The 57,671-nt window shown below is 48.2% G+C and carries 36 protein-coding genes (1 of these 36 running past the window's edge); 18 read left to right on the top strand and 18 right to left on the bottom strand.

Annotated features, from left to right (window positions below):
- Window positions 1–125: 125 nt before the first annotated feature.
- Both ACLHR0_RS30680 and ACLHR0_RS30685 read right to left on the bottom strand, forming a co-directional pair.
- On the bottom strand, window positions 126–1,223 hold the full coding sequence (locus ACLHR0_RS30680) for an alkene reductase (RefSeq protein ID WP_436491595.1): 1,098 nt from the start codon (window positions 1,221–1,223) through the stop codon (window positions 126–128).
- The gene (locus tag ACLHR0_RS30685) at window positions 1,210–2,331 is read right to left on the bottom strand and encodes an alkene reductase (RefSeq protein ID WP_436491596.1); all 1,122 of its coding nucleotides are present in this window, start codon (window positions 2,329–2,331) and stop codon (window positions 1,210–1,212) included. The genes ACLHR0_RS30680 and ACLHR0_RS30685 overlap by 14 nt, the downstream gene beginning before the upstream one ends.
- Before the next feature lie 93 nt (window positions 2,332–2,424).
- On the opposite strand from ACLHR0_RS30685, the gene ACLHR0_RS30690 reads away from it, so the two are divergent.
- Window positions 2,425–3,363, top strand: coding sequence for a LysR family transcriptional regulator (locus ACLHR0_RS30690; RefSeq protein ID WP_429050661.1), 939 nt, complete (start codon window positions 2,425–2,427; stop codon window positions 3,361–3,363).
- Here ACLHR0_RS30690 and ACLHR0_RS30695 read toward each other — a convergent pair.
- Both ACLHR0_RS30695 and ACLHR0_RS30700 read right to left on the bottom strand, forming a co-directional pair.
- On the bottom strand, window positions 3,328–4,437 hold the full coding sequence (locus tag ACLHR0_RS30695) for a helix-turn-helix domain-containing protein (protein ID WP_429050660.1): 1,110 nt from the start codon (window positions 4,435–4,437) through the stop codon (window positions 3,328–3,330). The genes ACLHR0_RS30690 and ACLHR0_RS30695 overlap by 36 nt on opposite strands.
- 45 nt (window positions 4,438–4,482) lie before the next feature.
- A complete protein-coding gene (locus tag ACLHR0_RS30700) occupies window positions 4,483–4,644 on the bottom strand; it encodes a hypothetical protein (RefSeq protein ID WP_436491597.1) in 162 nt (53 codons plus the stop codon).
- Between the two features lie 22 nt (window positions 4,645–4,666).
- On the opposite strand from ACLHR0_RS30700, the gene ACLHR0_RS30705 reads away from it, so the two are divergent.
- On the top strand, window positions 4,667–7,543 hold the full coding sequence (locus tag ACLHR0_RS30705; protein ID WP_436491598.1) for a TonB-dependent receptor: 2,877 nt from the start codon (window positions 4,667–4,669) through the stop codon (window positions 7,541–7,543).
- 32 nt (window positions 7,544–7,575) lie between these two features.
- Window positions 7,576–8,385, top strand: coding sequence for a tyrosine-protein phosphatase (locus ACLHR0_RS30710; protein ID WP_436491599.1), 810 nt, complete (start codon window positions 7,576–7,578; stop codon window positions 8,383–8,385).
- Between the two features lie 34 nt (window positions 8,386–8,419).
- Here the strand turns inward: ACLHR0_RS30710 and ACLHR0_RS30715 are convergent, their stop codons facing one another.
- From ACLHR0_RS30715 to ACLHR0_RS30725, 3 genes are all read right to left on the bottom strand, one after another.
- A complete protein-coding gene (locus ACLHR0_RS30715) occupies window positions 8,420–9,574 on the bottom strand; it encodes an MFS transporter (protein ID WP_370908234.1) in 1,155 nt (384 codons plus the stop codon).
- A 93-nt stretch (window positions 9,575–9,667) separates the two neighbouring features.
- Entirely contained in the window at window positions 9,668–11,104 is a 1,437-nt protein-coding gene (locus ACLHR0_RS30720; protein ID WP_436491600.1) for an AAA family ATPase, read from the bottom strand.
- A gap of 252 nt (window positions 11,105–11,356) precedes the next feature.
- A complete protein-coding gene (locus ACLHR0_RS30725) occupies window positions 11,357–12,085 on the bottom strand; it encodes a porin family protein (RefSeq protein ID WP_436491601.1) in 729 nt (242 codons plus the stop codon).
- Between the two features lie 519 nt (window positions 12,086–12,604).
- On the opposite strand from ACLHR0_RS30725, the gene ACLHR0_RS30730 reads away from it, so the two are divergent.
- The 5 genes from ACLHR0_RS30730 (at window position 12,605) to ACLHR0_RS30750 (ending at window position 21,826) form a co-directional block, all read left to right on the top strand.
- Entirely contained in the window at window positions 12,605–15,694 is a 3,090-nt protein-coding gene (locus ACLHR0_RS30730) for a SusC/RagA family TonB-linked outer membrane protein (protein ID WP_436491602.1), read from the top strand.
- A 21-nt stretch (window positions 15,695–15,715) separates the two neighbouring features.
- The gene (locus ACLHR0_RS30735) at window positions 15,716–17,344 is read left to right on the top strand and encodes a RagB/SusD family nutrient uptake outer membrane protein (RefSeq protein ID WP_436491603.1); all 1,629 of its coding nucleotides are present in this window, start codon (window positions 15,716–15,718) and stop codon (window positions 17,342–17,344) included.
- Window positions 17,345–17,353: 9 nt separating this feature from the next.
- Window positions 17,354–18,538 (top strand): glycoside hydrolase family 130 protein, encoded by a 1,185-nt coding sequence (locus ACLHR0_RS30740; protein ID WP_436491604.1) that lies wholly within the window; start codon window positions 17,354–17,356, stop codon window positions 18,536–18,538.
- Window positions 18,539–18,554: 16 nt separating this feature from the next.
- The gene (locus ACLHR0_RS30745; RefSeq protein WP_436491605.1) at window positions 18,555–19,652 is read left to right on the top strand and encodes a glycoside hydrolase family 26 protein; all 1,098 of its coding nucleotides are present in this window, start codon (window positions 18,555–18,557) and stop codon (window positions 19,650–19,652) included.
- Between the two features lie 98 nt (window positions 19,653–19,750).
- Window positions 19,751–21,826 (top strand): hypothetical protein, encoded by a 2,076-nt coding sequence (locus tag ACLHR0_RS30750; protein WP_436491606.1) that lies wholly within the window; start codon window positions 19,751–19,753, stop codon window positions 21,824–21,826.
- On the opposite strand, the gene ACLHR0_RS30755 is transcribed toward ACLHR0_RS30750, so the two are convergent.
- From ACLHR0_RS30755 to nirB, 6 genes are all read right to left on the bottom strand, one after another.
- A complete protein-coding gene (locus ACLHR0_RS30755) occupies window positions 21,801–23,273 on the bottom strand; it encodes a rubredoxin (protein WP_429063160.1) in 1,473 nt (490 codons plus the stop codon). The two genes, ACLHR0_RS30750 and ACLHR0_RS30755, sit on opposite strands and share 26 nt — an antisense overlap.
- 2 nt (window positions 23,274–23,275) lie before the next feature.
- The gene (locus tag ACLHR0_RS30760) at window positions 23,276–26,773 is read right to left on the bottom strand and encodes a molybdopterin-dependent oxidoreductase (protein WP_436491607.1); all 3,498 of its coding nucleotides are present in this window, start codon (window positions 26,771–26,773) and stop codon (window positions 23,276–23,278) included.
- Between the two features lie 21 nt (window positions 26,774–26,794).
- Window positions 26,795–28,084 carry an MFS transporter gene (locus tag ACLHR0_RS30765; protein WP_429050648.1) on the bottom strand — a complete coding sequence of 430 codons (1,290 nt, stop codon included), beginning with the start codon at window positions 28,082–28,084 and terminating at the stop codon, window positions 26,795–26,797.
- An 18-nt stretch (window positions 28,085–28,102) separates the two neighbouring features.
- Window positions 28,103–29,425 (bottom strand): alginate export family protein, encoded by a 1,323-nt coding sequence (locus ACLHR0_RS30770; RefSeq protein WP_436491608.1) that lies wholly within the window; start codon window positions 29,423–29,425, stop codon window positions 28,103–28,105.
- Window positions 29,426–29,510: 85 nt separating this feature from the next.
- Window positions 29,511–29,888: a nitrite reductase small subunit NirD gene (nirD, locus tag ACLHR0_RS30775; RefSeq protein WP_370908222.1), complete on the bottom strand. Its 378-nt coding sequence runs from the start codon at window positions 29,886–29,888 to the stop codon at window positions 29,511–29,513.
- A 26-nt stretch (window positions 29,889–29,914) separates the two neighbouring features.
- On the bottom strand, window positions 29,915–32,413 hold the full coding sequence (gene nirB, locus ACLHR0_RS30780) for a nitrite reductase large subunit NirB (protein WP_436491609.1): 2,499 nt from the start codon (window positions 32,411–32,413) through the stop codon (window positions 29,915–29,917).
- 185 nt (window positions 32,414–32,598) lie between these two features.
- Here nirB and cobA point away from each other — a divergent pair, with 185 nt between their 5' ends.
- Window positions 32,599–33,384, top strand: a complete 786-nt coding sequence (cobA, locus tag ACLHR0_RS30785; protein ID WP_436491610.1) for a uroporphyrinogen-III C-methyltransferase — start codon at window positions 32,599–32,601, stop codon at window positions 33,382–33,384.
- Window positions 33,371–34,066, top strand: a complete 696-nt coding sequence (locus ACLHR0_RS30790) for a Crp/Fnr family transcriptional regulator (RefSeq protein WP_370908219.1) — start codon at window positions 33,371–33,373, stop codon at window positions 34,064–34,066. The genes cobA and ACLHR0_RS30790 overlap by 14 nt, the downstream gene beginning before the upstream one ends.
- 67 nt (window positions 34,067–34,133) lie before the next feature.
- Here the strand turns inward: ACLHR0_RS30790 and ACLHR0_RS30795 are convergent, their stop codons facing one another.
- Window positions 34,134–34,802 (bottom strand): Crp/Fnr family transcriptional regulator, encoded by a 669-nt coding sequence (locus tag ACLHR0_RS30795; protein ID WP_370908218.1) that lies wholly within the window; start codon window positions 34,800–34,802, stop codon window positions 34,134–34,136.
- 110 nt (window positions 34,803–34,912) lie between these two features.
- Between ACLHR0_RS30795 and ACLHR0_RS30800 the strand changes: the two genes are divergently transcribed.
- Window positions 34,913–36,712: a chloride channel protein gene (locus tag ACLHR0_RS30800; protein ID WP_436491611.1), complete on the top strand. Its 1,800-nt coding sequence runs from the start codon at window positions 34,913–34,915 to the stop codon at window positions 36,710–36,712.
- A 119-nt stretch (window positions 36,713–36,831) separates the two neighbouring features.
- A complete protein-coding gene (locus tag ACLHR0_RS30805; protein ID WP_429050643.1) occupies window positions 36,832–37,842 on the top strand; it encodes an MBL fold metallo-hydrolase in 1,011 nt (336 codons plus the stop codon).
- A 3-nt stretch (window positions 37,843–37,845) separates the two neighbouring features.
- On the opposite strand, the gene ACLHR0_RS30810 is transcribed toward ACLHR0_RS30805, so the two are convergent.
- Window positions 37,846–38,682 (bottom strand): class I SAM-dependent methyltransferase, encoded by an 837-nt coding sequence (locus tag ACLHR0_RS30810; protein ID WP_429050642.1) that lies wholly within the window; start codon window positions 38,680–38,682, stop codon window positions 37,846–37,848.
- Between the two features lie 157 nt (window positions 38,683–38,839).
- On the opposite strand from ACLHR0_RS30810, the gene acnA reads away from it, so the two are divergent.
- Window positions 38,840–41,566, top strand: a complete 2,727-nt coding sequence (gene acnA, locus ACLHR0_RS30815) for an aconitate hydratase AcnA (RefSeq protein ID WP_436491612.1) — start codon at window positions 38,840–38,842, stop codon at window positions 41,564–41,566.
- Between the two features lie 218 nt (window positions 41,567–41,784).
- Here the strand turns inward: acnA and ACLHR0_RS30820 are convergent, their stop codons facing one another.
- The 3 genes from ACLHR0_RS30820 to ACLHR0_RS30830 all read right to left on the bottom strand — a co-directional run bounded on the left by ACLHR0_RS30820 (window position 41,785) and on the right by ACLHR0_RS30830 (window position 48,099).
- The gene (locus tag ACLHR0_RS30820; protein WP_429050640.1) at window positions 41,785–44,025 is read right to left on the bottom strand and encodes a cation:proton antiporter domain-containing protein; all 2,241 of its coding nucleotides are present in this window, start codon (window positions 44,023–44,025) and stop codon (window positions 41,785–41,787) included.
- A gap of 145 nt (window positions 44,026–44,170) precedes the next feature.
- Window positions 44,171–44,950, bottom strand: coding sequence for a response regulator (locus ACLHR0_RS30825; protein ID WP_429050639.1), 780 nt, complete (start codon window positions 44,948–44,950; stop codon window positions 44,171–44,173).
- On the bottom strand, window positions 44,932–48,099 hold the full coding sequence (locus ACLHR0_RS30830; RefSeq protein WP_436491613.1) for a ligand-binding sensor domain-containing protein: 3,168 nt from the start codon (window positions 48,097–48,099) through the stop codon (window positions 44,932–44,934). Before ACLHR0_RS30830 ends, ACLHR0_RS30825 begins: the two co-directional genes overlap by 19 nt.
- A 199-nt stretch (window positions 48,100–48,298) precedes the next feature.
- Between ACLHR0_RS30830 and ACLHR0_RS30835 the strand changes: the two genes are divergently transcribed.
- The 5 genes from ACLHR0_RS30835 to ACLHR0_RS30855 all read left to right on the top strand — a co-directional run.
- Window positions 48,299–49,324, top strand: a complete 1,026-nt coding sequence (locus tag ACLHR0_RS30835; protein WP_436491614.1) for a glycoside hydrolase family 43 protein — start codon at window positions 48,299–48,301, stop codon at window positions 49,322–49,324.
- A 19-nt stretch (window positions 49,325–49,343) separates the two neighbouring features.
- Window positions 49,344–51,191 carry a glycoside hydrolase family 2 protein gene (locus ACLHR0_RS30840; protein WP_436491615.1) on the top strand — a complete coding sequence of 616 codons (1,848 nt, stop codon included), beginning with the start codon at window positions 49,344–49,346 and terminating at the stop codon, window positions 51,189–51,191.
- 2 nt (window positions 51,192–51,193) lie between these two features.
- Complete coding sequence (locus ACLHR0_RS30845) at window positions 51,194–53,248, top strand: beta-L-arabinofuranosidase domain-containing protein (protein WP_436491616.1); 2,055 nt, start codon at window positions 51,194–51,196, stop codon at window positions 53,246–53,248.
- A 77-nt stretch (window positions 53,249–53,325) separates the two neighbouring features.
- On the top strand, window positions 53,326–56,487 hold the full coding sequence (locus ACLHR0_RS30850; RefSeq protein ID WP_429063172.1) for a SusC/RagA family TonB-linked outer membrane protein: 3,162 nt from the start codon (window positions 53,326–53,328) through the stop codon (window positions 56,485–56,487).
- A gap of 19 nt (window positions 56,488–56,506) precedes the next feature.
- Window positions 56,507–57,671 carry the 5' portion of a RagB/SusD family nutrient uptake outer membrane protein gene (locus ACLHR0_RS30855; protein ID WP_436491617.1) on the top strand. It continues 788 nt past the right edge of the window, so 1,165 of the gene's 1,953 nt are visible here — the first part of the coding sequence; the start codon lies at window positions 56,507–56,509; its stop codon lies beyond the right edge, outside the window.

Raw genomic sequence — 57,671 nt, forward strand, 5'->3', positions numbered from 1 at the left:
AATAACTTCTGGTGCGTAAACACTTACAACTTCCCTTTTTTTCAACTGCAAATTGTGGATAAAACCATCCTTAAAGCCTAAAATGAAAAAGCTGCCTCATTTATTTATGAGACAGCTTCTTCTTTTTATCGTGTTGCTTCGTACACCGGGTAATCTGTATACCCATGTGCGGCCCCTCCATAGTGTAAATTCCGTTCGGGTTTATTTAATGGCCAGTCGTTTTTTAGTCGGTCAGCGAGATCAGGGTTGGCAATAAAAGGTTCTCCCCATGCAGCCAGGTCGATGATGCCGTCAGTTAAGTACTGCTCCGCCTTTTCCCGGTTCATGCCACCTGCCAGTATGATCACGCCGTTGTATTGTTGTCTGAAACGTTCCAGGAAGCCGTCGGGTAAAGCAAAGCTGCCTCTCGATTGCTGGTCCATGATATGGATATAGGCGATGTTCCGCTTGCCGAGTTCAGTGGCCAGGTAGCTGTAAGTAGCCTCCAATTCATCATAGTGCGGCATTTCATGCAGGCCACCATACGGCGTAAGACGGATCGCTACTTTCCCCGCACCAATATTCGCAATGCACGCATCGATGGCTTCCAGTAAAAAGCGGCTGCGGTTAACGATGCTGCCGCCATATTCGTCGGTGCGGTTATTCACAAAAGGATTCAGGAACTGTTCAATCAGGTAACCATTGGCGCCGTGGAGTTCTACTCCGTCGAAGCCGGCTTTTACTGCATTGGCAGCGGCATTGGCAAAATCCTGTACCACTGCTTTTACACCTTCGGTAGTTAAGGCTACCGGAACAGCGCAGGGAACAAAAGCTTCCTGGCCGTTTTCATTGTAGGCCCATGCATGCGAGTTGGCAGCCTGGATGTTGGAAGCGCCTACAGGTGCAGCACCGCCAGGTTGATTGGTGGTATGCGACACGCGGCCCACATGCCACAACTGCGTGAATATTTTACTGCCTGCTGCGTGAACAGTGCTGGTAACCAGTTTCCAGCCTTCCACCTGCGCCGGTGTAAACAAACCGGGAATATGCAATACGCCCGATGCTGTAGGGGAGATGGAAGTGCCCTCCGTGATGATGAGTCCTGCGTTGGTACGTTGCCGGTAGTACAACGCATTCATTTCATTGGGTATTCCGTTAGGATTCCGTGCGCGTGTCATGGGCGCCATCACGATCCTGTTCTTTAATGTCAGGCCTTTGCCGGTATATGGTTCAAATAATAGCATGGGTTGTTTTTTTAATAATCGGATAATCGGTATAACCTGCCGCACTGCCACCAAAAAATTTCGACCTGTCAGGCTCATTCAGCGGCAACTGGTGTTGCAGGCGGTAAGGGAGATCGGGATTGGCAATAAAAGGGCGGCCAAAAGCGATGAGGTCTGCCCATCCTTTCTGCAGCGCTTCTTCCGCCCTGGCAACGGTATACTTGCCGGCGTAAATAAGGGTACCGGAGAAGGCTTCCCTGTAAGCTTCCTTAAAAGCCACCGGCATCACGGGTGCATTGTCCCAGTCGGCTTCCGCGATGTGGATATAGGCAATGCCTATGTCGTTCAATACCTTGGCTGCCGCGATATAAGTTTCTTCCGGATGATCGTCCATAGCGCCCATCAACGTGGTCAACGGGGCCTGGCGCACGCCTACACGGTGCTTTCCGATGGCATCTGCTACTGCGGTTACCACTTCTTTCAGGAAGCGCAAGCGGTTTTCCAGCGAACCGCCGTATTCATCTGTTCTGTGATTGGTTTGTGAATCGATGAACTGCTCAATCAGGTAGCCATTGGCGCCATGCAATTCCACCCCGTCGAAGCCAGCTGCCACCGCATTTTTGGCGGCTTGCGCAAAATCACTGATAATAGCCTGTATTTCGGCTTTGGTAAGCTCGCGGGGCATAGAGTGCTGGAGCATTTCCCCGGCGCCGTTTTCGGCTCCTTTTCCTGTGGGATCGGCAAATACTTTCACGCCTTCTGCCAGGATAGGGGAAGGCGCTACCGGCGCGGCGCCGTTTTCCTGTATGGAGATATGTGAAACCCGCCCCACATGCCACAACTGGGCGAAGATGAGGCCATTATTGGCATGCACGGCGTCTGTTACCTGTTTCCAGCCCGCTATTTGCTCCGGGCTGTAAATACCCGGGGTCCAGGCGTAGCCCTGGCCCTGGCGGCTGATTTGTGTGCCTTCTGATATCAGCAGGCCCGCCCCGGTACGCTGACTGTAATATTCTGCCATCAATGCGGTGGCTACATCGCCGCGGGCCGCTCTGGATCTGGTCATTGGCGGCATTACAATCCTGTTTTTCAGGTGAAGTCCGCCTAGCGTATATTCTGTAAAAAGCATCGTCTTCGTATTTTGATAAGGCAAAATTCTTCCAAAATTTATTATTATCATAATTATTTAACTTATACCTTTGTATCAGAAAAATGATATTATATGGGACTCAACCTGGAATGGCTCCGTACCTTCAAATCCATCTATGAACAGGGCACCCTCACCGGGGCGGCACAGGAGCTTTTTATTTCGCAACCAGGCGTAAGCCTGCACCTCAATTCCCTCGAGGCATATACCGGCTATAAATTATTTGATCGCTCGGCCAAAAAACTGGTGCCTACCGAAAGGGGAAAAGTGATCTATAATTTTATCGAGGAACCTTTACTCAAACTGGAAAATGCAGAACAGCTTTTTCATAAAAGTACCAGGGCCGACAGAGCCACCATCAGCATTGGTATGTGCTTTGAAACATTTCAATATACACTGGAGAAATATATTGCCACCCTGCCCTTTAACGTCATCATCAAATTCGGCGACTACCCGCAAATGATCAACGACCTCGATAAAGGATTGCTGGATCTTATTATCACACCGCAAAAAGGGGATCAGAAAAACCTGGAGTTTAAACCTTTTTCAAAAGAAAGAATTGTACTGGTGGCCGGTGGCAAAACAGATATCAAACCACTGAACGCTTTACTGAAGAAGAAAGATCTCAAAGCAGCGGAGAACTGGCTGAAAGAACAGCTGTGGTACAGCACCGCGGCGGACATGGAGCACCTGAAACGATTCTGGCAGTTCAACTTCCATCATCAAATGGATTTTAAACCCAACTACATTGTTCCGAATATCTGCTCTATTGTGCGCTGTCTCAGTGGAGAAACCGGTTTTTCAGTAGTACCCGACTTTTTGTGCGCCCGCGAAATTGAAACAGGCAGCATGAAACTGGCGTGGGAAGGAGAATCGATCATGGAAAATACCCTGTATTTCGGTACACGGAAGAAAACAATGTATGCGGCGGAAATAGATAAAGTACAACGGATATTTTCTACAGAACTATATAGTCCTTCAGTCGTGAATAGTTACGCTGGCAGCCACCAGTGATTTAATATATTCAGTAGGTGTAAGGCCGGTTATCTTTTTAAAATACTGGTTGAACGATGACTTGGCTTTAAAGCCGCAATCATACGCCAGTGTTAACACGTTCACCGGCAACGCTTTTTCATTCATGAAACGGATCTGTTCCATCGCCCGCCGGATACGCCATTCATTGATATACTGGTAAAACGACTTGCCGGCATAACTGTTCAGCGTTTCTGAAATATGATACTTGCTGATCCCGGCGCCCTGCGCGAGTTTATCGAGGTTCAGCTCCGCATCCGTAAATATTTTTGTTTTATGAAGATAAGCTTCCAGCGATTGTAACAGCAGCCGCTGCTCATCAGTACTGAGATGCATTTTGCGGGAAGGCAATACCTCCGCTGCTGGTCCGGCTATTACTTTCACCGGCTGCGTGCCCATGATCCCCACATACTTGTACCTGATAATCACCAGGCACACCACTAACAGTAAGGAATATACGATATCTCTGCAGATAATATTATACGAGCCATCCAGCATATGCGCCGATTGCGCGGTTTTAAATCCCAATGAAATAATACTGATAATGCCCAGCAGGTAACTGATACTGTTGATCAGCTTCTTCTCCTGCGGCATATCAGGTAATTGTTTCGCAATGCGGAGTGATAATACCGGAAACAGGAAACCCAACACCATCATCAGCCATGTGGTGGTTTCATTGTAGTAATACAATACAGCATGACCGGCATCCGCCGACCACATCAACACGCATACCACCGTAAGATAGCCCACCGCGCCAAGCATAAACGGCAGAAAAACATACCACCGCGAAGCAGGAATAAACGCGGTATCCCGCCGCTGACAGGCATATAAATACAGCAACGGACCGTAGCAAAAACCGATAAATGTATTCATCTGCGTACGCACTTCGGGGTCGTTCACAAATGAATAAATGCAAAACTTGATAGCGAGATGCGCAGCAATACTACACAGCAACAGGATCAGCAGAAAATCTGCTTTACTGCGCAACTTACTGCTGCCTAGTAAAGCAACTGCGGTAAGTGCCTGAAATGCTCCGATGGCAATAACATATATCATAGTGCGGATATGCACCGAAAGTATAAAACCAATATTACCGGAATGTTAAACCTGCTGCATCGGATGGCTGGTGATCCATTTGGTAATGATTTCGTAACACATGTTAATGTATTGGGTTTCAATAAAAGTGAGTACGTTTAAAACAGAAAATACGCCTACGCGTAGCAGTAGTTGGATGCGGTCGTAGTCATCATCAGCAAGCCTCACTTTTGTTGAAAAATACCTTCATATGGATCGCATTTTTATACCATTAAAACGCTCCCGTTACTGCACATTACTGGTTTTACTGGTAATGGCCGGCACGGCAAAGGCACAAACCATCAAGGGAATTATTAACGGCAGGGAAGGACACCTGCCCGGCGCTTCTGTACAAACCGCCGGAACCAGACAAGGCACCTCCACCGATCTGAATGGCGCCTTCACCATCAACCTACACACCACCGGTAAAGTAACATTGCTGGTATCTTATATAGGACACGAAACGCAACGACTGGAACTAACCGTAAAACCCGGTATCAACGACGCCGGTAATATCACGTTGTCGCCCACCGGCGGTAAACTGGGAGAAGTACTGGTAAAGGGAACCATGGCGCCTTCCACGGTGAAGGCCCTCAGCATTAAAAAGAATTCCCTCGCCATCATGGATGTAATCGCGGCCGATGCCATTGGTAAATTACCGGACCGCAATGCCGCCGAAGCGGTACAACGTGTACAGGGAGTGGCGGTAGCCCGCTATCATGGGGAAGCCGATGCCGCGACTGTGAGAGGTACGCCCTTCGCATGGACATCCACCCTTTTCAATGGCAGCCGCCTGCCAAGCGCCAACGTACTCGGTAACCGTAACTCGGTGCTGGACGCCGTGCCCTCAGAAATTATCCAGTATGTACAGGTGGCCAAAGCCATCACACCAGACATGGAAGGCGACGCCATTGGCGGTTCCATTAATTTCATCACCCGCATCGCCCCCGCTAAAAGAACACTCAATGTTAGCGCGGCAGGCGGTTACAATACTTTTTCAAAAGACGCTACCTACAACGCATCCCTGGTATACGGAGATCGCTTTTTTAAAGATAAACTGGGCGTCATGATTGCCGGCGCCATCTGGGACCGCCAGTGGGGAACAGATGCGTATGAAGTGGCCTACAATACCGGCCTGACCAATCCCGCACAACAAAAATCTATCAGCACCGTCATGCTGAAACGATATATGGGTAAGCGCCAGACCTATGGCGCCAACGTCGGACTTGAATATAAATTCAATTCCTCCAATAAAATATTCTTTCGTGGCCTGATGGATAAATTCAACGATATCCGCCCGGTATATGAATCCTATGTGGATTACAATAACAGCCGCTATCAGTACAACTACCGCTACTCTTATTACCAGACCGTACTCAACGGCGGTGAACTGGGGGGCGAACATCAGCTGTCTTCCAAAGTGAAAATGGACTGGACCGTCAGCGACTACTACACAAAATATTTCCTGGAAACACCGCCCACCAACAATAATAAAGGATTACCCATCGCTACTTTCCGTCAGAAAATAAACGGCGGGTTTAATAATCTTTCTGCAGATGGGAAACGGTACTGGGGTTTCGATTCACCGGAAGGTGTGGGCGGTGATCCGCTGCACTTTGATGCCGGCATCAAAAACAGCGGGGAAGTAATGGACCCGTCGAAACTCACTTTGCAGCAGTTAGTAATTGCGCAACTGGATACAAAAGAAGAAGATAAAACGGCACAGCTGAACTTCAAAGTGAGCGCCTCTTCGCGGGTAAACCTGAAGTTCGGCGCCAAATACCGGCATAAAGACCGCGCCGGTATGTATGGCTCCAACATCGTATATCTCCCCGGCGCTGCACTGGGCATTCCCAAATCGCCGGACCTGCTGCCGCTGAACACACTCCAGCGCACCGATTTTCCGGTACGTGGCGGCTTCTTCCAGGGACTGAAAGGTAACTATGATCAGTTCATGATAGATCCCATCACCAAACAACAGCTGTTTGATTTGTATGATACTGCCACCCTGCGGAAAAACGGCTTTGCCGACTACACTTCTAAAACCAATGCCACCAACATTTATACGGGTACAGAAAATGTAGCTGCCGCTTATGCCATGGCAGAAATCGATCTCACAGATAAATTAAAAATGATTGCCGGTGTCAGAAATGAATACACGGCATTTACATTGCATGGCTCCAAAGCCACTGCTGAAGGCACTCCAAAAGTAACCACCATTACACCGGCTACCGTCAAAAACAATTACAACGCGCTGCTGCCCATGATGCACCTGAAATACAGTATCAGCGACCAGGCAAACCTGCGCGCCGCTTATACCCGTACTTTCATCCGTCCAAATTTCACGGATCTAACCCCCGGCGAATCTGTGGACAACACCGGCTCCAACGTCACCATCACCAAAGGAAATCCTGATCTGAAGCCAACCTTCTCCAATAACTTCGACCTGATGGGCGAATACTATTTCAAAAATATTGGTCTCATTTCCGGTGGTGTTTTTTATAAACAGATCAGCAATGTAATTTTTGCCAATAAAAATTATTACACGGAGAATGGCGTGAACTATGTAGTGGCACAGGCAAAAAACCTGAACAATGCAACGCTCGCCGGGCTGGAAGCGGGTATCAACAAACGCTTCGATTTTTTACCGGGCATCCTCGGTGGATTGGGCGCTGAGCTGAACTACACGTTTATCAGTTCTTCGGTAGAAGTACCCAGAACCGTGAGCGGAAATAAGATCACCGATAAAACAAGTCTGCCTAACCAATCGCGTCACCTTTTTAACAGCATCCTCTTTTATGAACGCAATGGTCTTATGATCCGTATTGCAGGCAATTACCGTGGCGCATCTGTGGAAACGATCAACCAGCAGCTGGGTAAGGATTTTTATATCTGGACAGATAAGAACTTTACCGTAGATGCTTCCGCTACTGTAAACATCACCTCCAAAATACGGGTGTTTGCAGAGCTGAACAATATCACCAACGAACCACTGAAAACCTATATGGGTGACAAGCGCCGTGTTGCCGCCGAAGAATGGTATGGCAGTCGTGGTCAGGCTGGTATCCGGTGGGACATCATCAAATAACATCATCTCTCAAAAAAAATAACAAATACAATATGAAAAGAATAATGCTGGTACTGGCTATAGCCTTACCCATGGCAACCTTTGCCCAATTGGCCGATAGTGCACAAAGAGTTGTGCGCATGCAGGGAGCGGTTAACTTCCGCGATGTAGGCGGATATAAAACAACAGATGGTAAAGAAGTAGTGTGGGGTAAAGTATTCCGCTCTGCTGATGTAAGCCACCTGACAGACCAGGACCTCACCGTACTGGAGCAGAAACATATTCATACCGTCATAGATTTCCGTGGGGTAAAAGAAGCCGCTGCGGCGCCGGATCATTTGCTGCCAAAAACGGATTACCTGCTGTGCCCCGCCGGCAGCGATAGTTTGCCAGGTGCTGCACAAATGGGCGAAATTATTAAGAAGGGTAATTTCCTGGAGAAGTTTTACGGCAACACCCAATACCTGGGCGATCGTTATAAACCATTGTTTCAGAAACTGCTGGTGTTACCGGCCAATGAATCCATCATGTACCATTGCACCGGTGGCCGCGACAGAACCGGCATGGCTACCGCTTTGTTCCTTTATGCATTAGGTGTACCGCAACAAACAATTGAAGCCGACTTCACCGCCAGTAACGTATACCTGTTGCCCATGAATAAGCGGATGTTCCAGGGTATGCAAAAAAGTACAGGTATGGATGAAGAAACCATCCGTAAAGCACTGGAACTGAAACCGGAATTGCTGCACAGCCTTTTTAATGCCATTAAAGGCAAGTATGGCACGGTGGAAAATTTCTTTGAGAAAGAATTAGGTATCGGGGAAAAGGAGCGGGCGATCCTGAAAGAGAAGTACACTATTTAGCAGTAAAAGCGGAGGGATTTCCCTCCGCTTTTACTTATTCCTTCATTCCTTTTACAAGGGCCACAATCGCTAAGCCGCACATCGCCATAATGGCAAACGACCAGCGTAAACTGGTAGCCTGGGCCACTAATCCCACCAGTGGCGGCACTATCATAAATCCAAGATAGCCGATGGTGGAAATGGATGCCAGCGTTTGCCCGCTGTTGGTGCTCTTCGAGCGTCCTGCCAAACTAAATACGAGCGGCACTACACACGCTACGCCCAGTCCGGCAAAAATAAACCCGATACCGGCAGTAACCGGATAAGGCAGCAAAATAGCCAGCAATAACCCGCTGAGGATGAACCAGCCACTATACAGCAGCATTGATTTAATACCCAGCCTGTTGACGAGCCTGTCGCCGATAAAACGCCCGGTGGTCATGGCTACCATGTATATACCAAATGCAGCCACGGCAGTGGATTTAGTGCTGCCAACAATTTTTTCAAAGTATAGCCCGCTCCAGTCATACATGGTGTTCTCCGTAGCCATACACGCGAAGCAGATCAAAGAATATTTCAATAATGATTTATCAGGAAGCGCAAAGGCCGCTCTTTTTACTGTTTCCCTCACCGGTTGGTCCGGTAATGTTTTTGGATAATAATAGATAGTGAATACCAGTAATAAAACACTGATCATCAGCAAATGATAGGAAGGCGCCACGTTCATGGTCACCATCAGGTATCCAATAGCTGCCCCTGCGAAGCCCGCCACGCTCCAGATGCCGTGAAAGGTGGTCATAATAGATTGCGGGAACAGGTGCTGTACCTGTACCGCCTGCGAGTTCATGGAAAGGTTCAGCAGGTTACGGGCAGAGCCAAAACAAAATAATACCAGCGCCAGCTGCCAGATACTGGTGGTGAAACCAGGCAGGCTCAGTATCAGGTTAAACACCATCGCGCCAAATACCATGATCTTCCTGGCGCTGAATAGCCCCAGCAGCCTGCCGGTAATGGGCATTGTAAGCATCAGCCCGATAGGCAGGGCTAATAACACCAATCCGAACTGCGCCTCGTTTAAATGCAATTGTTGTTTGATAGAGGGTATCCTGGAAGCCCAGGAGGAGTAACCTAATCCGGAGATGAAAAAGAAGACGGAGATAGCGATGCGGTATTGCCTGGCATCGGTTTCATTTTGAATATTTGCTAACATGATCTGCGCTCACACACCTGTTTGTGGCATTTGACGACGCAAAATTAGGCAAATCCGGGGAGAAATGGCCTTGGAAATGCAGGGGATTGTATTTTACCGTTTAAACAAGTCTTCCATCGTTACTTCGTTCTGAATGATTCCTGTTTTATATACATTGTCTTTGGTACCGTAAGTAGTCACCATTGTAAGGAACAAAGTCTTTTTTGTACCCGTCTTTTCCTTAAAAACGTGCAATTTGTTTTCTAATTCAGTAGCATAGGATTTATCAATAGAAAATGTGGCATTTGAAAATTTCATTTCACAGACATTGATACAGCCGTCCTGCCTGTCAAGCAGCAAATCTATTTGGGCACCTTTTTCTTTTTTTTCAGGTGTTGATCTCCAGGCAGATTCTTCTGTATAGACACCGGAGATCCCCAAAGCATGTTTAATCTGGTTGGTGTGCTTCAGGCAAATACCTTCAAAGGCGCTACCGCTCCAGCTCTTCCATGACTGAGAGGTCGACAGTTTCATCCAGGTCCCCTTTCCTGTTGCCCTGGTATGCTCAATGAATTTGAGGTAGAATAAGCTGTATTCATCAATTAATTTATAAACCCCATCCCGTGTATTTTTTTGAAATGGCATATACATATTCACAAAAGCGGACTGGATCAGCTCATCAAGCAGCCTCGTTGTGGTACCACCAGTGTGCAGGTTACAGGCTTTAATGATCTCTTTTCTTGTTAAACCTGACGGCTTTGCCGCCAGTGCCTTTACAACTGTGATATGGCGGTCAGCCATTTCAAATAATGAGTGATACAGATTATTGAATTCACCTATAAGCAGTCCGTCCTTTGTGAAACACAGGCGGTCTATGGCCTGCGTGGCACTTTCCCCTCTTGTGATCTCCTTGAGGTAATGCGGTACTCCGCCAAAAGCCATATATATCTGCAATATTTGGTATGTATCCAGATTCACCGATTTACTGTGGAGATAAACCGATGTTTCATAAAGGGTAAAAGGTAGTAAACGGATTTTTTTTGTAATCCGGTTATGCAGTCCTCCTTTGTTATTAACAATTTTCTGAATCATCCATGATGCTGCGGAGCCACAGATAGCGACTATCAGTTGAGGTTGCTTTGATCCCCATGAATTCCAGAAATATTCAAATGCGGATAAAAAACCAGATTTGTGAGAACTTAGCCAGGGAAATTCATCAAAAAATATCACCTTCTTTTCCTTTCCCAGTAACGGTGTCGAAAATTTTATGAGCAGAAGAAATGCTTCCGTCCAGGTTTTCGGAACCGCAGGCGGTATGGGGGAATTTAATGCAATGGCAATACTGTTTCTGAAATTCTCCAGCTGTTGTTGAACAGAGGCATTATGTACGCCTGAGAATTCGCAAATGAGCTGTTTATGATAAAACTGCCGGATCAGGAAGGTTTTTCCTACCCTTCTTCTTCCATATACAGCAACAAGTTCTGCTTCTTTAGAAACTAACGTCTGCTGTAGTGTCTTTTTTTCGCTCTCCCTCCCGATCAGTTTTTCCATATTGAAATAGTTTAATGTTTTGATAGTTATGGCTGCAGATATATCTTTATCCGCAGCCATAACTATACAAATATACATACTTATGGCTGCAGATCAAAATATATCCGCAGCCATAACTGCTAAGATGCTGTTTTTTCCGCCAGGATGTGGGAGTGGCCGGGAGCCGCTGTTGCCTGTTTCTCCATGGCGGCTTTGAATGAAGCATTATCTCGGCAACAGGTACTTAAATACTGTTATCTCATTGATAAGAGATCACAACCGATACCCCACAGTAACAGATAAATTCCTGTTTTTATAATCCCGTTCGGAATAAGTAGCCTCCTCCTTAATCTCCCCGATATTTATCAAACCCGGCTCATAGTTTACCCCCAGAGAAAACCTTTTATATTCCACCCCCACACCGGAGCTTATCCCGAAATCCGTTCTTGATAAAGGGTGTCGTGTATCCCCGAATGTATCCGTTGAGGTTTTTTCATAATCGGTTTTCCCGGACGAGTGAACTGTTTTGTTCTTTGTTACCTCTTTTCCCCCGATACCATAAGCAATATAAGGTCCTGCATTTATAAACAGCCGGGTACTGGAAGTAAGCGGGAGTTTATACCCGATAAGAAGAGGCAACTGAAGATAAGTTTGATTGGTTATTATTTTGCTATAGGTGATCGGCGCATTGCCGCCGCCAATCCACCTTTCAGCACTTTCGTGTATGGTCCCTTTGACGGTGAGTGAAACACCGGATCGTAAATAAACCGCATCCGACAGGTTGTAGTCTGTAATAAATCCCACCTGGAATCCGGGCTTACTCTTTTTGTCTCCAATAATATAGTTCACTGTTTCATTGGCATTCGACAGGTTAAACCCGGCGTTTACTCCAAACGTGAAGGGTTTGTGTTGTGCAGTCACCTGAAGAACTGATAGTAGTATTACGCAGGTTGAAATAAGTAATTTTTGGACACTCATGCTACAGTATAAATTTATCTTCATCCGGGAATAGGTTTAAATCCAGCGCATTGTAAGCGCTGCGGAATAAAAGTAAATATTAAAAGTTCTTTTCCTGGAGAAAAAAAGGCGCTTCTTATCAAGGATGTTTTTCTTCCGCGTATGCTTAACATCATTATTTGATTGAAATAGTACAACATTTGGAAAAGAAAGTGTCATTAAAGTATTTTATACGTCCGTACTTTTAGTGTCCTGATAACACTCGTACGAACGTTATGAACAAAACTACTTTTACAAGCAGTACTTACGGGACTTCCAGCCTTCTTTGCCAAAGAAAAAAGCAATCCGGATCAGCACTGCATCATTTGATATTATATCAGCTGGGCTTAACAGGTATTACAGGTAAGCATAAGCTGCGGATTAAAAAAGTACCGGTTTAAACATCTCCTGAGTCAGCCAGCAACCAAGTCATTATTCACATATAAAAACAGTTCACCGGAAACACCCGTTTCCGGAAAGGGAATCTTTTTGCCTATCTGTACTACACAATTTAATATGACCGTTATGAAACGATGCCTTCTTTTTATTTTCTTTCTCACGCTGATAGTACCACTGGGTACTTATGCACAACAGCAAACAGTAACAGGAGTGGTACGGGATGCCACCACCGGCATAGCTTTGCCGGGCGTAAGCGTACAGGTGACCGGCACTACTGCCGGCGCGGTAACAGATGCCACTGGTAAATACCAGTTGAATATCCCCGCTAATGGCACGCAGCTCAGCTTTACTTTCATGGGATACCTGGCCAAACAGGAAACCCTTGCTGGTCGCCATACGATCGACATTCAACTGCAACCGGATACCAAAGCGCTTGGTGAAGTCATCGTGGTAGGATATGGTACGCAACGCAAATCCGATCTTACTTCTTCTATTACCAAAGTAGATCTTGCCGGTGTAAAAAGCGCACCGGTAACGGGCGTGGAACAGGCATTACAGGGCCGTGCAGCCGGTGTAACTGTTACGTCTGCATCCGGCGTCCCCGGCTCACCGGTAATGGTCCGCATCCGTGGAATAGGAACGGTAAATAATAACGACCCTCTCTACGTGGTAGACGGTGTGCCGGTAAGTGGTATGAACTATCTCAACCCTGCTGACATAGAAAGCATGGAAATCCTGAAAGATGCTTCTGCTACCGCCATCTATGGCTCCCGCGCTGCCAACGGCGTTGTGCTCATCACCACCCGGAAAGGTAAAGCCGGTAAATCACAGATCACGCTGGATGCATATTATGGTCTCAACAGTCCGTGGAAAGATTATAAACCAGCCGGCCGCGATGAATACCTCTACATGGTAAAAAATGTGTACGGCGAAACTACCGATCAGTATAAAGATGCACTGGCACAGTATAATAAAGGATATAATACTAACTGGTGGAAAGAAACGGTGAAGAAGAACGCCCCTGTGCAAAGCTATAACCTCGGTGTATACGGTGGCACCGACAAAGTAACCTATGCCATCAGCGGCGGGTACTTCGATCAGAAAGGTATCATCGATCCCTCTGATTTTAACCGCATCTCTTTCCGCGCCAACACTTCTGCGAAAGCAAAAGAATGGCTTACTATCGGTCAAAACCTCAGCATCTCCAACGAACAAACAAATGTAATCGGTGATGAAATCCCCGGTATCATGGGCAACATCATTCCCTACGATCCGCTGATCCCCGTGCTGGACCCATCAAAAGACCAGAGCGATCCATACAGCAAATGGGCTACCTCTGCCACCGTATTCGGCAGCAGCCCTAAAGCCATCCTGGCAAGGGAAGTAGGCAAACGAAATACACTGCGGATGGTAGGAGATGTTTTCGCCAACGTAAACATCCTCAAAAGCCTCGTGTTTACTACCCGCTTCGGATTGAACATTTCCCGCGCAGATGAATGGACTTTCAGCCCTACTTATTATATGAAGCCGAGCGACCTGCTGGAAACGCCGCAGGCCAATTCTTCAAAGGCATCTAATAATTATTACAACTGGACAAACACGTTGAACTGGACGGAGACATTCGGCCAGCATCGCCTGAATGTACTGGCAGGTATCAGCGCGGAACGCAGCCGTGACACCTATCTTAATGGCAGCAAACAAGGCCAGCTGGGCAACGAAGAAAACTACTGGTTCCTCGATGCCGGTAACATGAACGACAAAAGCGGTGGCGGCGCAGCGCGCTGGTCGCTGATGTCACAGTTTGCACGTGCCAACTACAGCTACGCCGATAAATATTTGTTCTCCGCAAGTGTGCGCCGCGATGGCTCCTCTAACTTCGGTACAGATAAACAGTTTGGTGTTTTCCCCGCCGTTTCCGGTGGCTGGGTGATCAGCAGGGAACAGTTTTTTGAAGATATGGACCTTGCCTGGCTGACCAATGTAAAGTTGCGCGCAGGATGGGGACAAGTAGGTAACCAGAACATTCCCAACGGCGCCTACACCACGTTTGTAGCCAACAGCCTGGGTCGTAACTACCTGCTTGGTAACGGTACATCCGTGGTAATGCCGGGCTACTCTATGGATAATCTTGGCAACGGGAATATCAAATGGGAAACAGCGGAGCAGTCGAACGTAGGACTGGAACTCGGATTATTTAAAAACAGCCTGAAAATTGAAGCGGAATATTTTAACCGCAAAACAAGGGATATGCTCATCGCTATGCCAACTGCCTCCATGTTTGGCGTGCCTTATCCCTGGGTGAATGCCGGTAATGTAAGCAACAAAGGCTTTGAGCTTTCTGCGAATTATGAAGGCGATGCTGGTGCAATACACTATGCTGTTGGTGGTAATATTTCTACCTATAAAAATGAAGTGCTGAGCCTCGGCGGTGGTCAGCCATATGTGGAAGACGTAGGCTGGCAACTGCGTGTACTCAGTTTCTCCAGAACAGCAGAAGGCCATCCCATCGGTGAATTCTATGGCTGGAAAACAGATGGTGTCTTCCAGTCGCAGGCTGATGTGGACAACTACAAGAGCAGCAAAGGCGAGGTAATCCAGCCCAATGCAGGCCCCGGCGATTTCCGCTTCAAAGACCTGAACGGCGACGGCGTGATCAACGATGCAGATAAAACCGCCATCGGCAGCCCGCACCCCAAATTTACATACGGTGCCAATATCAACCTGTCGTACAAAGCATTTGACTTTTCGCTTTTCCTGCAAGGCGTTTCCGGAAATAAACTGTTCAATGCCACCAAATATTTAACAAAGCATCCGCTTGGCTTTAACAACGTGGAGGCCGGCGCTGCCTACAATGCCTGGACACCGGAAAATCACTCCAACGAATATCCGAAAATGTCGGTGAACGATCCGAACGATAACTACCGCGCATCCGACTGGTATGTGGAAAACGGCAGCTACCTGCGCATCAAAAATATCCAGCTGGGATACACGCTGCCGGAAGCATTGATCAAACGCATGGGACTACAACAGTTACGGATATACGTAGCTGCACAAAACCTGTTCACCTTCACAAAGTATACCGGTCTGGATCCTGAAGTAGGCGCTTACCAGTTAAACAGCAGCGACCAGAATAAAATGTCGCGTTTGATGGGGGTGGATAACTACACTTATCCACAAGTGCGCACGATGCAGGTAGGTGCAAGTTTGAAATTCTAATAACTTTTTAACTGACAAGAAATGAAAAGGCTGATATATATAGCATTACCGGCAGCACTCTTACTGGGCAGCTGTTCAAAAGATTTTATCAAAGGCGACGTGCCCGCCAAAACAGACGTCAACCAGTTCTATAGCAATGCAAAGGAAGTAAACATGGGCCTGATGGACGCCTATGATGCTTTCCAGGAAGAAGAATCACAACTGGCCCGCTTCGTATATGGCGATATGGCCAGCGACGACGCCCTGAAAGGCGGTGAAACCATTGGCGACGGCCCGGATATGGAAGCCCTGGTGGAATGCCGGCCACTGTCTACCAACGACTGGTCCTATAAGCTGTGGACACAATGTTACAAAGCCGTCACGAAAGCAAATATCCTGGTGGAGAGTATTGATACCAAAGCGGATTTTAAAGGAGATGAAACCACGAAGAACCGCTACCGCGCAGAAGCACAGTTCCTCCGCGCCCTGGGCTACTATTACCTGGCAATGGCCTACGGCGATGTGCCCCTGTTCACCAACGGCGTTACCAACTACACACAGGTAGATCCGAAAATGATGATCAGGAAACCGGTGGCAGATGTATGGGCGCAGGTGGAAAAAGACCTGACGGAAGCTATTCCCGCACTTTATACAAAACAAACCATTCCTTCTTCGGAGTTGGGGCGTGCTACGAAAGGCGCCGCACAGGCTATTCTCGCAAAGTCACTGATGTTTCAGAAGAAGTATGATGCAGCCGTGCCGGTATTATCAGACCTGGTAAAGAACGGAGGCTACCAGCTGTCGCCAACTTTCAATTCGCTGTGGCGTCCGGGTACGGGCGATTTCAACGCCGAAAATATTTTTGAAATCAACTATACCAATACCTGGAACTGGTCCAGCGATGGAGAAGGCGCTATCCGCAATGTATACGAATCATCCCGCAACACCTGGGGCTGGGGCTTTAACCAGCCAACACAAGACCTGGCCAATGAGTTTGAAGCAGGGGACCCACGTATCATTTATACGCTTACCTATTCCAAAGATATTTTCCAGGCAAAAACACCTGCGGAACAGGTGGAAGAAAAGAATTCCATCAACAACGTATATCAGTACCATTCCTATAAAGTGATGATGTTGCAGGCCGAACGCGACGGCATGACCACCGGCGGCGCCGGCATGAACGAAAAAATTGTCCGCCTGGCAGATATGTACCTGTTGTATGCAGAAGCACTCGTGCGGTCAACTGCCGCTAAAGATGTAAATACCGCCGTATTTTATCTCAACGAAATACGCAAACGTGCCAACAACACACCTAAAGCCGACCCGGTGCGTGTAAAGCAACAATTTACCGTTGCTGCCAACACCTTGCCGATGCGCGTGTATACCAGCGATGTACAACTGCTGAAAGATATTGCGCATGAACGCCGCGTAGAGCTGGGCATGGAAGGCGTTCGTCTGTGGGACCTTATCCGTACAGATAATACCGTTGCACTGGATGCTTACTACAAAAAATGGGGCGCCAACGGATATGAAGCAAGGGGCGATCTGAAAGGAAAATTCTATGGTACCTGGATCAGCAAATTTGCCGGTGGTAAATATCCGACCTTCCCCATTCCTCAAAAAGAAATTGACCTGTCGCAGGGCAACCTGAAGCAGACCAGTGGATATTAAATCATGTTTATGGAGTATACAATGAAAAACACAGCCCTGCAGGTAGAACAGCTGCAGGCACAATATGAGCAACTGGTACGACGCACCAATGAACCTGCGGGTACATACAATGGTATTTATGACAGGTATAAGTATCCCGTACTAACGGCAGCGCATATACCTTATTTCTGGAAATTTGACCTGAATCCGGATACCAATCCATTCCTGCAGGAACGTATCGGCATCAACGCGGTGTTCAATGCCGGCGCTATCCGGCTGAATGATAAGTTTTACCTCGTGGCCAGGGTGGAAGGCAGCGACCGTAAATCTTTCTTTGCCGTAGCTGAAAGTCCAAACGGTATCGATCACTTCCGCTTCTGGGATTATCCCGTTGAGCTGCCACAGGTGGCCGACCAGGAAACCAACGTATACGATATGCGTTTAACACAGCATGAAGACGGGTGGATCTATGGACTGTTTTGCGTGGAACGCAGGGATCCGGCTGCAGCACCGGGCGATCAATCCGCTGCGGTGGCGCAATGCGGCATTGTCCGCACCAAAGATCTCCGCTCCTGGCAGCGGTTGCCGGATCTGCAAACACCTTCCCCGCAACAACGGAATGTAGTGCTGCATCCGGAATTTGTAAACGGCAAATACGCTTTTTATACCCGTCCGCAGGATGGATTTATTGAAGCCGGAAATGGCGGTGGCATCGGCTTCGGACTGGCAGACGATATTACCAACGCTGTTATTCACGAAGAACAACTGCTGGATAAAAAAGTATACCACACCGTATATGAAGCAAAGAACGGTTTGGGACCAGCGCCTATTAAAACAAGTAAAGGCTGGTTACATTTAGCCCATGGCGTTCGCAACACCGCCGCAGGCCTGCGTTACACACTCTATGTATTTATCACCTCGCTGGAAGAACCCACCGAGGTAATACATAAACCTGCCGGCTATTTCATGGCGCCGGAAGGCGAGGAGCGTGTGGGAGACGTATCCAACGTTTTATTTTCCAACGGTTGGGTAACAGACGAAGAAGGAAATATCTTTGTATATTATGCTTCGTCAGATACGCGTATGCACGTTGCCGTTACCACGGTGGATAAAATGCTGGACTACGCCATCAATACACCGGCAGATGGTTTTACGTCCGATAGTACCGTACAACGTATATGCGAACAGGTGAGTAAGAACCAGTCATTTCTGTAATGTTTAAATGAACAACATGAAGTTAAGAACCATCATCACTGCTGCATTGATGGGCGCCATACCGGCGCTCGCCCAGCAGCAGCCTGTCGATAAAAAGGCTACACCGGAAACCAGGCAGCTGCTGCATAACATGTCGGCGCTGCTGGATAAGGGCGTCATCCTCGGCCACCAGGACGACCTGGCCTACGGCATGCAATGGGCCTACAAAACAGACGAGTCTGATGTGAAAAGGTTAACGGGGCAGTACCCCGGCGTGTTCGGTTGGGAACTGGGTCGTCTGGAGAAAGACAGCACCCATAACCTGGACGGTGTTCCTTTCGATTCTATTGTGGTATATATGAAATGGGTATACGAAAACGGCGGCATCAATACTTTCAGCTGGCATTTCAACGACCCGGTTACAAAAGCCACCGCCTGGAGTACTGATCCGAACACGGTGAAAAGTATTATCCCCGGTGGTGCGCATCACGCGGCTTACAAAGCTTACCTGGATAAACTGGCCGTTTATCTTCATAAAATAAAAAATAATAAGGGAAAAGAAATTCCTTTATTGTTCCGTCCGTTTCATGAACATACCGGTAACTGGTTCTGGTGGGGCAAATCGTCCTGCACACCGGAAGAATTTAAAGCCATCTGGCAGTTCACCGTCAACTACCTGCGCGATGTGAAACAATTGCATAACCTGCTGTATGCTTATTCCGCCGCGGATTTTGCTACAGAAAAAGAATACCTGGAACGCTATCCCGGTGATGCCTATGTGGATGTGCTGGGCTTTGATGCTTATTGTAATAAAGACGTAGCCTATTTTGTAAAAGATCTTAACAACCGGTTAAGTATCCTTCAGCAAATAGCCGCCAAACACCACAAAGTGCCGGCACTCACCGAAGTGGGTAACATCAATACGCCACAGGCGGAGTGGTGGACAAAAACATTCCTGCCCGTACTGGAAAAGTATAAGATGTCTTATGCGCTCTTCTGGCGCAATGGACCAAAGGAAGGCGCTTTCATACCTTACGAAGGTCAGGTGAGCGCAGCAGATTTTATTAAGTTTGCCACACAACCGCCGGTGATTTTACTGAACCAGTTACAAACCACCGCTGTTTATAAAAAATAGCAGGTTGTTTTCAGGACAATTATATATTTTGTAGGGGAGAGATGATTACCGTGGAGGTAATGATTTCTCCCTTTTCTGTATTTAAATGTCCACGTGTTATGTCCTTCTTTAAATATATTATCAGCTGTTGCTTTCTTTACCTGCCTGTAGCGGCGCAGGTACCGGTTGACCTCCATGCGTACAAGCCCTCTGGCGAAGTAAAGGTAAGCGTAGCAGATCAACAGCTCACCGCTGTGTGGAATGCCGGCGCTAATACACAAGCGCGTATTGTACTGAACATGGAACAGCAAAACCCGCTTATTCACAGCCTCAGCTGGAACACCGGTAAAAAAGAATGGCAGCAGGTGGCATCCGGTTTGCAACCGGTATTTTTCCTTACCACCGGTAAACGCGACCTGGTTTCACAAAACGGATGGAATATCTTCTTTGATAAAACGGATAAATTACCACGTACTACTTACCCGGTACAGTTGCAGAAAGACAGTGTAACCGTTATTACAGATGGCTCCCGCACGGTATTGCGGGTGGCAGGTGCTACGGCCGGTCCGTTTAATGGCGTGGTGGAAATAACCCTTTACAACGGCAGCGGGCTAATGAATGTAGCCGCCGTGATGACCACCCAAAAAGATTCCACCGCGATATTATACGATGCCGGACTAACGGCCACGGATATACCCTGGCAGCAAATTCAATGGTCCGATCCCAAAGGCGTGATGAAGTCAGTGCCGGCAGTAGCGGGCACACAAAATACCAACGTCGCCGTTAAATACCGCACCATCATCGGTGAAAGCAAAGCCGGCAGCCTGGCGTTGTTCCCCGCGCCGCACCAGTTCTTTTACCCGCTGGATAATTGCTTCAACCAGTCCTTCACCTGGTACGGAAATAATTATAATAAAGATGCACCCGGCTATGGTATCGGTATCCGGCAGGAACCGGCAGGAGATAAAAGATGGGTGCCCTGGTTTAACGCGCCTCCAGGCACGGCGCAGCGCCTTCATTTCTTTTGTTTGCTCAGTAACACCCCAGCAGGGCAAACGCTGCAGTATGTTCGCCGTTATACTCACAGTGACGTCTATACGCCGCTTCCCGGATACTATACGATGAGCAGCCATTTTCACCAGGAGCATACCGCCGATGTGTTAAATAAGCTGCCGATGCCCGAAATTCCGGCTTTCATAAAAGCTTTTCGTGAAACGGGTGTGAATATTGTCCACCTGGGCGAATTCCATGGCCCCGGCCATCCGCGTGGTCCGGAAGGTGAACGCTTCCTGGAACAGCAAACACTATTCAAAGAGTGCGAGCGATTGTCTGCCGGAAATTTTTTACTGCTCCCGGGTGAAGAGCCCAACAACTTCTTCGGTGGCCATTGGATGAACATCTTTCCCAAACCGGTTTATTGGGTGATGGATCGTAAACGGGCACAGCCTTTTGTAACCAATGATCCAACTTACGGGAAAGTATATCGTGTAGGCAATAAAGAAGAAATGCTGCAACTGCTGCAAACGGAAAAAGGCATGGCCTGGACTGCCCACGCACGCACCAAAGGGTCAACCGGGTTCCCTGATAAATATAAGGAAGAAGCATTTTTTACCTCGCCCCAGTTTATGGGCGCCGCCTGGAAGGCTTTGCCCGGTGATCTTTCACAGCCTTATCTCGGCAAGCGGGCACTGGATCTGCTCGATGATATGGCCAACTGGGGCCTGCACAAAACAATGATTGCAGAAGCAGATCTTTTCCGTATCACGCCGGAAGATGAACTGTACGGACACCTCAACGTAAACTATCTTCAATTGGATCGGTTGCCTGCTTTTAAAGAGGGTTGGCAGCCTGTGCTGGATGCCATGCAGCAGGGAAAGTTTTTTGTAACCACCGGTGAAATACTGGTACCCGCTTTTACGGTAAATGGGAAATCTTCCGGCAATACCATCGCCGCTGCAGAGAAGGGAACTGTGAAAGTAACTGCCAGCTGGACTTTCCCGCTTAACTATGCGGTAATCATCTCAGGTGATGGAAAAGAGGTTTACCGGGAAAAAATTTCACTGCATCAGACACATTCTTTCGGGTCCACTACATTTACATTTAATACCAACCTGGAAAACCGTAAATGGGTGCGGTTTGAATTATGGGACGTTGCCGCCAACGGCGCATTTACACAGTGTGTGTGGATAAAGTAGCGGGATGTAAATCCGCTTCGTTGATCGCTTTAAATTCGTCTAACGGGGATGAACATACGGAACAGCAATAATCTTCCGGTAACTCACTGAAGGCAGTACCCTCAGGGATTTGCTGTTCCGGATCACCGGCATCATCATCATACACCGTTAAGCACACCTGGCATTGATGTACTACCCGTTCAACAGCGGCAACAGGCGCCAGCGATTGCTGCTCGGTTACATAATGCTGTAATACATCCGCCTCGCTTTCCCGTTCGTAAAAAGTTCTGCACAGCGCTACAATGTAAGGCCCCAGGTGCTCTTTGGAAACACCTTCGCGGTATAACAACAACTGCGCGGAGTTGGCGTTGTAACCGGCCGTATACAGAATGTCGTAACGCTGCATATACTTCAGCTTGCTGCCATGCTTGTTTTCCTGCTTACGGATCACCACCGTTCCAAAAAGACTTGCCGGCCGGTTAATCCTTACACTGAAGCACAAACCATAGGTGCGTACATCGGCCGTATCAAAGTAACGGATGATATGACGTTTCAGCACAAGCCCGTCTTCACAGTTGTCTTCCACCTGCCAGTTTAATTCATTCGCCGCATGGCGCACATTGATACCATATTTCCCCAACACATAATCCCAGAGCTTACGGTGAGCCGGTTCAATATTTTTTATGATCAGCGACTTCCACGGTGTGGCATACAATTGCCCGATGCGTGTTTCCAGGCAAATGGTACATACTTCTTTCAAAAAAGCTATCGGGAAATCTTCATCCCGCCGGTAAATACCTAACCAGTAACTATTTTCGAACTTATTAAAACCTTCGTAGTATGGTAAATGGAAAGCCGGCAGATCAGGTTCCTTCTCCTTCGGGCGGCCAATATAGCTCGCTACCTGTTTCACCTGCTGGTACACTTCCTCCGGGGTATCGCCTTCGTTGATACTCTGCTCCAGTTGCTTGCTCATGGCAGCAATGTTATTGGTATAGATCAGCTCCGGCCAGGCGTACAGCTGCTGGCTTCCCGGCATGCGGATATACAGGTACCAGTAATGCAGGCTGCCTGAAGAGATCCAGTTGATATGCCCGGTGAACAACGGTACAAATGTTTGCTGACTATCGCAGATATTGATTTTCAGTGTGGGCGTATAGTCGAAGCCGTTAAATACATCTTTATAAATTCCTTCACTCAGCCAGCTGTCGTGGATAAAGATGCCGGCAGCAGGGTAGGAGCTCATGATATTAGGCTGGTCTGCTATGGGCAACTGTTTATCTGCGCAGTTCTTCTTAAAGGCCGCTAAATTTTTATCCGGTATATCCACCAGTAATTGTTGCCGTAAGCCAAAGCGCACATGCGTAGCCTGCGCTGCTGCAGCTGTTTCCAGCAGCTCCAGCAGGTATCCCGGTGAAATAATGCCACCGGTGAAATTAACGGGTAAAGTATGCGTGTGTTTAGCCATAATTATACAAGTGCTGCCACGGTTTTCTGAATCGATTTTTCCAGCAGGGTCTTTATTTCTGATTTGCAGCTGCCACAGCCCAAACCGGCGCCGGAGGCCTGGCAAAGCTGTTGCAGGTTATCGCAACCTCCTGCTATCTTCTCCGTAATATTTCCTTCGCCCACATTGCCGCAGGAACATACCAGCCTGCCAATTACCGGTGTTCCTTTCTTACCTGAACGAAGTAACTCCAGCCGCTTATCTGATAACTCAATCTTTTGCTGGATCAGATCCCTGAATTCTGCAAACTCCGATTTGTCGCCAATCAGGATGGCGCCCACCAGCCGGTCCTGGTGAATAATACATTTCTTATAATAACGTTTCGCCTTGTCAATAAAAACAACCTCTTCATAAGCCGGGTCTTTCGGTGTTTCTACCATACCAAGCGAACAAAGATCAGTGCCATGCATCTTCAGGATGTTCATAAACAGGGAACCCTGGTAATAATTGCTGATGTCGCCGTTAAGATAACGGGCCACTACTTCCGCCTGCTGCTCTGCAGCGGCAGTGATGCCGTACAAGGTGCCATTGAAAGCAGCAATCTCGCCAATAGCATAAATTTCCGGATCACTGGTCTGAAGATATTCATTCACCACTACACCGCGGTTGCACTCCAGTTGCGCCGCCTGGGCCAGTTCTATATTAGGCACCGTTCCTATAGACATTACCACCGCCTGGCAGGGAATGTACAAACCACTTTTCAGCTGGATGCCTTCCAGTTGATCCTGCCCGGAGAAACGGTTAATTTCATCATTGTAATAAATCTCAATACCCCTGTCGGTAAGTTCTTCATAAAGAAGCTGCCCGCCCAGTGTATCCAGTTGGCGGTCCATTAACCGGGAAGTGCGTTGTATAACGCCAACGTCTATATTAATTTCTTTGAGAGATGCTGCCAGCTCTATCCCCAATAATCCACCTCCTGCTATCATTACTTTCCCTTTGGAAGGATCTATATGTTGTTTGAAGGCATCTGCATCCATCCGCGTGCGCATGGTGAAAATGCCGGGGATGGGCGGAATATCCCGCAGCGTGGCTGCCCGGCTGCCGGTGGCCATCAGCAGGATATCATACGTATGTACTTTCCCGTTACTGTCGGTGAGCAACTTATTGGTACGGTCGATATGCGTAATACTGACGCCCCTGTGCAAGGTAATATTATAGGCTTTTTCTTCTGCACGGGTCATCTTCACCAGCTGTTTCCATTGCTGGGTACCGCTGATATAATCCGGAAGCATTACCCGGTTGTAAAACGGCAGGTCCTCTTTACTGAACACCACTATTTCATCTGAAGTGTTTAGTTCCCGGTACGACTTTACAAATCCGCAGGCGCCGGCCCCGGCGCCTATTACCACAATTTTTTGTACCGGCTTCCGGTAGCGTGCTACCTGTACCGCCGCATATTTAAAATCCGGCTGTTTGGAAATCGGATCAAGCAGTGGACTAGTCAGGTTATTGGCGCGGTGAAGATCGTTTTGAAGGATTTTTCCCCAGTGCATCGGGAGGAAGACAACTCCTTTTTTGATGGTGGTGCTAAGCTGGGCTTTCACCCGTACCGTACCGCGTTCATTGGTAACGGTAACAATATCGTCTGCCGAAATGCCACGTTGCCGCGCATCTTCGGGATGTATTTCAAGGAAGGAGGAGGAAATATGCTGCTTCAGCTTACTTACCTTACCTGTTTTACTCATGGTATGCCACTGGTCGCGTATGCGGCCGGTAGTCAGTATCAGCGGCAGCTCATGGCTGAGCGGCTCTGACCTGTTGTCATCGTCAAAACTATGTATCACCGCCTTTTCATCAGGGGTGTAAAACCGGTGGTCGCGGAACAGGCGCGGCGTGCCGTTGCCCGATTGATAGGGCCACTGCACGCTGCGCTGCGCCTTTATAATATCATAGTTCAGTTCACTTACATCAATATTGGTACCGGCAGTAAGCCGGCAATGTTCGTCGTATATTTCTGATACATTCGTATAGTCGAACCCGTGATACCCCATTTTTTGCGCAAAGCGGCAAATAATTTCGGCATCCGGCAACGCTTCGCCAGGTGCATCATTTACTTTGGAGAGATAACTGATGCGGCGTTCTGCATTGGTCATGGTGCCTTCTTTTTCCGTCCAGGCTGCGGCGGGCAATACTACATCTGCATAGCGCAATGTTTCCGGTTTGCTGGAAATTTCCTGCACCACTACGTACTTTGCCTTTTGCAGTGCTGCTTCGGCAAAGCGGGCGTCGGGTAAACTCACCAGCGGATTGGTACACATGATCCATATGGCTTTCAACCGTCCGTCGTTCAGTGCGGTGAACATCTCGGTGGCAGTAAGGCCCGGCTTATCAGAAAGCTCTGTGCCTCCCCAGAAAGCCTGTACCTCTTTGCGGTGCGCCGGGTTGTTCAGTACCCGGTGGGCAGGCAGGAGATTGGATAAACCGCCCACTTCGCGGCCGCCCATTGCGTTGGGCTGACCGGTCAGGGAAAAAGGACCGCTGCCGGGCTTGCCGATATGCCCGGTGATCAGGTGCAGGTTAATAAGACTAAGATTTTTATGCACACCCACCGAGCTTTGGTTCAGCCCCATTGTCCAGAAGGTCATGAAACCAGTGGCATTGCCAATGTAATCTGCTGCCCGGTGAATATCTTCTGCTGCAACACCGCAAATGGCCGCCGCTTCTTCTATGGTGCGTTCCATCACGGTATCCTTGTACTTATCAAAACCATTGGTATGCGCTTCTACAAAGGAGCTGTCCGTAAAGCCGGCAGTGATGAGCGCCCTGCCTATGGCATGATGCAATACAATATCGGTACCCGGGTTCACCTGCAGGTGCAGATCGGCGAGCGCACAGCTCTGTGTAACCCTCGGATCACTTACAATGATCTTCATGGCGGGGTTGGCTGCCTTCGCAGCTTCTACCCTGCGCCATAAAATAGGATGGCACCAGGCTGGATTAGCACCTGCCACAAAGATGCAGTCGGCCTGCTCTATATCATCATAGGTGCCAGGCACTGCATCTTCTCCCAAAGCCATTTTATAAGCAGCTACTGCACTGCTCATACACAACCGCGAATTGGTATCTATATTGTTGCTGCCAATAAATCCTTTGATTAGCTTATTTACTACATAGTATTCTTCTGTAAGGCATTGCCCGGATGCGTAGAAGGCTACGGCATCCGGACCATGTTTTTTGATGATGGCTGCAAATACAGCAGCAGTTCTTTCCAATGCCTGGTCCCATGTAACCCTTTGCCGTGGAAGGTTACGGTGATACCGCATTTCAGGATACAACAACCTGTCTGATGTATCCATCACGGTATAATGCAGGTTCATACCTTTGGAACAAAGCATGCCCTTGTTAACCGGGTGTGTTTTATCACCTTCCACATGCAGCTTGCCCTGCCGGTCTTTATGTACCACTATTCCACAGCCTACGCCGCAGTAACAACAGGTGGTTTTGAATGATGCTTGCATGCTAAAGGTTTTTACAATGATTTATGATACCGCTACCGGTGTTCTTACCGGTGCTTCCTCGCTGGCAGGCTGCCGGGTAAAGCGTGTGAGCATTACAATACAGGAAATGCCAATCACCACATAACCGATATACGTGAACGCCTGTACGTAGCTGATGCTGTCTGATTTAAACAGGAAGCCGAACATCATCCCGCCCAGGTTTCCCCCGGCGCCAACAATACCGCTTACCAGCCCGGCATTTTTTTCGTTAATAAAAGGCACAATCCCATAAGTGGCGCCATTTGCCATTTTCAGGAACAGTGCAAAGCTCAGCATCGCTATGATAGCTACTACCAGTGATCCTGCCTGCGCAAATAACAATAATCCGATTCCTTCCGCCAGCAGCATCAGAGCCAATAACCATCCTTTCCCTTTCATGCCAAATCTGGCGCCTGCCTTGTCTGAAATAATGCCTCCCAATGCCCGTGCAAACAGGTTCATAAAACCAAAGATGCCGGCCCAGAACCCTGCGCTGCCCTGCGAAAGTTGAAATGTATCCACAAAATGTAAAGAGGCAACGTTATCAAAAGTGATCTCCATGCCAAAACACATTCCGTATGCCATTGTCAGCGCCCAGATGCGCCAGTCGGCCAACACCGACCAATCCGTTTTATTATCTTTTTTATTATAACCAATCTCATCAAAATTTCCGTTAGGCGTATCTTTTGTATAACGGTAATACAGATACGCTACACCGAGCATCATCACTCCCGGCAGTATCATCGCATAGCGCCACGCTTCGGGCTTGGTATAACCAAAACCAACAATTGCGGCAAATATCACCGGCATCACCATGTTGGTAACGCCCCCGCCCAGGTTGCCCCAGCCGCCGGTAATAGCATTGGCGGTGCCTTTGATGGCAGGGGCGAACATAAGGGAGGTGTGAAACTGCGTAATAACAAAAGAACCGCCTATAACGCTGATGGCTAAACGGAACAGCATAAAGGAAGTATAGTCTTTTGATAACCCTACCAGGAATACCGGCAACGAACCTATCAGCAGCAGCCGGATGGCGGTTTTGCGTGGCCCCCAGGTGTCACAGAGCCGGCCAATGATCAGCCGCGCTATGATAGTGCCGGATACGGAAGCAATGATGATATTACCTACCTGCGATTTGGTTAAACCAAGATCCGTGCGGATGGTAGGCATCAGCGGCGCCAACCCGAACCAGCCAAAGAAGCAAACGAAAAACATGAGCCACGTAATATGGAACGTGCGCATCTGTATGGTATCAAGACTGAATATTTTTAATTTTTCTAAAGGAGCAGCCATGTGTTGCGTTTTTACAGGTTATTTAATCAGGAATTCGGGCCGGATATTCACCGATATGTATACCCAGTTACTGTTTGGAGCAGCGTTCTTTACATTTTTAACAGTAGGAGAAGACAGGGTAGCAGTACTCCAGAAGTGACTGTAACCTGCTTCCAGGCCTATCATTTTGGTAAGTGTGTAATTTGCTGTTACATCTGCTTCTGTTCCAAACTGTTTATTCATGCCCGTTACATCGGCTGCACTGAAAAACTCGTGTACGTCGCCGGTCAATGCCCAACGCGGTCCCGGCTTTAGTTTTGTTTTTACGTAATAATCCTGTAATCCCTTATTCCCAAATCCGCTGGCCACATAGAAATAATCCATATTACCCCAGAACTTATGCGGGGTGCCATACAGCGGATCAAAATCAGGACTGGTATAATCTGCCCCGGCGCCGGCGCTGAAAGTTTTATTTACACTATAAAAGAAAGAACCGGAAAGTAAACTGCCGCTCACCGTTTGTCCGTTCCCGTTGGTACCAAACTGATGATACGCGGCAGCTGTATAGGTAAATTTGTTAAATGCCTGTGTGTAAAACAACCCGGTGGTCATACGGGTATTTACCGCGCCTTCATATACTTTTACGGCCACATGCTCTACACTGTCGATGTGGTATTTTGAAAACTGATCCGTCAGGAAAAGAAAAGATAAGTTGCCTTTGTTCAGCTTCCTGGATACATAAGCAAACTCCAGGCTTTTGTACATGTTGCCGCCATTGGTATTTGCGGTATAATTACCGGGAGGCGTGGCATTGTACACACTGCCGCTGGCATTTTCTTTATTCTGGTTAAACGCGGCGCCCACATGCAGGGTCCACGCATTACTTTCATACTTTAATACCGCTGCATCGTGCCGGCGGCCCTGCTGCAGCCAGTCGAGATTACCCAGCAAACGGCTGTCGTCATACACCAGTTCCTGGCGGCCGATTTTCAGAGAAAGGCTCTTATTCTTCACCACAGTATCTGTCAGCAATATTTCTGCCCAGGCTTCATGCAGCATAAACCCGTTATTATCCGGGGTGGTAGTACGGTTAATGGTGGATCCGTCTTGTCCCCATACGCGTACATCCTGTACTGTCAATCCCAGCTTGATCCGGTAAGCGCTGAATCCGGCCATTAACCGGGTGCGCTGGGAAGTAAAAAAAGCTGGTGCGGCGCCTTCAGGCTGCGGAGCGCCTTGTCCGTTACGTAGTTCGGTGCGGGTCCTGAGTTGCGCACCGAGAGAGAGCTGGGCATAGCCGTACTGCGATAACAGCAGTCCGGGAAGTATCAACGATACCTTGCCTGGAAACCATTTTTTCATGTAACTTTGGTTGATTTTGAATGAGCCAATCATTTCCGGATCAGAAACCCGGTTAGCCTGCCAGCTACCGGGTTTCGTTTTTTTATTATACACCTGCCATCTCCATCTCAGCTTCTACGCCTATATACACCATGTCGTCCACGATCTTTACAGGGTAGGTAGTGAGGGAACATTCGTGTTCATCAGACAGGCAACGGCCATCTTTCAGGGAGAATGTTTTTTTATGAAAAGGACAGGCTACTTTAGGCTCGTCTTGTACAGTGCCGGTCATGCCGCGGCTGAGCGCCATCTGCTGGCGGTGGGGGCAAAGGTTCTGAGTGGCATACCATTCATTTCTGCGGGCAAAAAAGAACAGTGCTATCTGCTCCTCCTTATACTTTACGCAAACGCCGCCATTGGTAGGTACATCTGATGTTTTGCAGGCGAGGAACCAGCTGGTAGTAGTTGTGTGAGTAGTAGACATAGCAGTATATTTTTTGTGTAAAGAGATTATTTCCATTCTGCGGCTTTCTTCTGGGCGCGCATCGTTTCAAATTTTACAGTAGGGTCTTTATCAGCCGGTGCATTTACGAAGTGCGAGAAACGTTTACGCAACTCAGGATTTTCCACCACTTCGCGCCACTCGCATTTGTAGTTGTCGACCAGCAACTGCATTTCTGATTCGAGCTGGGCGGCAATACCAAGACTGTCATTCAACACCACATTGCGTAAATAATCCATGCCGCCATCCAGCTTGTTGAGCCAGGTAGCTGTACGGGTCAGCGGATCGGCAGTTTTGATGTAAAACATCAGGAAGCGATCGATGTATTGGATACAGGTTTCACTGTCGATATCTGATGCGAGTAATTGCGCATGCTGCGGTTTGGAGCCGCCATTACCGCATACATACAGGTTCCAGCCTCTTTCTGTGGCGATGATGCCAAAGTCTTTCGACTGTGCCTCTGCACATTCCCGGATACAACCGGAAACCGCCGATTTAATTTTATGCGGCGCCCGCAATCCGCGGTAGCGTTCTTCTATCCGGATAGCGAAACTCACACTGTCGTGCAGTCCGAAGCGGCACCAGGTAGAGCCTACACAGCTTTTTACCGTGCGGAGTGCTTTACCGTAAGCATGACCGCTTTCAAAACCCGCCGCAATCAATTCTTCCCAGATATTGGGCAGATCGCTGAGATGCGCGCCAAACAAATCGATACGCTGTCCTCCGGTGATTTTCGTATAGAGGTTATATTTAGTACCAATCTGACCAATCACTACCAGCTTTTCCGGCGTAATTTCGCCGCCGGGAATTCTCGGTACCACGGAGTAAGTACCACCTTTCTGGATATTGGCGAGGTAGCGGTCGTTGGAATCCTGCGCAGTGTCGTTGCCTTTGTCAAGGATCATGTCGTTCCACAAACTGGCGAGGATGGAGGCAACTACCGGTTTACATACTTCGCAGCCTTCGCCGTTGCCGTAGTGATCCAGTACTTCATCAAAGGAACGGAGTGATTTTACTTTGATCAGATCCAGCATTTCCTGGCGGGAGTACTGGAAGTGTTCGCAAACCACGTTGCGGATATATTTGCCCTGTGCCTTCATGGTGGCGGTGATCAGGTCTTTCACCATCGGCGTACAGCCACCACAGCAGGTGCCGGCTTTAGTACATTTCTTTACTTCGTCCAGCGTTTCAAAACCATCGGTTACCACCTGGCAGATGGCGCCTTTGCTTACGCTTTCACAGCTGCAGATAATGGCTTCATCCGGAAGGGCCGTAACACCGGCGCCGGTATCAGCACTGCCGCTTCTGTTACCCAGCAATAAATCTTCCGGGTTAGCCGGCAGGGCCAGTTTGTTTTTGGTGGTTTGCAGCAGCATGTTGTAGGCAGCTGCGTCTCCTATTAATATACCACCCAGCAGGAACTGGCCGTCATGGGTAATGTTGATCCTTTTGTAGGTGCCTTTAAATTTATCTTCAAATACTATACTGTGACAGCTTTCCGGGGCCGGGAACGGGTCGCCGAAGCTGGCTACATCCACCCCGATGAGTTTTAGTTTGGTACTCATATCGAAACCGGTGAAGGCTTTGGCTTCACCGGTGATATGAGAGGCGGCCACTTCTGCCATTTCATAACCCGGGGCCACCAGGCCATAGATCATGTTGTTGTAAAGTGCGCACTCACCGATGGAATATATAAAGGAGTCACTTGTCTGCATCTGTTCGTTTACCACAATCCCCCCGCGCGGACCAACGGTGATGCCGGCAGCGCGTGCCAGCTCATCCCGGGGTTTAATACCCGCAGACACTACCAGAATGTCTGCTTCCAGGATGGTATCATCGGAAAACTGTAATCCTGTTATGGCCTCTTCACCCAGTATTTCACGGGTGTTTTTGCCGGTAAGCACTTTCAGTCCCAGACTGGCCAGCTTGTTCTGCAGGATAGAGGAGCCTTGTTCATCTATCTGGCGTGGCATGAGGCGGGAGGAAAACTCCACCACATGCGTATTGTTAATACCGAGGTCCAGGAGGGCTTTGGCGGCTTCCAGTCCCAGCAACCCACCGCCTATTACGGCGCCGCTGCTGGCTCCCGGGGCATAAGCCTTCATCATTTCCAGGTCTTCTATCGTGCGGTAAATGAATACGCCTTTTTTATCCATGCCGGGTACCGGCGGTACAAATGCGGCCGAGCCGGTGGCCATTACGAGGTAATCGTAGGTTTCCACGATACCTTTATATGACTGCACTGTTTTATTAATACGGTCAATCTGCAATACCGGGTCGCCCAGGTGCAGGCGGATGCCTTGCTCTACGTACCAGTCGGCGGTAGCAAGTAGCAGGTCGTCGGCTGTTTTGCCGTCAAACCAGGAGGTGAGATGTACGCGATCGTAGGCGGGACGGGGCTCTTCTCCAAATACAACCAGTTCAATCGGGGTGTCGGCAGATTTGGAAATGATCTTCTCACAAAATTTGTATCCCACCATACCGTTTCCTATTACTACTATTTTCATTCGATTATATTTAAGGATCAGAAATCTTGAATTATATTATAAATTAATTAATATAATAGTATTTTTTGCTTTGGAGATGATTTTTAAGGTAGGCGTATGATGTTAATTATAAAATTAAGCGTTTTTGTTTTAATTTTAGGCATGCATAGCTGTTAAATAATCACATAATTTTAAATATCATATGTATGCAGGTATCAAATCCATTTCTATCTTTAGTAGGAGCAGGACCCGGAGATCCTGAAATGATCACGCTAAAAGCGATTAATACCATCCGCCAGGCCAACGTTATATTATATGATGCATTGGTAAACGAATCGCTGCTCACTTATGCTTCGCCAGGCGCGGTAATAAAGTTTGTAGGTAAAAGATATGGCTGCCATGCGCTCTCCCAACAGGAAATAAACCACCTGATCGTGGAAATGGCATTGGCCCACGGCCATGTGGTCCGGCTCAAAGGTGGTGATCCGTTCATATTCGGCAGGGCGGTGGAGGAAATTGAAACCGCGAGGAAGCATGGGATCAAAGTGGCTATTATACCAGGGATCTCCAGTGCAGTAGCAGTACCGGCATCTCAAATGATACCGCTCACCTGCAGGGGCACGGCGGAAAGCTTCTGGGTAACCACCGGCACTACCCAAAGCGGCGATATTTCGAAAGACATTGCCTTGGCGGCACAGTCCACCGCCACCGTAGTGATTTTAATGGCCATGAGCAAACTGGAAGCGATCATGGATATTTTCCGGGCACACGGCAAGGCAGCCACGCCGGTAGCCATTATCCAGGATGGCACCACGCCGCGGCAAAAAATGGTGACGGGCACCGTAAAGGATATCACCTGGCGGGCACAGGCGGCCGGTATGGGAAATCCTGCTATTATAGTGGTAGGAGAGGTAGTAAAGCTGCAATCCCTGCTGGCAGATGAAACATTACAACAATTACAAAACAGTAATACGATACATGAAGAAAGATAAACAGGGCTGTGATGGTAAAACTTGTCTCCTTTGCCGGTTATCCCTGAAAGAGTGGGCCCCGGCAACAGCGTTGTACCGGAAAAACTTTTCGTTGAACAAAGGAGAAACCCTGTTTAAAGAAGGTGATAAAGTAGAAGGTATCTACTTTATTTATGAAGGCCGCATGAAAGTGCATAAACACTGGGGCTCTGAAAAAGAACTCATTGTCCGCTTTGCACAAAAAGGCGATATCGTTGGTCACCGCGGCATAGGCGGTACGGAACACCATTATCCCATATCTGCCACTGCCCTGGAACCGGTAAAAGTTTGTTTTATAGAGATGGACTTTTTTCAGGCATCTCTTAAAATCAATCACGACCTGCTGTATGAACTGATGCTGTTTTATGCACAGGAACTGCAAACGTCCGAAAAGCAGATGCGCAACCTCGCACATATGTCCGTTAAAGGCCGCATGGCCAATGCACTGATACTGTTGCAACAAAAGTTTGGCTTTAACAAAGACGGGTTTATTGATCTTGCATTGAGTAAGCAAGACCTAGCCTCCTACATCGGGGCTACTTATGAAACCACTTTCCGGGTGTTGAATGAATTAATAGAGGAACGGTTGGTAGCAGTTTCAGGAAAAAGTATCACCATCCTGAATGAAAACAAGTTGCTCAGGCTCACAGAAACCAGTGCCTGAGGGCATTCCCGGATCAAGTCCACCTCATCGTCGTATCAACGCCGGGCTTACTTCCCCTCAATCCCCATTAAACAATATACTTCCGCAGTTTCTTCTCATTTAATATCGTAATCGCCCTTCCCTCCGCGGTAATCAGTTTCTCTGCCATAAATTCCTGCAAATTGCGGTAAATCGTTTCATAGGTGGTGCCTGCAAAAGCGGCGAGATCCTGGCGGCTGATCGTAAAATGAAGCGCCTTATGCAACCGGCTGAGTTCCAGCAAAGCATCCGCCAGCCTCCCTTTTACATCCATATGCACCAGGTTGCGCATCTTCCGTTCTGCCTCCTGTAATTCATCGGCATAAAATTGCATCAGCTTCAATGCCAGGTTGGGGTTCACTTTCAGCGATGCCTCAAAAAACGACAGCTCCGTATAACATACCGTGGTATCTTCCAGCGCAGTGGCGGAAACCGTATACAGCCGCTCACCGCTGCCTAACCCCCGGTGCCCGAGGATATCCCCCTTTTGTGCAAAGCGGACAATGAGTTCTTTTTCAGAGCCCCATTGCTTGTGCACCTTTACGTTGCCGTCATACAAAAAAAAGATCCCTTTTACCGGGCTGCCCTCCTGGAAAATTGTTTCATTCTTCTTATAAAAAAGATGCTGCCTGTGATCCGATACCGCCGCAATCCATTCGGGAATGCTGTACTGGCATAAAAAACAGGTGTTCAGATCGCAGGTTCCGGCTTTTTTCATGACTGCAATACTAGTGTTTTTTTGTGTTTTTGGAAGAAAAAATAGGTTTTAATATGATTTGAATCATATTTTTGCATTGTTTTAAAGATATAATTGTCATTTTGTATAGTATGAATCATAAAAAAGAGCAAAAGTTTGCCGGAAATATGTCAAGGAGGGTATTTTACCTGAGCCTGCAGGCATGTATCAACGCCCTGGTTATAGGCGTAGTGGCAAAAGCACTGGTGTTGCTGATCAGTCTTATTACCAACCTGTCGTTTTACGGTAAATTTTCATTTGAAGAAGCAGGGCCGGCCGGAAACCACCTGGGTATGATCGTAATAATAGTTCCTATCATAGGTAGCCTGATAGTAGGCGTGATGGCGCGTTTTGGCAGTAAAGCCATCCGCGGTCATGGTATCCCGGAAGCCATGGAGAACATCATTGGCAATGAAAGCAAGATCCCGCCGGTGATTACCTTGCTGAAACCCATATCCGCTGCTATTTCTATCGGTACGGGCGGTCCCTTTGGAGCCGAAGGCCCTATCATCGCCACCGGTGGCGCCATTGGCTCCTTCACCGGCCAGGTGATTCACATTTCTTCTGCAGAAAGAAAAGTATTACTGGCAGCCGGCGCTTGTGCCGGTATGGCCGCTATTTTCGGCAGCCCGCTGGCCGCTATCCTGCTGGCCATTGAATTATTATTGTTCGAATTCTCCCCCCGCTCAGTGATTCCCGTGGCCATAGGCTGTATCGCCGGCGCCGGTATGCACATCCTGTTGTTCGACAGCAACCCGGTTTTTGCTATGCCCCCCATCCCCGCGGTAACCGATATTGCCCTGGTCACCTATGTGCTAATGGGTGCCGTAATAGGTGTAGTCGCCGCTTACGTGTCAAAATCTGTTTATTTCGTGGAGGACCTGTTCGAGAAATTACCCATCCACTGGATGTGGTGGCCGGCACTCGGCGCCATCGCGGTGGGCGTGATCGGCTACTTCGCCCCGCACACCATGGGAGTGGGCTACGATAACATCAAAACATTGCTAACCGGCACCGCACCGCTGGCACTGCTCGTATCACTTTGTATCCTTAAATATCTTTCATGGGTGATTTCCCTGGGTAGCGGCACTTCCGGTGGAACGCTGGCGCCCCTGTTTACCATTGGTGGCGCCTTTGGCGCCTTACTGGGCGTGGCCGTAATACAATTATTCCCCGGCAGCGGCATCAATATCGCCACGGCAGCGTTGATCGGTATGGCCGCTATGTTTGCCGGCGCTTCCCGCGCATTGCTCACCGCCATCGTATTTTCACTGGAAACAACCGGGCAAACACATGGCCTTCTGCCGCTGATAGCTGCCTGCACAGCCGCTTATTTCGTATCGTTCTTCCTCATGAAAGGCAGCATCATGACGGAGAAGATCCGCCGCAGAGGCGTTGCCACCCCGGAAGAGTATACGCCCGATATGATGCAGCTGATTAATGTGGCGGCCGTTGCTACACAACCTCCTGTTATATTGCAGGAGCAAATGACGCAAGCGCAGGCAGACCAGTTATTGCAAACCGTCTTTTATCACTACCGCTACTTGCCGGTAACAGATAGCGCCGGGCAGTTTAAAGGCTATGTTAACAGGCAGCAGTTGTCGGCCGGAAGCAATACGCCTGTCCGCGGGCTCCTGGAGTCATCTGCACCATACCTGTATCCCGCCGATAATATCAATCTCGTTACAGAACTCTTCGATAGCTACCCGCCGGATATCCTGGCGGTACTCGACAAAGGAAAGAAATTGACAGGCATCGTTACTGCCGATGGCGTGCTGAGAACCTATGGTGAACGCCGCAAGGCCACCGCAAAGTATCACTCTGCTTTCTATGGCAATACCCGCCTGCTGCGGTTAATGGCCCGGGGAAAACGATTGCTGGCACGATCTTAACCTGCCGGCATTAAAGGTTGAAATACGGGTCCGCTCTTTTGAGCGGGCCTTTTTTTATACCGGGTAAAATATTCCTCCGCACTGTCCGTCTTCGTATAAAAGCTTCTTAACTTTAATACATGCAGCGGAAATTACCTTCCATAGAAGAAAGAATACAACACTCGCAGAACTTCCGGAACGGGGCGTTTCAGAACCTCTCCGTTACGCCGATGAAACCTGACGATGTTACCTATTTTACCATGCTCCGCAAAGTACTGCGACGCCCGGCGGATGTTCGCCCCCCGGGAGCGATGCCTTCCGTACACACCAACCTGAAAACATTATACTCGGAGAAACCGGTGGTCATCTGGTTTGGTCATTCGTCGTACCTCATCCATGTAAAGGGCTTTAATATATTGGTAGACCCGGTTTTCAGCGGCAGCGCATCCCCCATGTCATTTATGGTAAAGGCTTTCCCGGGAGCAGATGCCTATACGCCCGCTGATATGCCGGAAATAGATCTTTTGATCGTCACTCACAATCACTATGATCATCTTGATAAAAAAACATTAGCACAGCTGAAACCACATACAAAGCGCATTTATACCAGCCTTGGCGTTGGTCACGACTTACAGCGCTGTGTGGCAACAGGCAACAACGTGACGGAAATGGACTGGTGGGAAACCCGTGAAATTGCTACAGACATCACCCTAACGGCTACGCCTGCACGGCATTTCTCCGGCCGCGGATTCAAAAGAGGTGGCAGCCTGTGGTCTTCTTTTGTACTGGAAATTTTTGGGTATAAGATTTTTATCGGGGGAGACTCGGGATACGACACGCATTTCAAAGCCATCGGTGATAAATTCGGTCCCTTCGATCTCGTGATACTGGAATGCGGACAATACAATGATTACTGGCCTTTCATCCATATGAAACCGGAAGAAACCGTGCAGGCGGCTGTCGACCTGCAGGCAAAAGCCCTGCTGCCGGTGCACTGGGGCAAATTTGTGCTGGCCATGCACGCCTGGAATGATTCCCCGAAAAGAGTGACCGCCGCCGGTGCACAAAGAGGATTGCTGGTTACTACTCCCCGCATAGGAGAGCCGGTAGTTGTAGGCGCACATTATCCGCAGGAACACTGGTGGGAGTAATACCTATATCCGGAAACTCACCATTTCCACAATGCCTTCACCGGGTGCATGAAACAGCTGATTGCCCCCGGTGAGTCTTTTTTCCGTTTCGCACAAAGGCTCCACTGTTTCAAGTATGCCATCCAGCTGATACAGCAATCCTGCTATGTCTGCACGGTTATTCACATTGATGGGCCGGCCAATATAGCTTTCCAGCACCTCTTTTACCGCTTTGTGATGAGACAAAAAATTTACAGGCACCTCTTCCTCAGATAAAGAATAATCCAGCATTACCTGGTTGTGCCGGAACTGCGTTTTAAATAGTTGCATCACCTGCACAAACGCCTGGTTGGGGATGTAGTGAAGCACACCCTCAAAAATGATGATGGCCGGAATCTCTTCGCGGTAGCCATTTTTTAATAATTTATTCCATAGCAGCGCCGTATCTGTTATATCGCATTTGATGAAAGCGATCAGCGGATTGCCAGGAATAATTTCTTCGTATAGCCGTTGCTTTTCTTCAATATACCCATTGTCTACTTCTATGATCCGGCTGATCTGCTGCGGGTAGTTTTCCAGGAGATATAAAGATAAAGGGTCCAGTCCGGCGCCGAGCATAATTACCTGTTGTCCTGCAAATTCAGGGATGCGCCTGTGCAACATCCTGCGGATGCTCTGTTTGCGCAGGCAGATCATATCTGTAACAAATGGATATTGCCGTTTCAGCTCATCATATAAACCACTGGTTTCACTGAAATCGATCGCTTCCATATATTGTTGCTGCAGTGGAGAGGTGTACAATTGCATGGCTGCTTCCAGCACCAGGCGGGAAGTGGAGGGTACTTTTAATTTTCCGGTCATTTTGAGGTGCATTTACAATAAAGCTAATATAGCGCAATGCATAGGTACGGCAGGGTTATTTTAATATGAAGCGTTTATAAACGATTCATAATAAGGTATCTTTAATAAACAAAATGGTAGCATCATTGTTTCATTAAAAATGTCAACAACTCAGCTTATGCAGCCACGTATCGCATCACTCAGCAAACTGGAACAGGACGGAAGAAAAATCTCCCGGTTGCCTTTCTCGATCAGGATCTTACTGGAAAATGTATTGCGGAACCACGACAACTTCGCCATCACTGATGAACACGTGGAAACACTGGTGAACTGGGATCCTGCGGGAACAGACAACGAAATACCTTTTAAACCGGCCCGCGTGCTGATGCAGGACTTTACAGGCGTTGCCGCTGTGGTGGATATCGCTTCCATCCGTGCGGAAGTGATCCGCAAAGGGAAAGACGGCGCTAAAATTAACCCGGCCATACCGGTTGACCTGGTGGTAGATCACTCCGTGCAGGTAGATTTTTTCGGAACAGACTACTCCTACACAAAAAATGTGGCCTATGAATATGAACGTAATAAAGAGCGTTACCAGTTGCTCAAATGGGCGCAACAGGCCTTCGATAATTTTACGGTAGTGCCTCCGGGCATGGGTATTTGTCACCAGGTAAACCTGGAATACCTCGCCAAAGGCGTTATTAACCGTGATGGTTGGCTGTTTCCCGATACATTGGTGGGCACAGACTCTCATACTCCCATGGTTAACGGTATCGGCGTATTGGGCTGGGGCGTAGGTGGTATTGAAGCCGAAGCAGCTATCTTAGGCCAGCCTATCTATTTCTCCTGCCCCCAGGTGATTGGGCTGCGGCTCACCGGCCGGTTGACGGAAGGCGTTACTGCTACGGATATGGTGCTTGCCATTACACAGCTGCTGCGTAAATATGGGGTGGTCGACAAATTCGTGGAAGTATTTGGCGACGGTCTGGACTTCCTCTCCGTGCCTGATCGCGCTACTATCTCCAATATGTCGCCGGAGTTTGGCTGCACCGTTACCTATTTTCCGATAGATGCACAAACGTTGCAATATATGCATCGCACCAACCGCTCCAAAGAGGATATTGCGCAGGTAGAAAACTATTGCAAAGAAAATATGCTCTGGCGTCATGGCAGCGAAGAAATCACCTATACGGATATCATTGAAGTGGACCTCGGGCAAATACAATCCGCTGTGGCCGGGCCTAAGCGCCCGCAGGACCGTATCCTGGTCCGTGATCTGCACAATGAGTTTGAAACCCTGCTCAGCAAGGAATTCAAGCGCATGTACACGCCTGAAGGCAAACGGCGTGATACCGCCTGGCTGGCGGAAGGCGGTTCCGGCACCACCTTTACCTACGAAATACAGAAGCACGTGGAAGAAGTAGCGGTGGAACTCGACTATCTTAAATCCGTACGTATTAAACTGAAAAATGAAGAATATGTGCTGAGCGACGGCGCCATCACCATCGCCGCCATCACCAGTTGCACCAATACTTCCAATCCAAGTGTAATGATAGGGGCAGGGCTGGTAGCAAAGAAAGCGATCAGTCGCGGGTTATATGTGAAACCCTGGGTGAAAACAAGCCTGGCGCCGGGTTCACGGGTGGTAACCGAATACCTGACGCGCTCGGGTTTACTGGCTGAACTTGAAGCATTGCGTTTTCATATTGTTGGCTACGGTTGTACTTCGTGTATTGGTAACAGTGGTCCGCTGCCGCCTGCCATTGCGGAAGCGGTGGAAAAAGGCAACCTGGTGGTGGCATCGGTACTTTCCGGTAACCGTAATTTTGAAGCAAGGGTACATCCGCAGGTAAAGATGAATTTCCTTGCTTCGCCGTTGCTGGTAGTAGCTTACGCCATTGCCGGCCGCATCGATGTAGATATACTCACCGCCCCGCTGGGCTATGACCCTAACGGCGAACCGGTATACCTCCGCGACATCTGGCCTACACAACAGGAAATCAATGATACCGTAGCGGCCGCAGTAAAGCAGGAAGACTTTGAAAACATCTATAAGGTAATATTCGACGGCGACGAACAATGGCGCGGTTTACTGGCGCCCTCGGGCAAAGATTATCACTGGAGTAACGACTCCACCTACATCCGGGAAGCGCCGTTCTTTAAAGGGCTCTCTGAATTTCCGTCTTCCGTGGAAGATGTAAAAGACGCACGCGTGTTACTGAAGCTGGGAGACTCTGTTACTACAGACCATATCTCCCCTGCAGGCTCGTTTAAACAAGACACGCCAGCCGGTAAATACCTGCTGGACCGGGGCATTGATCCGCGTCTCTTTAATTCTTATGGCTCCCGGAGGGGAAATCACGAAGTGATGATCCGCGGCACCTTTGCCAATGTGCGTATTAAAAATGAGTTGTCACCCAAAGAAGGTGGCTTTACCACTATCATTCCATCCGGAATGGTGTTGCCCATTTATGATGCGGCACAGCAATATGCGGCCACAAAAGTGCCGCTGATCATACTGGCGGGAAAGGAGTATGGCAGCGGTTCTTCGCGCGACTGGGCAGCAAAGGGCACCAATCTCCTCGGCGTAAAAGCAGTAATTGCGGAAAGCTATGAACGTATTCACCGCAGCAACCTGGTAGGCATGGGCATCCTCCCGTTCGAGTACCTGGAAGGAGAAAATGCAGCTATTTTAAATCTAACCGGAACAGAATCATATACCATCAGCGATATCTCCACCGGTCTTGTTCCCAACAAAATACTAACGGTAACGGCTATCCCGGCTGAAGGGCCGCCCATTATTTTCAAAGTAAAATCAAAGCTGAACTCCCTGATAGAAATCGAGTATTATCGCCACGGAGGCATTTTACAGTATGTGCTGCGGGCGTTTCTTGAGAAGGCTTAAACGCGAATTTTGTCTTGGCTCAGGATTACGCTGATTATACTGATTAGCTGGATTTTTACTTTTGGATTTTATAAAGGATTAAGGGAGATAGCAGCGGATATATTCGCTGTTATCTCCCTTAACTATTATTGAATCAAAAAATCAAAAAAAATCCAAAAAGTAAAAATCCAGCTAATCAGTATAATCAGCGTAATCCTGAGCCAAGACAAAAACTCGCGCTACCTGCCCCGCGAAAATTCCAGGATCTTCCGGCGGTTGCCTACCAGCCACACTACATCTTCCCATTCAAATGCGGTTTCGGAAGCGGGGTTGAGGATTTTCTCGCCGCCGCGGGCAATGCCTACTACGAGTGCCTGCGTTTTTTCCCGGATGCCGGAACCGCGGATGGTCTGACCTTTGAGGCCATTGTGTTCATCCACTACGATGCTGGTCAGGCCGATGTTTTCGTCAGCTACATCGTCGCTTCTTTCTACGTTGAGGGTGTTAACCACACGGTTAAATTCCTCCAGCTGCGCTTCCGTACCAATGGCGGTAAGGATGTCGTGCGGAAATAATTTCTCATCGCGGGTGGGTGCGTAGATGGTCACATTGCCTCTTTTAATGGCGCCTACGTTAATGCCGTACTTTTCCCGCAGCTGCAGATCTATCAGCGGTTTATCCACCAGGGTAGACCAGGGATCAATTTCTACTTCAGATACCTGCGCATCCCAGGGCAGTAAATCTGCTGCCGTAGCCTTATTATTGGCTGCATCGGCAGTTTCACGGGCATTCAGATTGGTCAGGAAACGGCTTTCAATACGGTTATAATATTTCTGTAGTTGTGAACGCAACACCAGTAGCACGCATGCCAATATAACGGCAGTACCCATTAACGCCTGCCAGAACGGAAAGTACTGGTTTACCAGGAAACCTACCAGCAGTACGGCCACCACATTACGCACTACTTCCACCACTACCAGCGGACCGTGATTGTATTTGGAATCCAGCCATAACGCCTTATAGGAATTGCTCGAAATTTTCTGCACCATCAAGGCCCAGATAAATGGCGACATCATGGCAATACCGATGATCACACTCAGTAATTCCGCCAGGAACAGGTTCTTCACATATTTAATCACAAACGGACCGATATAATAGGTGTTGAGTAAGATCACGGCGAACATGATCACTGCATTCAGTACAATCACTTTTACATAACTGCGCAATACAATACGCCAGTCGCTTTCCGCCTGTAAGGTTTGTGAACTGGCACTGTACCGGTTAAGGGTAGTTAGCCAGCGACCAGGGATGATCTTCTCCAACCAGTTATAAAATGGCACGGAAAACTTGATCATGTAAGGTGTAGTGAAGGTGGTAATGGCCGAAACGCCCACTGCTACCGGGAAAAGGAACTCGCTGGTTACTCCGAGGGAAAGCCCCAGTGTTGCAATAATAAAGGCAAATTCACCTACCTGCGCCATACTCATACCCACCTGGACAGCCTGTTTCAGCGGCTGACCGGATAACAACGCTCCCATTGTGGTGGTGAAAAATTTCCCGGTGATGGTTAACAACGTTATCCACAGTACCGGCCACCGGTATTCTACAATCATCTCCGGGTTGATAAGCATACCTACCGATACGAAAAAGATAGCGCCAAAAAGATCTTTTACCGGTTGTATGAGGTGCTCCACTTTTTCAGAGGAGGTGGTTTCCGCTATGATGGAACCCATGATAAAGGCGCCCAGCTCCGCGGAGAAGCCCACTTTGGTGGCCAGGATCACCATGCCCAAACAGAGCGCTATACTCAGTATCAGCAGGGTTTCTCCATTGAGGTAGCGTTCTATTTTCTTCAGTGCGGTGGGTAAAAGAAAAATCCCTGCCAGGAACCAAACCGCCAGGAAGAACATCAGCTTGGCAATGGTAAACAGCATCTCCGTTCCTTCAAATTTCCGGCTCACCGCCATCGTAGATAATAATACCATCATGAGGATCACCACAATGTCCTCTATCACCAACACGCCGAAAACTATTTTGGTAAATGACTTTTTCTTGATACCTAATTCTTCAAAGGCACGGATAATGATAGTGGTAGAGGAACTGGCCAGCAAACCTCCGAGGAACAGGCTGTCCATAAAACCCCAGCCCATCAGTTTACCGGTAAAATAACCGGCAACAGTGATCAGCGCTATTTCTACAAATGCGGTAATGGTGGCGGTACCCCCCACCCGCATTAGCTTTTTAAAACTAAATTCCAGTCCCAGTGAAAATAAAAGGAAGATAACACCGATTTCAGACCAGGTTTTTATCCCTTCTGCATCCCCGATAGTAGGAAACAGTTTGAAATTGGGCCCCACTATAAATCCAGCGATGATATACCCCAGCACCATCGGCTGTTTCAGCCGTTTAAATAGTAATGTAATAACTCCCGCCGCTCCTAATATTAATGCCAGGTCAATGATCAATGATGGTAGATGCATACAGTAATAATCGATTTAATGTTTCGTGTGATGTACTTTTATGGCGCTGAGAAATCAGCGCACATATGTGTCAGATGCCAGTTTCCGGACCTTTGAATATTGCTAATATATTATTTTTCCGGCGGGGAAGCAAGATTAAGTTTGGCTACCGCTCCTTCTCTGCCTGTATCTGCGCTACATATCTCGACGGTAGTATCCCGAACTGTTTCTGAAAATTCTTTCCAAAATTAGTCAGGGAAGCAAAGCCGCAAAGCTCCGCCACTTCATTCACTTTGTATGATCCGGTGGATAATAAAGACGCTGCTTTTTTCAAACGTGCGATATTGATCAGCTCATGAGGCGTAAGATCGGATATCGCTTTTATTTTACGATAGAAAGTAGGGCGGCTCATGTTCATAAAATCTGCCAGCTGTTCCACATCGAGATCAATGTTATTGAGATGCTGGTTGATCAGGTCATTCAGCTTTTCCAGGAATTGTTCATCGGCGCTGGTATAGGCCATGCTGCGCAGATGCACCAGCGGAGTACTGGCATAATAGGATTTTATTTTATGACGGTTGCTGAGCAGGCTCGCAATTTGCGCCTGCAGGAATTCAGGTGAGAATGGTTTTTCAATATAAGCATCGGCGCCGAGTTCAAGCCCTTCTATTTTCGATTGCATTGTATTGCGTGCCGTAAGCAGGATCACCGGAATATGACTGGATACAAAATCCGACTTAATAATACGGCATAGCTCAAAGCCATCCATTACCGGCATCATCACATCACTGATCACCAGCTGCACGGGCTGCTCCTGCAATAATAGCAAGGCGGCCTGCCCGTCGCGCGCAGTGATTACTTTATATTTATCTTCCAGGTCGTCTGCAATGAAAGAAAGTATTTCTTCATTATCATCTACCAACAGTATCAGCGGCTTGTTTTCCATTTGCTCAGGTTAAATTCTATTTCCTGGTGAACAGGCAAAGTAAGTGAAAAAACATTTAGTGTCCCATCGGTCGGCAGCAACTCGAGGCTACCTTTGTGCAGCAGCGTTAATGATCTTGAAAGGGATAGCCCGATACCTGTACCGGATTTATCGGCCGTGGCCTTCGCACGGAAGAATGGCTCAAATATTTTGTCCTTCATTTCAGCAGGAATAATGTATCCGTCGTTCTTCACCAGGATAGTAAAAGTGGCATCGTTTTCATCCACCGGCTGCAGGTGTATGGATGCTTTGGTAGCGGCATACCGGATAGCATTGTTGATCAGATTGCCCAGTATCTTATGTAGAGCTTCCGCATCTACATAAGCAAAAAAATGAAGGCTTGATAACTCTATTTTAAACCGGATATCCTGCTGCTCCGCTGCTGGCGTAAATCGCAGATGGTTTTCTTTCAGCAGCTCAGAAATATCAGTACGCACAAAATTCAGGCTGAAACCATTGATCTCTGTTTTGCGGAAGTCGAGCAACTGGTTGGTTAACTCCAGCAGCCGGTCGGTATTGCGTTCCATGATGCGCAGGTTTTTCTGGATCAGTGGTACCTCATCGGATTTGCGGATCACCTTTTCCATCGGCCCCTTGATCAGCGTAAGTGGTGTCCGGATCTCATGCGCGAGATGTGTAAAGAATTCAATTTTCGCCTGGTATAACTCTTTTTCTTTTTCATGCTCCAGCAATTCAAGCTGCCGTTTCTGCTTTTGCTGCGCACGCTGATGATACCACCGGATAATAAAATAAGCCAGGCTGCATAGCAGGACGATGTAGGCGGCATATGCCCAATAGCTGGCCCAGAAGGGTGGGAGGATAACAATAGTAAGCACACGCGGCGTAATGCTCCAGCTGCCGCCACTGCTGGCCGACTTCACCATAAACCGGTAAGTACCGGGCGGTAATTTGGTAAAGAACGCCTTCCGGTTAGTTTCCAGGTAAGTCCAGTCACGGTCAAGCCCTTCCATTTTATATGTGTAAGCCGTCATCTCCGGGGAAGTGTAGCTCAGCGCCGCAAAGTTGATGCTAAAAGAGGATTGGTCGTGCGATAAAACAATCGTATCCGTCAGGAAAATAGATTGTTTCAGGATGTCGCCCACCTGGGCTTCTTTATTATACACCTGGAAGCCGGTAATATATACGGGTGGCAGATAACTGTTACGCACAAACGACTCGGGGTTGAAACGGATCAATCCTTTTACACTGCCAAAATACATATTGCCACAACTGTCTTTATAAGCGGAATTATAATTAAACTGATCATTTAATAAACCACTGGCTTTAGTATATACCACTGCATTTTCAGTGGCGGGTGTAAAACACGCCAGCCCTTTGGAAGTAGTTACCCACAGGCGGTCGCTCTTGTCTTCCAGGATAGAAAATATCATATTACTAAGGAAACCATGCCGGGTGTTGTAAGTCGTAAAATTATTACGCTGCCGGTTGTACAAACAAAGACCATCATCTGTGGCCAGCCATAAACGATGGTGGCTGTCTTCAAAAATTCTGTTCACGCGGTTGTTGCTCAAACTGGTGCTGTCATGTGCATCATGCAGGTAAAGCCCTTTCTTCCCCGTGCGGCGGTTATAGAAATATAATCCGTCCCTCACCGTGCCTAACCAGATAGTGCCTTCCCTGTCTTCGAAAACAGCCGTATAAAAAATATAATGAGGTACTTCTTTTACGGTATTAAATTCATCACGGGAACGGCTATACTCATATAATCCCCAGGTAGTACATATCAGTATATTATCGTTGCTGGTACGCAGCAAGCTATAGATAAAACCACTGTGCAGCTGATGTGGCCCGTCACCCGGTGCATAGTGCCGGATAAATTTTCCGCTGGGGATATCCATGACATCCAGGCCATGCTCGAAAGTGCCTATCCAGAGGGAATCCCCGGTAACCAGTAAACCATGAAGATTGGTATGCGATAAACCCGGTGCATGTTTATCCAAAGGCCGGATGGCCGAAAAACTGCCATCCGATGGGATGAACTTATTCAGCCCCCCATCTTCGGTACCTATCCACAAATGACCATATTTATCGGGATGAATCTCTCTCACTGCGTTACCACTGAGAGAAGAAGAACCTGTTTTCGGAAATAGCTTTTCGAAATACGTATAAGGTTGTGGAAAATAATTGGTGCCGCCAAAGTAAGTGCCTACCCATATGCCGCCTTCTTTATCTTTACAAATATTATAAATGGCATTATCAGAAACAGAGTAAGGATCATCATAATTTTTTTTCAGGTTGATGATCTTACCGCTTTTAATATTATAGATATAGATACCGGATTCCGATGCAATCCAGTATTCATCATCGTTCCGGCGGATAATGTCCCTCACATACAATTCAATACCGGCTGTATCCCTGGAAAGGAAATCTTCGTAGGCACGTGTCCGTGTATTAAACAGTTTTAAGCCCTGCCCTGCGGTACATGCCCAGATGGTATCCCTGCCCATTGGTACAATTTTCTGGATAGCATAGGAATTGGGTTTGGCAGAATGTGTGAAGAGGGAATAAGTGGTAAAATTGTTTTTGTCGTAATGATAGACCGCCATATTGCCCGCCGAAGAGCACAACCAGAGGCGTCCTTCGCCATCCAGGCAAACAGAGGAGGCGTCCCGGAAGCCGGGGACTTCTGTCAGACGGTCGGTTGCTGCCTGGTAGCGAAACAGGCGGCCTGCGGATATAATCCAGATATTTCCCTGCCTGTCTTTTGTGATGGACCGTACTTCTCCCTCCGTTTTTCTACTCAGCTCGCGGAACTGTTCATTACGCGGATTATATATAAATACCCCTTTGTCCGATCCTACATATAACAGGCCGTCATCGTCCTGGAACAGGCAGAGGATGTAGTTGCCACCAATACTTCCCGGCTGCTCTGTTCGCCTGAATACCCGGAAGGTGTAACCATCGAACCGGTTCAAGCCGTACATCGTTCCAAACCACATAAACCCCTGTTTGTCCTGCAGCGTGCAGATAACGGCGTTGTGCGACAAACCGTTCTCTACCTGGTAATGTACAAAACCGGGCGACTGGCTATATAGCGCCCCGCTTAGCAGCAGCAACATGAACAGGATATAATAGCGGATTTTTGGCATGTGTTCGTTTAGTGGAAAGCTTAAAACTAATGGTTTTTCCGCTAAAACCCACCACCATCCGGCTAAAAGCTAAAATGATACAAAAGAGATAAAAATTGAGATAAATGGGCAAACAAGTATTCAGCGGATAGTCTTTCTTTGGAGAAGTGTGTTAAGCGTGAAATATACACTTAAATAAGCCATCTTCTAAATCCATGTTATGAAAAGTAGCCAACTACTTTCACTGGTATTTTTACTGTTTATCAGCGGGATATGCCGTGCCACTTCTGAGGATACCACTGGTATGTTCAAAAATCCTTTGCTGAGCTCCGGCCCCGATCCCTGGGTGGTAAGCCACAACGGTATGTATTATTATATGCATACCACAGGTCATAACCTGGTGATGCGGAAAACAAAAGGCATGTCGGCGTTGGCGCAATCCACTCAAAAAGTTATATGGACACCACCAGCCAAAGGACCCAATGCGAGGGATATCTGGGCGCCCGAACTGCACCGTTTAAATGGGAAATGGTATGTGTATTATACCGCCGGATCGTCTGATAGCATTCATCCGCAACACACATTTGTGCTGGAAAATACGGCCGCCGATCCAACCACCGGCAGCTGGACTGATAAGGGACAGATCACCGATCCCGCCCATCCGGAGCACTTCGCCATTGATGGCACCCTCTTACAATATAACGGCAATAACTATTTTATCTGGAGCGGGCATAACGGAAAAGATGCGGTACAACGCCTGTATATCGCCCGCATGAAAGATCCCTGGACACTGGCCTCTTCAAAAGTAGAAATAGCTGCGCCTCAATATCCATGGGAACAAAACGGGATAAATGAAGGCCCCGAAATCCTCCGGAATGCCAAAGGAGAAATCTTCCTGGTCTTCTCCGCATGCGGGTGTTGGACAGAAAATTATATACTCGGTATCATGAAATTAAAGCCTGGCGCAGATCCGCTGCTGCCGGCCAGTTGGACTAAATCGCCTGATCCCGTATTGCAAAGCAAGCCGGAGAACGGCGCTTATGCACCAGGACATAACGGTTTCTTTAAATCGCCGGACGGAAAAGAAGACTGGATCATTTATCACGCCAACTCAAAAGCCGGACAGGGATGTGGCAATCAACGTAATCCCCGCATACAAAAGATCACCTGGAATACAGACGGCACGCCTTTTTTTGGCGAACCGGTGAAAATAAATACATGGGTCACTAAGCCTTCAGGAGAGTAAAATCACTTTAAGAAAATATATGAAAAAGAAGTACCTATTTTTTGCACTGGCACTTGGATTGGGCAGCAGTACAGCAATAGCACAACAACAGGATTGGAAAATAGTGGGAGGTAAGATCGCTACTTCCTGGAGCGAACAGGTATCGCCGGCAGCTACGTTGCCGGAATATCCGCGCCCGCAGCTGGTTCGCGGCAACTGGAAAAATCTGAACGGATTGTGGAATTATGCCATCAAAGCAAAAGAGGAAAGTCAACCTACCATCTGGGACGGCAAAATACTGGTACCCTTTGCTGTTGAATCAGCACTTTCCGGCGTAGGCCGTACTGTGGGGAAAGACAGCATACTGTGGTATAACACCACGCTCACGCTGCCTTCCGGTATGCAGGGTAAAAAGATATTGCTGCACTTTGGTGCATCCGACTGGCGTACTACCGTATACGTTAATGGCAAAGAAGCCGGCAGCCATGAAGGCGGCTTTGATCCATTTACCTTCGATATCACGTCATTAGTAAAAAAGGGTAAACAGGAAATTGCAGTAAAAGTATGGGACCCCACCGACGATGGCGATCAGCCAAGAGGCAAGCAGGTGAAGCGTCCGGAAGGAATCTGGTATACCCCGGTAACCGGTATCTGGCAAACAGTATGGGTGGAAGCCGTAGCAGATACTTACATCACTTCTACCAAACAAACACCCGATATCGACCAGGAAACACTTACGGTAGCAGCTAATGTGGAAAACTTAAAAGCAGGTGATGTAGTAAAAGTAACCGCATTCGATGGTGGTACCAAAGTAGCAGAAAGCGCCATCAACGGAGAAAATGCTGTATTGAAAATAGCTTCGCCAAAGTTATGGTCGCCGGAATCCCCTTTCCTCTACAACCTCACCCTCACGGTTACACGAAAAGGCAAGGTAGTAGACGAAGTGAAAAGCTATTTCGCCATGCGTAAATCTTCCATTGGAAAAGATGCCAATGGCGTAGAACGCATGCTGCTGAACAATAAATTCGTATTCCAGTATGGCCCGCTGGATCAGGGCTGGTGGCCCGACGGATTATATACCGCCCCCACAGATGAAGCCCTGAAGTTTGATATCGCACAAACCAAAGCAATGGGCTTTAATATGATCAGGAAACATATTAAAGTTGAACCTGCACGCTGGTACTATTACTGTGATCAGCTGGGTGTGCTGGTATGGCAGGACATGCCGAGCGGCGATCTCGGAAACGGCTGGGAGCCACGTCCCGGTATTATCGGGCGTGGCACCGATCAGCATCGCTCAGCTGAATCAGAAAGCTACTACCGGAAAGAGTGGAACACCATCATTGATGAATTATATAACTATCCCTCTATTGTAGTATGGACGCCATTCAACGAAGCATGGGGACAATTCAAAACAGTGGAGATTGCAGAATGGACCATGAAGAAAGATCCGTCCCGCCTCGTGAATACTGCCAGCGGCGGTAACTTTTACCCGGTAGGACATATCATCGACCTGCATAACTACCCCGAGCCAGCAATGCCGGATCCGGCCATATATGGCGATAAACGCGCCATCGTGCTGGGTGAATTCGGCGGACTGGGATTGCCGGTGAACGGACATGTATGGCAGCAAAAAGATAACTGGGGATACCAGAGCTTTAAAAACGAGGAAGATCTTTTTAAACGCTACAGCGGGTTCACCGACAGATTGGAAGCACTGATCAAACAAGGACTATCAGCCGCCGTATACACACAAACCACCGATGTGGAAGTGGAGACAAACGGCCTGATGACCTACGACCGGAAAGTGCAGAAGATGCCACTGGACAAACTGAAACTGATTCATCAGAAATTGTATAACCCGGCCTTGGTAACTATAAAACCATAATGATGGAAAAGCGAAAGTTGTTTGGCTTATTGATGCTTTCTGCTTTTTTTGTTGGTCTTATCCCGGCGGATGCAGCGCATCCGCCGGGTGCCAGGGCTGACACCAATACCTTTGTGGCCCCCGTTTACCAGGCCCTTCCACTCGGCGCAGTAAAGCCACAGGGCTGGCTGCTGCACCAGTTGCAAATCATGCGCAACGGAACCAGCGGCCATCTCGATGAAGTATATGGTAAAGTGAAGAACGACAACGGCTGGCTGGGCGGAAAAGGCGACGGCTGGGAGGAAACACCCTACTGGCTGGATGGCGCAGTACCCCTGGCCTGGCTGCTCAACGACAAAGAACTGAAAAGTAAAGTACTCCGCTATATCAACTGGACCCTCGATCACCAGCGGCCTTCCGGTTATTTTGGTCCGCTCACCAAAACCGAGCGGGAAAAGAATATAGCCATTGGCGTTAGTAATGCCGCCGACGGCGACGACTGGTGGCCAAAGATGGTGATGTTGAAAGTACTGCAACAATATTATACGGCCACAAATGATCCCCGTGTTTTACCTTTTATGACGCGGTATTTTCACTACCAGTTGCAGGTATTGAAATCCTGCCCGCTGGGCAAATGGACAGAATGGGCCACCTCCCGTGGCGCTGAAAACGTAATGGTAGCCCAATGGCTGTACAGTATCAATAAAGACAAACAACTGCTGGAACTGGCAGCACTGCTGCAATCACAGGCATTTACCTGGAGCAGCTGGCTCGGCAACCGCAGTTGGGTAATAGATGCGGCTGCACAGCAAAACGACCAGCACTGGATGCGCCGTCACGGTGTAAACGTAGGCATGGGACTGAAAGATCCCGTGATGAACTACCAGCGCACCGGCGACAAAAAATACCTGCAGGACCTGCACACCGGCTTTACCGACCTGATGAACCTCCACGGCTTGCCGATGGGCATCTTTTCCGCCGATGAAGACCTTCACGGTAACGCACCTACGCAGGGAACTGAACTGTGCGCCATTGTGGAAGCCATGTTTTCCCTGGAGGAAATTATCGGTATCACCGGCGATCCTTTATATATGGAAGCATTGGAACGCATGACCTTTAACGCACTGCCTACACAAACAACCGACGATTATAACAACAAACAATATTTCCAGGTAGCCAACCAGGTGAATATCAAAAGAGGCGTATTCAATTTTTCCCTGCCGTTCGACCGGGAAATGAATAATGTACTGGGTATGCGCAGCGGTTATACCTGTTGCCTGGCCAATATGCACCAGGGCTGGACGAAGTTCGCCTCACACCTGTGGTATGGCGCTGCCGGTAACGGCCTCGCGGCGCTTACTTACAGTCCCAATGAAGTAACGGCTCAAGTAGGAAAGAATCATACCCCTGTTACCATTCACGAAGAAACCGGCTACCCGTTTGAAGATCAGATCCGTTTCCGGATGAACATGCGGGAGCCAGTTGCCTTTCCCCTCCAACTGCGTATCCCCGCCTGGTGCGATGAAGCAACAATACTACTCAACGGCCGGAAATTACGTTCCGAAAAAGGCGGCCAGATCATTACCCTGAACCGGAGCTGGAACAACGATGATCAGCTGGTACTGCAACTGCCCATGCAGATACGCACTTCCAACTGGGGCCGTAATTCACGCACCGTGGAAAGAGGACCACTCGTATATGCGTTAAAGTTAGAAGAGCAGTGGGAGAAAGGACATGATGAAGTGGAAGGCGATTATTTCAGTGTTTACCCCAAAGGTGAATGGAACTACGGCCTGCCTGAAAAGATCATCCGCGAGCCGGCAAAGTACCTGAAGGTGAGCACCGTGAAACCGGTAACAGACACATTCGTATGGAACCTGGCACATGCGCCGGTAACGATCACCACCACCGGTAAACAACTCCCTGAGTGGAAACTGGTGGATGATGTGGCGCCCCAACCCGTAACAGACCGGAACGGTATTTATAAAGGTAAAGTAAACGACAAAGAAACCAGTATTACACTGGTGCCCTATGGTTGCACCAAAGTGAGAATTGTAGCATTCCCGGTAGTGAAATAAACAATAGCGTAGCATATTTCAACCAAAAAGACAGCATGTAAGACTGATAATTTAATAAGACCACACAAACATTTGTTATGAAAAAACGATTACGTTTCCGCAATTTAATCCGGAAGGTGATACCGGGCGGCTATTGCCGGCTATTCACGGTATTGTTGCTTTCCTTGGGCCTGATGGCCCATGCTGCGCCTGCAGACATGGTGATTACCGGTAAGGTAACAGACGATAAAGGAATACCACTGGTAGGAGTAACAGTGAATATAAAAGGCACCAATAAAGGAACCGCCACAGATGGCGGCGGAAATTACTCGCTCTCTGTTCCGGAAAACAACGCCGTACTGGTATTTTCCTATGTAGGATTTCTGAAACAGGAAGTACCATTATCGGGCAAAAAAGTAGTAAACGTACAACTGGAAACGGATAGCAAAGGATTGGGAGAAGTGGTAGTGGTAGGGTATGGTACACAAAAAAAGGAATCCCTGACAGGCGCTATCTCCGGCGTAACCAGCAAAGACCTGGAAAGGGTACACGCTTCTACCGTGAGCGCCACGCTGGCGGGTAAAATACCGGGCGTGTCTTTCCGTATGCCCGACGGCAGACCCGGCGCAGGCGCCAACATCCAGATCCGTAATTTCGGAAATGCCCTGTATGTAATTGACGGTATTCAGAAAGATGCCGGCCAGTTCAACAACATTTCCCCCAACGACATTGAAAGCATCACCGTACTCAAAGATGCTTCCGCCGCTATTTATGGCGTAAGGGCCGCAAATGGGGTAGTAGTGGTAACCACCAAAAGAGGTAAAATGGGAGCGGGAAATACCATTAACGTAGATGCCTATACGGGATGGCAGAACTGGTCGAGATTCCCCAAAACGGTAAATGCCTATGAGTGGATGCTCGGTAAAGCCGATGCCGAAATGAATGACGAAAACCCGCATACAGATATCACAAGGGAGGAACTGGAGAAGTGGAAAGCGGGAACAGAAAAGGGATACAGGAGTTTCGACTGGTACGATTTTATTATCAAGAAAAATGCCCCGCAGAATTCTATTAATGTGAATGCTACGGGCGGTTCTGAAAATATCAACTACTATCTTTCCCTCACACGCCTGGATCAAAAATCGGTGCTGGGAAGAGAATTTGATTTTAACCGTACCAATATCCAGAGTAACGTGGATGCCAAAGTGGCGAAGCGTGTAAAAGTAGGCGTACAGATCAACGGTCGTATTGAGCAACGCGATAACCCCGGCGTTCCCGGCGGCGACGACTATTGGGCGCCCCGCTTCGCACTGTTCCGCAACAGGCCTACAGAAAGGGCATACGCCAATGATAACCCGTTGTACCCGAATGATATCGGCCACAACACGGAGAACTGGGCGGTACAGTCAAAAGCCATCTCCGGCTATTGGACGGAAGACTGGCGCGTGCTGCAAACCAACTTCAACGCTACTTACGAAACACCTATCAAAGGGCTCACACTGAAAGGAATGTATTCCTACTATTTCGCTGACAAGCTGATGAACGGTCACGAATATACGTACGATACCTACACCTACCAGGAGGCTACGGATACTTACCTGCGTACCGGCGGAAGCTCCAATCCCTGGAGGGAACGCGGCACGCATAAAGTGCTGGAAAACGTATTGCAGGGCCAGATCAACTATAACAACACTTTTGGTAAACATACCATCGGCGCTACATTGGTGTCTGAGCGCATCAAACGCCGGGAGCTGGATGTGTGGGTGCATGCAGTGCCTAAAAGCAACCTGCTGCCACTGATCCAGTTTTCCGATATGGATACTTACAATGACAACGACTGGACAGAAGCCCGTGTGGGTTATATAGGTCGTTTAAACTATAGTTTCAGTGACAAATATTTCCTGGAAGTAGCCGGCCGTTACGATGGCTCCTGGAAGTTTACACCAGATAAAAGATGGGGCTTCTTTCCGTCTATCTCCGGAGGATGGAGGTTAACAGAGGAACCTTTTGTTAAAAACCTGCTGGGAGGAAATTCTATTCTCACAGAATTGAAATTAAGGGCTTCCTATGGAGAACTGGGTGACGATGATATTGGTATCGGCGCCTACGACTACCTGCCCGGCTATACGTACGGCACGTCTACTGTAATCCTGGATGGCACCATTATCAGGGGCTCCCGCGATAAAGGTGTTCCAAACGACCGTCTCTCCTGGTTTACCAGTAAAATTGCTGACGTAGGGCTGGATTACCAGTTGTGGAATGGAAAAATATCCGGCTCGCTCGATTTCTTCAACCGTAAACGTTCCGGGTTACGTGGCCGCAAGTACGATGTACTGGTGCCAAGTGAAATTGGCTACAACCTGCCGGATGAAAATGTGAACAGCGATTCACAGCGGGGCGGCGAATTCTCTGCTGCCTATAACGGCCAGGCAGGTAAAGTGAGCTTTATGATTGGCGGTAACGTATCTTATTCCAGAAGCAGGCTGCTCGAAACCTATAAGCCGATATGGGGCAACTCCTGGGATCATTACCGGAATTCCATTGAAGACCGCTGGAATGGGATCTACTGGGGATATGAAGCCATCGGCCAATTCCAGTCGCAGGATGAAATCAATAAATACCCTGTGAATGTGGACGGACAAGGCAACAAAACTTTGTTACCGGGAGATATCATCTATAAAGACATGAACGGTGACAACGTGATCAATAACCTGGATGAAAGACCTATTGGCTATCAAACAACAGGTAACCCTACCGTTAACTTTGGTTTAAACTTCGGCGTAAGATGGAATGGTTTTGATTTTGCAGCCGACTTCTCCGGTGGTTCCATGTATTCCTACAATCAGAACTGGGAAATGAGATGGCCCTATCAGAATGGCGGCAACCTGCTTAAACAGTTCTACGACGATCGCTGGCACCGTGAAGATCCTTTTGACCTGAACAGCAAATGGATTCCCGGTAAAAACCCACCACTGCGATTCAACAAGGGCGGTCATAGTAACTATAACAAGGCATCTACTTTCTGGTTGCATAATGTACGTTACCTGCGCTTGAGAACAATGGAAATTGGCTATTCTATTCCTCAGCAAATACTGGACAGAATTAGGTTTAAGAAGGTAAGGGTATACGTAAATACCTACAACCTATTCTCGTTCGATAACGTAAAAGACCTTGGAATAGAACCGGAAATAGCAGACGAGAACGGGTTGCAATATCCGCAGAATAAGCTGGTAAACATTGGTTTGAACTTTACTTTCTAAGTAATTAATAAGATTCGTTATGAAAAAAAGTTTGTTATATATAGGTCTTTGTGTACTCGCTTTGAATACGGGTTGCAACAGGGACAAAGACTTCCTGGACGTGCCACCGTCCAACATCCTGCAGAATGAGCAGTTATGGAATGATGAAGGGCTCATCCTTTCCGTACTCGCCGATCTGTACGACCGTTACCCGGACAGGCAAACAGATGTTGAGAATTCGCCGATACCTTCAATGGTGGTACAAACCATAGATAACTGGGGCGAGTTTGCCCGCTTTGATGAGGCCTTCGCATCTGAAAGCGGCCAGTACTGGCGGCATAGCGCCAGCGACTATCCTTATGTATTTCCCGGTATGATTGTAAAAGGTGGACGCGAAGTGACCTATTGGGATTATGCGTATATCAGGGAGTTGAATATATTCATCGAAAAGTGTGGAGCCTCCACAAAACTGAAACAGGAGGTAAAAGACAGGTTTGTTGCCGAAGCCCGTTACCTGAGAGCGGTGGTATATTTTGAAGAAGTAAAAAGGGTGGGCGGTGTGCCGTTGATATTGCAGGCAATGGAGTATGACTACAAAAACGATCCTGCTTATCTGCAACATCCGCGTGCGAAAGAATCAGAGATCTATGATTTTGTGATCAGCGAAATGGATACGGTAAAGAAATATGTGCCTGCAAGCCCCGTGAGTAAAACCCGTGTAACTGTAGGGCTGGCGCTGGCTACCAAAGTCAGGGCGGCATTGTATGCCGGTTCTATTGCAAAACACGGCGCAGAAACACCGCAGGTGTCATTGCCCGGTGGAGAAGTAGGTATCCCCGTTTCAAAAGCAAATGCTTATTATACTACTGCCCTGCAGGCAGCACAGGAACTGATTGCCACCGGCAGTTATTCTTTGTACAAAAAGAATTCGGATAACATCACGCAGAATTTTGTCAGTCTGTTTATCGACAAAGGTTCCAATCCGGAAGTGATTTTTGCAAAGGATTACAAATTGCAGAGCGGACGTGTGCAACCCTGGACCTTGTGGAGCCAGCCACGTTCCAATGCAGAAGAGCAGCAGGGCGGCCGTTTAAACCCGTCGCTGAATCTCGTACAGTCGTTCGAGTTACTGGATAATACTTTTGCCCCGCTTCCCATCAATGCGGCAGGTGGCGGTTATATGTACTATAGTGATCCGATGGATT

The organism is Chitinophaga sp. ARDCPP14 (assembly GCF_051362515.1).
Taxonomy (GTDB): Bacteria; Bacteroidota; Bacteroidia; order Chitinophagales; family Chitinophagaceae; genus Chitinophaga.

Coding starts and splice junctions, on each gene's coding strand:
- ACLHR0_RS30715 (WP_370908234.1), bottom strand. CDS start 9,574: ATGTTAGCAAATATTCAAAATGAAACCGATGCCAGGCAATACCGCATC.
- ACLHR0_RS30790 (WP_370908219.1), top strand. CDS start 33,371: ATGAAGAAAGATAAACAGGGCTGTGATGGTAAAACTTGTCTCCTTTGC.
- ACLHR0_RS30760 (WP_436491607.1), bottom strand. CDS start 26,773: ATGCAAGCATCATTCAAAACCACCTGTTGTTACTGCGGCGTAGGCTGT.
- ACLHR0_RS30840 (WP_436491615.1), top strand. CDS start 49,344: ATGAAAAAGAAGTACCTATTTTTTGCACTGGCACTTGGATTGGGCAGC.
- ACLHR0_RS30850 (WP_429063172.1), top strand. CDS start 53,326: ATGAAAAAACGATTACGTTTCCGCAATTTAATCCGGAAGGTGATACCG.
- ACLHR0_RS30705 (WP_436491598.1), top strand. CDS start 4,667: ATGGATCGCATTTTTATACCATTAAAACGCTCCCGTTACTGCACATTA.
- ACLHR0_RS30685 (WP_436491596.1), bottom strand. CDS start 2,331: ATGCTTTTTACAGAATATACGCTAGGCGGACTTCACCTGAAAAACAGG.
- ACLHR0_RS30695 (WP_429050660.1), bottom strand. CDS start 4,437: ATGATATATGTTATTGCCATCGGAGCATTTCAGGCACTTACCGCAGTT.
- ACLHR0_RS30770 (WP_436491608.1), bottom strand. CDS start 29,425: ATGAAAAAATGGTTTCCAGGCAAGGTATCGTTGATACTTCCCGGACTG.
- ACLHR0_RS30825 (WP_429050639.1), bottom strand. CDS start 44,950: ATGGAAAACAAGCCGCTGATACTGTTGGTAGATGATAATGAAGAAATA.
- ACLHR0_RS30835 (WP_436491614.1), top strand. CDS start 48,299: ATGAAAAGTAGCCAACTACTTTCACTGGTATTTTTACTGTTTATCAGC.
- ACLHR0_RS30690 (WP_429050661.1), top strand. CDS start 2,425: ATGGGACTCAACCTGGAATGGCTCCGTACCTTCAAATCCATCTATGAA.
- ACLHR0_RS30740 (WP_436491604.1), top strand. CDS start 17,354: ATGGAGTATACAATGAAAAACACAGCCCTGCAGGTAGAACAGCTGCAG.
- ACLHR0_RS30735 (WP_436491603.1), top strand. CDS start 15,716: ATGAAAAGGCTGATATATATAGCATTACCGGCAGCACTCTTACTGGGC.
- ACLHR0_RS30765 (WP_429050648.1), bottom strand. CDS start 28,084: ATGGCTGCTCCTTTAGAAAAATTAAAAATATTCAGTCTTGATACCATA.
- ACLHR0_RS30725 (WP_436491601.1), bottom strand. CDS start 12,085: ATGAAGATAAATTTATACTGTAGCATGAGTGTCCAAAAATTACTTATT.
- ACLHR0_RS30845 (WP_436491616.1), top strand. CDS start 51,194: ATGGAAAAGCGAAAGTTGTTTGGCTTATTGATGCTTTCTGCTTTTTTT.
- ACLHR0_RS30755 (WP_429063160.1), bottom strand. CDS start 23,273: ATGGCTAAACACACGCATACTTTACCCGTTAATTTCACCGGTGGCATT.
- ACLHR0_RS30805 (WP_429050643.1), top strand. CDS start 36,832: ATGCAGCGGAAATTACCTTCCATAGAAGAAAGAATACAACACTCGCAG.
- cobA (WP_436491610.1), top strand. CDS start 32,599: ATGCAGGTATCAAATCCATTTCTATCTTTAGTAGGAGCAGGACCCGGA.
- ACLHR0_RS30795 (WP_370908218.1), bottom strand. CDS start 34,802: ATGAAAAAAGCCGGAACCTGCGATCTGAACACCTGTTTTTTATGCCAG.
- ACLHR0_RS30720 (WP_436491600.1), bottom strand. CDS start 11,104: ATGGAAAAACTGATCGGGAGGGAGAGCGAAAAAAAGACACTACAGCAG.
- ACLHR0_RS30680 (WP_436491595.1), bottom strand. CDS start 1,223: ATGCTATTATTTGAACCATATACCGGCAAAGGCCTGACATTAAAGAAC.
- acnA (WP_436491612.1), top strand. CDS start 38,840: ATGCAGCCACGTATCGCATCACTCAGCAAACTGGAACAGGACGGAAGA.
- ACLHR0_RS30830 (WP_436491613.1), bottom strand. CDS start 48,099: ATGCCAAAAATCCGCTATTATATCCTGTTCATGTTGCTGCTGCTAAGC.
- ACLHR0_RS30800 (WP_436491611.1), top strand. CDS start 34,913: ATGAATCATAAAAAAGAGCAAAAGTTTGCCGGAAATATGTCAAGGAGG.
- ACLHR0_RS30820 (WP_429050640.1), bottom strand. CDS start 44,025: ATGCATCTACCATCATTGATCATTGACCTGGCATTAATATTAGGAGCG.
- ACLHR0_RS30810 (WP_429050642.1), bottom strand. CDS start 38,682: ATGACCGGAAAATTAAAAGTACCCTCCACTTCCCGCCTGGTGCTGGAA.
- ACLHR0_RS30710 (WP_436491599.1), top strand. CDS start 7,576: ATGAAAAGAATAATGCTGGTACTGGCTATAGCCTTACCCATGGCAACC.
- ACLHR0_RS30730 (WP_436491602.1), top strand. CDS start 12,605: ATGAAACGATGCCTTCTTTTTATTTTCTTTCTCACGCTGATAGTACCA.
- ACLHR0_RS30750 (WP_436491606.1), top strand. CDS start 19,751: ATGTCCTTCTTTAAATATATTATCAGCTGTTGCTTTCTTTACCTGCCT.
- nirB (WP_436491609.1), bottom strand. CDS start 32,413: ATGAAAATAGTAGTAATAGGAAACGGTATGGTGGGATACAAATTTTGT.
- ACLHR0_RS30745 (WP_436491605.1), top strand. CDS start 18,555: ATGAAGTTAAGAACCATCATCACTGCTGCATTGATGGGCGCCATACCG.
- nirD (WP_370908222.1), bottom strand. CDS start 29,888: ATGTCTACTACTCACACAACTACTACCAGCTGGTTCCTCGCCTGCAAA.